This window comes from Pseudonocardia sp. (assembly GCF_025465255.1).
GTDB lineage: Bacteria > Actinomycetota > Actinomycetes > Mycobacteriales > Pseudonocardiaceae > Pseudonocardia.
Genome location: NZ_JAODNI010000025.1, coordinates 1 through 45,480 on the forward strand (window position 1 = coordinate 1; position 45,480 = coordinate 45,480).

40 protein-coding genes and 7 pseudogenes are annotated in these 45,480 nt (G+C 69.8%); 24 read left to right on the forward strand and 23 right to left on the reverse strand.

The window, feature by feature from the left end:
- Positions 1-986: 986 nt before the first annotated feature.
- The 4 genes from JWP64_RS02245 to JWP64_RS02260 all read right to left on the reverse strand — a co-directional run bounded on the left by JWP64_RS02245 (position 987) and on the right by JWP64_RS02260 (position 3,259).
- Positions 987-1,349, reverse strand: coding sequence for an Hsp20/alpha crystallin family protein (locus JWP64_RS02245; protein ID WP_297491701.1), 363 nt, complete (start codon positions 1,347-1,349; stop codon positions 987-989).
- Between the two features lie 537 nt (positions 1,350-1,886).
- The gene (locus JWP64_RS02250) at positions 1,887-2,381 is read right to left on the reverse strand and encodes a hypothetical protein (protein ID WP_297491703.1); all 495 of its coding nucleotides are present in this window, start codon (positions 2,379-2,381) and stop codon (positions 1,887-1,889) included.
- Positions 2,378-2,809 carry a phosphate-starvation-inducible PsiE family protein gene (locus JWP64_RS02255; RefSeq protein ID WP_297491705.1) on the reverse strand — a complete coding sequence of 144 codons (432 nt, stop codon included), beginning with the start codon at positions 2,807-2,809 and terminating at the stop codon, positions 2,378-2,380. Before JWP64_RS02255 ends, JWP64_RS02250 begins: the two co-directional genes overlap by 4 nt.
- A 306-nt stretch (positions 2,810-3,115) precedes the next feature.
- Positions 3,116-3,259, reverse strand: a complete 144-nt coding sequence (locus JWP64_RS02260; RefSeq protein ID WP_297491706.1) for a hypothetical protein — start codon at positions 3,257-3,259, stop codon at positions 3,116-3,118.
- Between the two features lie 237 nt (positions 3,260-3,496).
- Between JWP64_RS02260 and JWP64_RS02265 the strand changes: the two genes are divergently transcribed.
- Positions 3,497-4,630 carry a glutathione-independent formaldehyde dehydrogenase gene (locus tag JWP64_RS02265; protein ID WP_297491708.1) on the forward strand — a complete coding sequence of 378 codons (1,134 nt, stop codon included), beginning with the start codon at positions 3,497-3,499 and terminating at the stop codon, positions 4,628-4,630.
- 26 nt (positions 4,631-4,656) lie between these two features.
- Here JWP64_RS02265 and JWP64_RS02270 read toward each other — a convergent pair whose 3' ends face one another.
- The 7 genes and pseudogenes from JWP64_RS02270 to JWP64_RS02300 form a co-directional block, all read right to left on the reverse strand.
- Positions 4,657-5,982, reverse strand: a complete 1,326-nt coding sequence (locus tag JWP64_RS02270; protein WP_297491710.1) for an NAD(P)/FAD-dependent oxidoreductase — start codon at positions 5,980-5,982, stop codon at positions 4,657-4,659.
- Positions 5,979-6,224, reverse strand: coding sequence for a hypothetical protein (locus JWP64_RS02275; RefSeq protein ID WP_297491712.1), 246 nt, complete (start codon positions 6,222-6,224; stop codon positions 5,979-5,981). Before JWP64_RS02275 ends, JWP64_RS02270 begins: the two co-directional genes overlap by 4 nt.
- Positions 6,225-6,991: 767 nt before the next feature.
- Positions 6,992-7,954 carry a YihY/virulence factor BrkB family protein gene (locus JWP64_RS02280; RefSeq protein WP_297491714.1) on the reverse strand — a complete coding sequence of 321 codons (963 nt, stop codon included), beginning with the start codon at positions 7,952-7,954 and terminating at the stop codon, positions 6,992-6,994.
- 62 nt (positions 7,955-8,016) lie between these two features.
- Positions 8,017-8,298 (reverse strand): DUF4235 domain-containing protein, encoded by a 282-nt coding sequence (locus JWP64_RS02285; protein WP_297491716.1) that lies wholly within the window; start codon positions 8,296-8,298, stop codon positions 8,017-8,019.
- A gap of 190 nt (positions 8,299-8,488) precedes the next feature.
- Entirely contained in the window at positions 8,489-9,649 is a 1,161-nt protein-coding gene (locus JWP64_RS02290; protein ID WP_297491777.1) for a hypothetical protein, read from the reverse strand.
- 333 nt (positions 9,650-9,982) lie between these two features.
- Positions 9,983-10,201 (reverse strand): annotated as a pseudogene (locus tag JWP64_RS02295) (LuxR C-terminal-related transcriptional regulator); the annotation flags it as partial.
- Entirely contained in the window at positions 10,147-10,575 is a 429-nt protein-coding gene (locus tag JWP64_RS02300; protein ID WP_297491718.1) for a DUF2267 domain-containing protein, read from the reverse strand. The gene JWP64_RS02300 and the pseudogene JWP64_RS02295, both read right to left, overlap by 55 nt.
- 195 nt (positions 10,576-10,770) lie before the next feature.
- Here JWP64_RS02300 and JWP64_RS02305 point away from each other — a divergent pair.
- Both JWP64_RS02305 and JWP64_RS02310 read left to right on the forward strand, forming a co-directional pair.
- A pseudogene (locus JWP64_RS02305) lies at positions 10,771-10,893 on the forward strand (transposase); the annotation flags it as partial.
- Between the two features lie 210 nt (positions 10,894-11,103).
- Positions 11,104-11,519, forward strand: a pseudogene (locus JWP64_RS02310) ((2Fe-2S)-binding protein); the annotation flags it as partial.
- 164 nt (positions 11,520-11,683) lie between these two features.
- Here the strand turns inward: JWP64_RS02310 and JWP64_RS02315 are convergent.
- A complete protein-coding gene (locus JWP64_RS02315) occupies positions 11,684-12,445 on the reverse strand; it encodes a GPR1/FUN34/YaaH family transporter (protein WP_297491720.1) in 762 nt (253 codons plus the stop codon).
- 430 nt (positions 12,446-12,875) lie between these two features.
- Here JWP64_RS02315 and JWP64_RS02320 point away from each other — a divergent pair.
- From JWP64_RS02320 to JWP64_RS31345, 8 genes and pseudogenes are all read left to right on the forward strand, one after another.
- A pseudogene (locus tag JWP64_RS02320) lies at positions 12,876-13,063 on the forward strand (transposase); the annotation flags it as partial.
- A 518-nt stretch (positions 13,064-13,581) separates the two neighbouring features.
- Positions 13,582-13,806, forward strand: coding sequence for a hypothetical protein (locus tag JWP64_RS02325; protein ID WP_297491722.1), 225 nt, complete (start codon positions 13,582-13,584; stop codon positions 13,804-13,806).
- A gap of 788 nt (positions 13,807-14,594) precedes the next feature.
- On the forward strand, positions 14,595-14,981 hold the full coding sequence (locus JWP64_RS02330) for a hypothetical protein (protein WP_297491724.1): 387 nt from the start codon (positions 14,595-14,597) through the stop codon (positions 14,979-14,981).
- A gap of 872 nt (positions 14,982-15,853) precedes the next feature.
- Positions 15,854-16,255 (forward strand): CBS domain-containing protein, encoded by a 402-nt coding sequence (locus tag JWP64_RS31340; protein ID WP_366889259.1) that lies wholly within the window; start codon positions 15,854-15,856, stop codon positions 16,253-16,255.
- A 33-nt stretch (positions 16,256-16,288) separates the two neighbouring features.
- The gene (locus tag JWP64_RS02340) at positions 16,289-16,939 is read left to right on the forward strand and encodes a MarR family transcriptional regulator (protein ID WP_297491728.1); all 651 of its coding nucleotides are present in this window, start codon (positions 16,289-16,291) and stop codon (positions 16,937-16,939) included.
- A gap of 210 nt (positions 16,940-17,149) precedes the next feature.
- Entirely contained in the window at positions 17,150-17,446 is a 297-nt protein-coding gene (locus JWP64_RS02345; protein ID WP_297491730.1) for a DUF3040 domain-containing protein, read from the forward strand.
- A gap of 144 nt (positions 17,447-17,590) precedes the next feature.
- Positions 17,591-18,025: an STAS domain-containing protein gene (locus tag JWP64_RS02350; RefSeq protein ID WP_297491732.1), complete on the forward strand. Its 435-nt coding sequence runs from the start codon at positions 17,591-17,593 to the stop codon at positions 18,023-18,025.
- A 36-nt stretch (positions 18,026-18,061) separates the two neighbouring features.
- A pseudogene (locus JWP64_RS31345) lies at positions 18,062-18,277 on the forward strand (YrhK family protein); the annotation flags it as partial.
- A 197-nt stretch (positions 18,278-18,474) separates the two neighbouring features.
- Here JWP64_RS31345 and JWP64_RS02355 read toward each other — a convergent pair.
- Together JWP64_RS02355 and JWP64_RS02360 are read right to left on the reverse strand one after the other, a co-directional pair.
- Positions 18,475-18,963, reverse strand: a complete 489-nt coding sequence (locus JWP64_RS02355) for a hypothetical protein (RefSeq protein WP_297491733.1) — start codon at positions 18,961-18,963, stop codon at positions 18,475-18,477.
- Positions 18,963-21,428: pseudogene (locus JWP64_RS02360) on the reverse strand (molybdopterin-dependent oxidoreductase). Before JWP64_RS02360 ends, JWP64_RS02355 begins: the two are co-directional and overlap by 1 nt.
- A 529-nt stretch (positions 21,429-21,957) precedes the next feature.
- Here JWP64_RS02360 and JWP64_RS02365 point away from each other — a divergent pair.
- Positions 21,958-22,407 (forward strand): hypothetical protein, encoded by a 450-nt coding sequence (locus tag JWP64_RS02365; RefSeq protein ID WP_297491735.1) that lies wholly within the window; start codon positions 21,958-21,960, stop codon positions 22,405-22,407.
- Here JWP64_RS02365 and JWP64_RS02370 read toward each other — a convergent pair.
- From JWP64_RS02370 to JWP64_RS02390, 5 genes are all read right to left on the reverse strand, one after another.
- A complete protein-coding gene (locus JWP64_RS02370) occupies positions 22,397-22,732 on the reverse strand; it encodes a DUF202 domain-containing protein (RefSeq protein WP_297491737.1) in 336 nt (111 codons plus the stop codon). The genes JWP64_RS02365 and JWP64_RS02370 overlap by 11 nt on opposite strands.
- A 16-nt stretch (positions 22,733-22,748) precedes the next feature.
- Positions 22,749-23,120, reverse strand: a complete 372-nt coding sequence (locus tag JWP64_RS02375; RefSeq protein ID WP_297491739.1) for a DUF202 domain-containing protein — start codon at positions 23,118-23,120, stop codon at positions 22,749-22,751.
- A gap of 56 nt (positions 23,121-23,176) precedes the next feature.
- Entirely contained in the window at positions 23,177-24,340 is a 1,164-nt protein-coding gene (locus JWP64_RS02380) for a sulfite oxidase (protein ID WP_297491741.1), read from the reverse strand.
- A gap of 643 nt (positions 24,341-24,983) precedes the next feature.
- A complete protein-coding gene (locus JWP64_RS02385; RefSeq protein WP_297491743.1) occupies positions 24,984-25,265 on the reverse strand; it encodes a hypothetical protein in 282 nt (93 codons plus the stop codon).
- 414 nt (positions 25,266-25,679) lie between these two features.
- Positions 25,680-26,537, reverse strand: coding sequence for a DMT family transporter (locus JWP64_RS02390; RefSeq protein WP_297491745.1), 858 nt, complete (start codon positions 26,535-26,537; stop codon positions 25,680-25,682).
- Between the two features lie 536 nt (positions 26,538-27,073).
- On the opposite strand from JWP64_RS02390, the gene JWP64_RS02395 reads away from it, so the two are divergent.
- Entirely contained in the window at positions 27,074-28,228 is a 1,155-nt protein-coding gene (locus tag JWP64_RS02395; protein WP_297491747.1) for an epoxide hydrolase family protein, read from the forward strand.
- Here the strand turns inward: JWP64_RS02395 and JWP64_RS02400 are convergent.
- Positions 28,214-28,348 carry a hypothetical protein gene (locus JWP64_RS02400; RefSeq protein ID WP_297491749.1) on the reverse strand — a complete coding sequence of 45 codons (135 nt, stop codon included), beginning with the start codon at positions 28,346-28,348 and terminating at the stop codon, positions 28,214-28,216. The genes JWP64_RS02395 and JWP64_RS02400 overlap by 15 nt on opposite strands.
- Positions 28,349-28,421: 73 nt before the next feature.
- Entirely contained in the window at positions 28,422-29,081 is a 660-nt protein-coding gene (locus tag JWP64_RS02405) for a peroxiredoxin-like family protein (RefSeq protein ID WP_297491751.1), read from the reverse strand.
- 202 nt (positions 29,082-29,283) lie between these two features.
- On the opposite strand from JWP64_RS02405, the gene JWP64_RS02410 reads away from it, so the two are divergent.
- Positions 29,284-29,895: a TetR/AcrR family transcriptional regulator gene (locus JWP64_RS02410; RefSeq protein WP_297491753.1), complete on the forward strand. Its 612-nt coding sequence runs from the start codon at positions 29,284-29,286 to the stop codon at positions 29,893-29,895.
- Positions 29,896-29,956: 61 nt separating this feature from the next.
- Here the strand turns inward: JWP64_RS02410 and JWP64_RS02415 are convergent, their stop codons facing one another.
- Positions 29,957-30,400 (reverse strand): CoA transferase, encoded by a 444-nt coding sequence (locus JWP64_RS02415; RefSeq protein ID WP_297491755.1) that lies wholly within the window; start codon positions 30,398-30,400, stop codon positions 29,957-29,959.
- Between the two features lie 111 nt (positions 30,401-30,511).
- Positions 30,512-31,063 (reverse strand): MaoC family dehydratase, encoded by a 552-nt coding sequence (locus JWP64_RS02420; RefSeq protein ID WP_297491757.1) that lies wholly within the window; start codon positions 31,061-31,063, stop codon positions 30,512-30,514.
- Between the two features lie 313 nt (positions 31,064-31,376).
- On the opposite strand from JWP64_RS02420, the gene JWP64_RS02425 reads away from it, so the two are divergent.
- From JWP64_RS02425 to JWP64_RS02470, 10 genes and pseudogenes are all read left to right on the forward strand, one after another.
- Positions 31,377-33,458 (forward strand): hydantoinase/oxoprolinase family protein, encoded by a 2,082-nt coding sequence (locus JWP64_RS02425; RefSeq protein WP_297491759.1) that lies wholly within the window; start codon positions 31,377-31,379, stop codon positions 33,456-33,458.
- Positions 33,455-35,272, forward strand: a complete 1,818-nt coding sequence (locus tag JWP64_RS02430; RefSeq protein ID WP_297491761.1) for a hydantoinase B/oxoprolinase family protein — start codon at positions 33,455-33,457, stop codon at positions 35,270-35,272. Before JWP64_RS02425 ends, JWP64_RS02430 begins: the two co-directional genes overlap by 4 nt.
- An 8-nt stretch (positions 35,273-35,280) precedes the next feature.
- Entirely contained in the window at positions 35,281-36,516 is a 1,236-nt protein-coding gene (locus JWP64_RS02435; RefSeq protein WP_297491763.1) for an amidase, read from the forward strand.
- A gap of 145 nt (positions 36,517-36,661) precedes the next feature.
- Entirely contained in the window at positions 36,662-37,339 is a 678-nt protein-coding gene (locus JWP64_RS02440; RefSeq protein ID WP_297491764.1) for an FCD domain-containing protein, read from the forward strand.
- 533 nt (positions 37,340-37,872) lie between these two features.
- A pseudogene (locus JWP64_RS02445) lies at positions 37,873-38,034 on the forward strand (transposase); the annotation flags it as partial.
- A 312-nt stretch (positions 38,035-38,346) separates the two neighbouring features.
- Complete coding sequence (locus tag JWP64_RS02450) at positions 38,347-39,804, forward strand: sugar porter family MFS transporter (RefSeq protein ID WP_297491766.1); 1,458 nt, start codon at positions 38,347-38,349, stop codon at positions 39,802-39,804.
- A 2-nt stretch (positions 39,805-39,806) separates the two neighbouring features.
- Entirely contained in the window at positions 39,807-40,631 is an 825-nt protein-coding gene (gene otsB, locus JWP64_RS02455) for a trehalose-phosphatase (protein WP_297491768.1), read from the forward strand.
- A 31-nt stretch (positions 40,632-40,662) separates the two neighbouring features.
- Positions 40,663-43,128 (forward strand): glycosyl hydrolase family 65 protein, encoded by a 2,466-nt coding sequence (locus JWP64_RS02460; protein ID WP_297491770.1) that lies wholly within the window; start codon positions 40,663-40,665, stop codon positions 43,126-43,128.
- On the forward strand, positions 43,112-43,900 hold the full coding sequence (locus JWP64_RS02465) for an HAD family phosphatase (RefSeq protein WP_297491772.1): 789 nt from the start codon (positions 43,112-43,114) through the stop codon (positions 43,898-43,900). Before JWP64_RS02460 ends, JWP64_RS02465 begins: the two co-directional genes overlap by 17 nt.
- Complete coding sequence (locus JWP64_RS02470; protein ID WP_297491775.1) at positions 43,897-44,910, forward strand: ROK family glucokinase; 1,014 nt, start codon at positions 43,897-43,899, stop codon at positions 44,908-44,910. Before JWP64_RS02465 ends, JWP64_RS02470 begins: the two co-directional genes overlap by 4 nt.
- The last annotated feature ends 570 nt before the right edge of the window (positions 44,911-45,480 follow it).

The following is a 45,480-nucleotide window of genomic DNA, read 5'->3' on the forward strand; positions in this document are numbered from 1 at the left end:
CACCATGTGGCTGATGAGCTTGGCCCCGGAGATCACTCATGGGCTCTCACTCCTTGGCCGGTCAGGCGGGGCGATCGGCAGTTGCCGCATCGCCGTGAGAGCGCCTCCACCGAGTCGTAGGGATCCCCCGACCAAGCCCGGAGTCGCCAAGATGCTTGTCGGGCGCAGCGAACCCGAAGGGCGAAAAGGATCTTGCAGCGCAGGCTTTGCCCGGGGGACGACGTAGTGAAGCTCGGCAAGGAGGGAGACAGCCCTTCCACCACCACCGCGGACACGATCGACCGAATCGTCGGCGTCGGTGGTGCTGTTTAGGAAGTCCGGGCGGGGCGGTGGGCCCGGTAGGGCGTGTCGGTGACCGGTTGCGGGTGAGGTCTCCGGTAGACGGATCAACGACGAAGAAGATCAGCATCTGACCGGAGACCTCGTTGACCAGCCTAGAGCCTTCCTCTCCGGTACATCCCGTTCCCGGGCAGCGGAGGGTCACCTGGGGAGAACACTCGGGCTTCCCGCAGATGGACGTAGCCGGCGCGCTCGCTCTCATCGAGAAGACGCTGGTAGCGGTCGGACAGCCCCTGCATCGCATCCCTCGCTGCCAGGTACTCGTCCCGCTTGTTCCACGAGCGTGTCTCGGCCCATCGCCGCGCCGAGCCCTGGCAGACCCGCCTGCTCGGCCTCTGGGTCTCCACCGCCGGCAACCCGGGCATCCCGCGCGGCCCGATCGACATCTTCGAACCACTGCCGGTCGGGGATCAGCGTGCCGCTCACGACAAGCCGGCCGCTACCGATGCACTTCTGCTCGGCCCCACCGACCCGCTTGGCAACGACCCCGCCGCTGGCCGCGCTTCGCCGGCGATGGGACCGGCCCGCCGTGGGGCTGGAGCGTCGCCGGTGTCGTGCTCATGACCGCGCGACCTGTCCGCGGTGCCGCAGCGGCCAGGCCGCACCGCCATCGGCCCGGCCGCCGGCGCGTGCTCGCTCATCCTCGTCTAGCGTGTGCCACCTTCGGCGGCCTTCGCCGTGACCTGCTGTGGTTCCTGGTCGCTGGTCCGGAGCTCGATCCGCCGGGGCTTGGCCTTCTCGGAGACCGGGATCGTGAGGCGCAGCTCACCGCGCGCGTAGTCCGCGGTCATCTTGTCCAGGTCCAGGCTGTCGCCGAGGAGCACCTGCCGGCTCAAGGTTCCGTAGGGGCGCTCGTCGACGATCACCTCGTCGCCCTCCTGGTAGGCGGGACGCCGTTCCGTGCGGATCGTGACGACGTTGCGCTCAACGGTGATGTCGACATCTTCAGGTCTGACCCCCGGCAGATCGAAGTAGGCAACGACCTGATCACCCCTGCGGAAGGCGGCCATCGGAATCGGCCGGGGTCCCTGCCTCTCCCCCATCATCTGCTGCGTCAACCGCTCAAAACCCGCAAGCGGATCGGACCTCATCAATGACATCGGTGTCCTCCTCCATCTCCATGCACTGCTCGCTCACCGCCGCCTAGGCGCTGCTGCGGTCTGCGCACCGGTTCCCGGCGATGCCCCGCAAGTCGCCGAGATCCACATCCCGGTTGGGCCGCCCACCGATGTGTGTCGGCGTCCCGGCCGTTGCCGGCCCCGTGCGCCCTCGCGCAGATGCGATTGTTCAGGACGGTCCTTTCCTCAAGCCTGGTCCTCAGAGCGTGAGTCGGGGCCGCACGAGCCGACCTGTCAGGACCACCGGTCCCCGTGTGACGGACAAGGGTCTGCGATCAGCGATCGTCCCCAGATGCCACCGGCCTCCGACGCCCGTGTCCCGGCCCCATCCGAGCGCGGCACCGTCGGCGGCCCGCTGGCCGTCAGTCGGGGCGTCGCCCCGCCCGCCAACAGCGCCTTCTTCAGCAGGCGGCTGGGGACGCCACCACATCAGTCCGCCGGCCAGCCCTCTGCTGCCTCCAGGATCCGCTTGGCCAGGACGACCGCGGACAGATAGGGCTCCTCGTCCACCGACCCGCCCGCGTTGATGATCTGCTCTGCCTTCTCGGCGAGGGCGTCGAGTAGGGCGGCGAGGGGTTCGGCAATGGACGGGCTGACCACCGTGATCCAGCGGGCGTTGGCGTGCACGGGCGGGGCGATGGAGTCCACCGTGTCCTCGAACACGTCCAGCGGGTCCTTCAACCTGGGGAGTACCGCCTCGCTGTCATCGTCTCTGCGCCGCACGGTCGGGAACGCGGCGTGCATCGGCGAGCGTTCCAGGGTCGTGCGGTACCGCTCCAGCGCGCCGATCGCGGCGGCCGGGTCGCCCCATCGCCAGGGCCCCGGGGCCGCCTTCCGCGCGGCCTGCCGCAGCACCTCGGCCGCCGCCCGCTGCCAGTCCGCGGCGCTCCACGCGTCCCGAGGACGGGCGTTTCGATCGGTCATCTCTGTCCCTTTCGTGCCGGAGAAGGAGCGGTCACCGAGGTCTCGTTCCCACGGAGGCGGATCGAGCGCCGCCAGACCAGGGTGGTGATGGCCATGACGAGGATCAGCGCCATCAGGATGAGCAGTTCGATTCCTGGCGGATTCCAGCGGAACGACTGCTCGGCTTCGGCGGTCAGGATGAGCACCCGCCGGATGCCGGCGACCAGGCCCACGACCAGGAAGGGTTCGGGGTCCGGGGCACCCCGATGTTGGATCGCGATGGCGACGGTGTGCAGCAGTTCAGCGACGATGAACAGCAGCAGGGTTCCTCGAGAACCGGGATCACGATCACCGGCAGGTTGTAGGGGCCGGCCAAGACAAGTGCGATGTGGCGCGCGGTGTCGGTGATCAGTGATGCCCAGCGCGGTGAGCAGGATCGCGACGACCACGTGGATGGAGTCTTCGGCGATCTCGACGGCACGAAGGGTGTGCCCCAGGAGCCCGCCAGGTCGGAGCGTCATACCGCATGCCCCCTGAGCCGGTGGGTGCGCGCCTACGCTGTCCGTCGCGCCGTGGACGTAGGTATCGGCGTTGCGGGGCGGAGGTGCGTGGCCGATCATCGCTGCTGCGGATGCATAGCCAGCCTGCTCGACGCGCGAGCCGTCGTTCCCTTCGTCGTCACCTTTCCAGTGGGAGGCCAGCCGGCCGCCGGTGGGCCGGACGAGACCTCCCAGAACGAGTTCGGTCGTGGTTGCCTACCAGTTGTGGATCCCGCCGAGCTGCTGAGCGCCGCGGCCGGGCGCACGACCTTGCTGGTCGCCCACCGGCTCGCGACCCTCGGGGACATGGACGAGATCGGCGTGCTCGACGCGGGGCGGGTCGTCGAGCACGGCACGCACGCCCGGCTCCTCGTGGCCTGCGGGCGGTACGGGCGGATGTGGGATCTCGAACGTGACCCGCGCGGTTCTGGACCCCGTGCCGGCGCCGCAACCGGCTCGGCCCGGCGAGCCAGGGGCGCCGGCCCCGCTTCGCGTCGGCAGGACCACGCCTGCGCCCCGCCACGCGGCCACGATTCGCACTGGGCCCGTGCCAGGTGCGCCAGGGCCCGCGCCGATCGTCCATCGGAGGCAGGGACAGTGAAAGCAGTCGTCTACAAGGAGCCGTTCAAGGTGGCCGTCGAGGAGGTCGAGGACCCCAAGCTCCAGCACCCGAACGACGTGATCGTGAAGATCACGTCGACCGCCATCTGTGGCTCCGATCTGCACATGTACGAAGGTCGTACGGCCGCCGAGCCCGGGATCGTGTTCGGCCACGAGAACATGGGGATCATCGACCAGGCCGGGGAAGGGGTCACGTCGCTGCAGACCGGCGACCGGGTCGTGATGCCGTTCAACGTCGCATGCGGGTTCTGCAAGAACTGCGTGGCGGGCTACACGGGCTTCTGCCTGACCGTGAACCCCGGGTTCGCCGGTGGCGCCTACGGCTACGTCGCGATGGGTCCCTACCGCGGGGGTCAGGCCGAGTACCTGCGTGTCCCCTACGCGGACTTCAACTGCCTGAAACTGCCCCCCGGGACGGAGCACGAGACCGATTTCATCCTGCTCGCCGACATCTTCCCCACCGGGTACCACGGCTGCGAGCTCGCCGGGGTGTCTCCCGGCGTCAGCGTCGCGGTGTACGGCGCCGGACCGGTCGGTCTCATGGCGGCCTACTCCGCCCTGCTGCGCGGGGCGTCGAAGGTCTTCGTGGTGGACCGGGTGCCCGAGCGGCTGCAGAAGGCCGAGGAGATCGGTGCGGTCCCGATCGACTTCACCGCGCGCAGCGCCGTCGACCAGATCAAGGACCAGACCGCGGGGGAAGGGACGGACACGGGCGTGGACGCCGTGGGGTATCAGGCGCGGGCGGGTAGAGAGGAACGCGAGGAACCGGCGGTCGTGCTGAACTCGCTCGTCGACACGGTGCGGGCCACCGGGGCGCTCGGCGTGCCGGGTCTCTACGTCCCGTCCGATCCGGGCGCTCCCGACGAGCACGCGAAGCGGGGCATGCTCCTGGTCTCCGTCGGGAGGCTGTTCGAGAAGGGCCTGCGCATGGGCACGGGACAGTGCAACGTGAAGAGGTACAACAGGCAGCTGCGTGACCTCATCATCGAGGGTCGCACGTCGCCGAGCTTCGTCGTCTCCCACGAGCTGCCCCTCGACCAGGCGCCCATGGCGTACGAGAAGTTCGACAAGCGGATCGAGGGCTACACCAAGGTCGTCCTGCACCCGTAGGGGTTCGGTCGGGGCCGCGTGCGGGATCAGGTGATCCGGTCGGCATCGCCGAGCCGGACCGCGGTCTCGGACACGAACCCGAACTGCACTAGCTGCCGCCCGGCCACCGCGTCGACCAGCCAGTCCGCGGCGACCCGCGCCCGCCCGCCGGGCAGCGCGGCCAGGTGGTAGCCGCGGGTGATGGCCTTCGCCACGAGCCCGGTGACGGGCAGGTGGAACGGGTCGGCGACGGCCTGCGCGCCGCCGAGGTCGACCACGAACCCCTGGTCCGTGTGCCGGTAGCGGTCGGACTGCCCGTGGCCGAGCGACGCGGCGATGTTGATCCCGGCCAGCTTGCCCTGCCGCTGGGCGTGCTGGGCGGTCATGGTGGTGATCTCCCCGGGCCGGCCCGGATCCGGCACGGCGGCCACGTCGCCTGCGGCATAGACGTCGGCGTGGCCAGGCACCGCGAGGTGATCGTCGACGACGACGCGCCCCTCCCGGGCGGGCAGGCCGGTGGCCTCCACCAGCGGATCCGGGCGCACACCCACGCACCACACGACCGTTCTCGTCGGGATCTGCGTGCCGTCGCTGAGCCGGGCGCACGTGTCGGTGACCTCGCTGACCGTCGTCCGCAGCCGCACGTCCACACCGCGGCGGCGCAGGACCCGCAACGCCGGCGCGGACAGGCTCGGGTTGAGCCCCGGCAGCACCCGGGGGGCGAGATCGAGCAGCACCCACCGCACCTCGCGGCGCGACAACCCGGGGAATTGGCGCAGCGCGTCGCGGGTGAGCAGCTGGCCCTGGCCGACCACCTCGGTCCCGGTGTAGCCGGCGCCCACCACCACGAACGTGCACCGAGCCGCCCGCTCGGCCGGGTCGTCGGCCACCTCGGCCAGCTCCAGCTGCCGCAGCACGTGGTCGCGCAGGAAGACGGCCTCGGCGATCGACTTGAAGCCCTTTGCGTGGTCGGCGACACCGGGAACGGCCAACAGCCGGGTCACCGAGCCACACGCGAGCACCAACCGGTCCCAAGTCAGCTCCCGAGCCCGCCGCTCCACGTCGACAACGGTGCACGTCCGCGCCGCGACATCGACCCCGGCGATGTTGCCGAGCACGACCTGGGTGCGTGGCAGCCCGGACCGCAGCGGGACGGCGACCCGGCGCGGCTCCAGGATCGACGCCACGACCTCGGGCAGCAGAGGAACGTAGAGCATGTAGTCAGCGGGATTCACCGCAACGAGGTCCGCCGCTCCTCGGGGCAGCCGGCTCTCCAGCGTCCGCAGGCAGTGGTAGCCCGCGAAACCCGCGCCCACGACCACGACCCGCGGGCGGCGTCCCGGGGTCTCGTCCGACGGACCGCCGGCGGTCACGGCGTCATGCTCCCGTGACCGGCCGCCCGGCCGACCGGTACTGATGACGTCGTGCGGGGAAGCCCCGGGGCCCGGTCGGCCACGAGGGCCCGCCGGTGGCCGTTCGAACCTGCCGAGGTGCGGGGCACGCCCTTGGGCACCCGGTGGACCCGCGCCTCCGCCACCCCCCGGTCTAGCCGCTCCTCGACCTGCTGCAGGGCCAGCGCCAACCCCCCGACCAGCAGCGGCACAGCGATTGCCATCCACATCCGTCCTCCCCGGTACCGCACTTCCCTCGATCCCCCTCGGCCGCGCGGACGACGGAGCGGTGTCCGCGAACCGTGCGCTGCCGTGGCGGCGGGGTTCCGTCGTGATCCCGCCCTGTCAGCTTCGCCGCCGGCCCTCGCCCCTGTCCTCAGCCCACCAGGCTCAGCGGTGTCCGCCCGCCCTGCTCCGCCAGACGATTGCGTCCCTACGACGGGCATTCCAGGGGGGTCTGTGGGGGGTGCGGAGGCCGGCCACTCGATCAGCGGCCGGCGGTGGCGCCCCGCGCCCGGCGCGGGCCGTAGCTGTGGCGGGAAGCTGCTGTACGCGCCCCTTGTTCACGGCCTGTCCAGCGCGCGGCGGAACCGGCGGGGCCCCAGACACGCCCGCGACGTAGCCCGCCAGCGCTCCGGTCTGGGTGGCTCCCAGTCCGTCGAGCAGCGCCTTCTCCCGAGATCCCGTCCCCCAGGATCGCGCGGGTGGTCCGATCCGGCTCGAGCATCGGGGCAGACCCGGTGTTCGTTGGAACGGTGAGGGTCCAGCGCACCGGCACCATCACCACCGCTGGCAACGCCTCGCTGCCATCCGCCGTGTGGCCGACCGATGCGTCGAAGATGCGGCTGACACCGCCAACCGCGTGGACATACGAGCCGGCCAGCTCGAGGACCGTGAACTTCGACAGCGTGTGCTTCTTCCCGTAGATCAGGCCAGCGCTGTCCCCGCCACCACCGTGAAACCGCCGACCTGGGTGCGGGTGGTCTTGTTCTTACTCTGGGTCGGCTAGCGTGTCGGCGGCTTCGGCGCCGCGCCGGCCCATCGGTTCCGGCTCACCTCGGGTGGTGTCCCGTTCGGTCTGCCGCTCGGCCTCGGCGTTGACCTCGGCACCGAGCAGGACGACGTAGCTGGTCAGGTAGAGCCACAGCATGAACACGACGACTCCGGCGAGGGCGCCGTAGGTCTTGTTGTAGTTGCCGAAGGAGTTGACGTAGAGGCTGAATCCGGCGGTGCCCAGGATCCACAAGACCGCGGCGACGAGCGCGCCGGGGGAGGCCCAGCGGAATCGGGGCGGGTCGCGGTCCGGGGCCACCCGGTACACCACGGCCAGGCCGAACAGGATGAAGCCGACGAGCAGCGCCCAGCGCACGACCTGTGCCAGAGCCCGCCCGAGGACACCCAATCCGAGGTGATCGAGTGCCGCGGGCAGCACCGCGACCAGGCCCAGCGTTACCAGCATGAACACGGCACCGCCCAGGGCGAGACCGAGTCCGATCAGCCGCAGCCTGAGGAACCCCCGGCTCTCCACCTCGTCGTAGGCCAAGCTGATCGCCGTAACGAGGTAGACCGCGGCGGTGGAGGCGCTCCACAGCGCGGCGAGCAGCGACACCACCAACCCGACCGTCAGGGACCGTTCGCTGCTCCGGGTGACCGCGGCGAGCTGGTCGGTGATCAGTTGCCGTGCCTCGGCGGGTAGTGCAGCGGACAGGGCCTCCAGTTGCCGGGCGATCTCGGCCGGATCGGCGACCAGGCCGTAGAGGGTCAGGGCCGCGATGAGCGAGGGGAACACCGCCAGGAACGCGAAGAAGGCGACGCCGCCGGCGAGCATCGGGACGTTGTCGGCGTTGCTCTGTTTGAACGCCCGCCGTAGGATCTGCCACCAGCCCGCCGGTGGGATCTGGGTCGGCGTCTCAGCCCGCTCACCCGGTAACCGCTCGGCACGCCCGCCCGTCATCACATCCTCCCCACCTCGTGTGCGCTTGCAGCGGCGCCCGCGGCCCCTGCCGGTAGCGCGACCTACTCGTTGGGGTCGGTACCGGTGAGTTTCTTGAAGCCCCGGGCGCCAGCGCGGTCGACCGCGGCCTTCATACCGGCGAAGAGGGCGCCCTGGATGACGGCGGCGAGCAGCACTTCCTTGGTGCCATGCTCCGAGGTGGCGTCGGGGGCCTCATCCTCACCCGAGACCGCCGTCCAGACCTTCTTGAACAGCGCGGCGGCGAGGACCCCACCGAACGCGCTGATGAGCAGGCTCATCGGCTTGTAGAGCAGCTTCAGTATTCGCTTGTCGAGCAGCTCCATCGCTCGTCATCCTCTCGCCCTCGCCGGTATGTCGCCTCGGCATCGGGGTTTCGCAGCCTTCCAGCACCGGGTCATCCCAGCCGAATTCTGCGAACCTGGGTCTGCCGGGGGCACCGGCCCGGCGGCACCACCCTCGACGCCTCGTTCGCCCCGCCAGCGCAACGACGTCACCGCACGGCTCGGGTGCAGCTCAGCCGACGTCAGGACCGTCCGTACCGGGCTCGGGCGCACGCTCTCCGGGATCGTCGGCGGCGCGATAGCCGTAGGCCGCCTCGCGCACCGTCACGTCGGTTTCCAAGGTCGCTCCCAACGCCCCGCCGAGCATCGCGAGGGCGCTGACGAGCCATGCGATTCTGATGTAGCCGCCTATCGCGAGGGGGTGCCCGAGTTGTTGTTCGAGGACCGGCTGCAGGAGCACGGCCTTCGCGCACAGCATCGTGACGACCAGCAGCGCGGCGAGCAGCGTGAGCACCCCGAGCGCCACGGTGAGCGTTGTCGCGAGGTTGACGAGCATGACGCGCTCGCGGGCTGCGGGAACCTGCGGCCGTTCCCACAATCGGTGCCCGACGACCAGAGCGGCGCAGATCAGGGATGCCGCCACCAGGCCGATGGCGAGCAGGCGAGGCCAGCTCATCGCGTCCCCGACCCACCACAGGGGCACCGCGGTGAGGCCGAAGGCCGCCGTACCCGCTGCCGCGACGAGCACGCGCGAGAGGCCGATGATCAACCGCCACGGGCGGTTCGCCCGAACCATGCCGAGCAGGAGCCGCATGTTCCCGACGGAGGCCGCGGTGACGAAGCGGACGCTGTCCTGTTCGGGGACGTCCCGCCTACCGACCGCGGAGTCGAGTCGCCGCCGCCACCACGAACGACGATGCGTCCCCGGTCGGGACGGCTGCCGAGCCTCGCTCGCGGCCGCATCCGGGTCCAGCTCGCCGACGAGGTACAGCACCGCCTGCAGAACCCGGTCCTCGAGATCGATGGCGCCGAACGCAGGCACGGATACCACGCCGACGTCGAGAGCTCTCGAGGCGAAGGCAGTGACCGGACGGTGGCCGACCCGCACCGGGAGGTCGGTCAGGCAGATCGCGAACTGCCACCCCTCGGCGAGCATGCGCTCCCGTGCCTGCTGCACGAGGTCGACGTCGATGTTCGCCGTCCCGACCAATGGTTCGGGGCGGACCACGAACGCCCACCGGACGCCCGGTGCCCGTGCTGCCAGCACGGCGGGCAGGCGGTGCGCGAGATCCTCGGCCAGCTCCAGCGGCAGGCCCGGCGCGGCGACCAGGCCGGCGACGACCTGTTGCTGCGCCGCCGGGTCCTCTCCGGCCCGCGCCTTTCGCTCCGTCATCCACGCTCCTGCCCGCCTACCTCGATCGAGCGGGGTATCGCCGACCGGGGAGGAGGCGGACGCCGCGTCCGCCGCCGGCCGCAGTGGCGCGGTGCCGGGCACCTGCCGATCAGCTCGACCTGTGACCGGGCGCGCCCCCGGTGCCGACGCGATTCTGCGGCACGACAGCCCACGGATCCTCGGCCCGCCAGGCGCAGATGCGGCAGCACCACCCACGCCGCCGGGTCCACGCCGCGACGACTGGACCCTGCTGACCCTCGCCGCGCTCACTCCCGGCCCGCCGAGCAGCGCGCGCGGCAGGTACAGGCCCTTGCCCATGGCTCGGACTGCGGCTAGTGCCCGGGTCCCGGCGCCGAGCTTGGCCAGAATATTCTCCACATGGACGGCCACCGTGCGCGGCGCGATGACCAGCGCGGCGGCGATCCGGGCGTTGACCCAGCCCTCGATCACCGGATCGGTGAGCTTCCATCGAGCCCCGCACTGGATCGGGATCCGCGCTACGGAAGGGTGGTCACGAGGTCCTTGGGCAGGTTTGCCCGGATGTCCTGCCATTCACCCTCGCTGATGAACCGTCGCAGGGCCTCGATGACGACGCCGAACAGGCGCTCCGCGCCCCCGGGGACCTCGTGGGGGAAGTTCGCGTCGATACGTTCGAGGAAGTCGTTGCGATGCATCTTCATCGGGACCTTCGTCGGATCCCACCCCTCGAAGTAGATGCCGCGGATCAGCATCGGGAGCTGCGCCGAGAGCTGCGCGGTCTCCTCGACGGTCAGCCGGTCGCGCAGAGCGTGCAGAACGGCACGGAGCCCGTTGTAGGACTGGTTGCGGCGCTCCTTCGGCCAGCCGTAAGTCTCCTCGATGCGCTTGAGGACCCCGTTCGTCTTCTCCAGGGTGGTGTCGAATGTCCTGTATCCCGTGGAACTCACGTGTGTTCACCTTCTCCGAACGGTGTCGGTCGAGACTGAGGCGCGGGTCGACGTCGTCCGCCCACGGTGACCGATTCCTCGGCCCACGGCCTGGCTCTGGCAGGTGGGGATTCGGGCCCGCCCCTCCACCCGTCGGGGCGATCGACGGGTCCGGCCCGTCCCGCCCCGGTGCCCTGGCGTCGGCCACACGATGGAAACGGACACCGCACCAAGACCGTGCTCACCGATGTCGGCTCGGTCGAGATCAACGCGCCCCGCGACCGGGACGCCAGCTTCGAATCGAAGATCGTCGCCAAACGCCAGAAACGGCTGTCCGGCAAGATCGGAAACGCTGGACGATGCGCTGGAAGCCCGCCCTGAACGCCTTTGAGATCTCCTTCGACGGCCGCCTCGCCGACGGACGCAAGTAGCTCCTCAACCTGCAGTTACACCGATCGTTTGAGAGTCTCGGGAACCGGTCTCGGGAGAGCAATCCGTGCAGCGGAGCTTGTACCGCTGGGCGTGCGATTGCTGATCGTGAGGAGTGCCATGATCCGGATCACGGTGGATGGCAGGCTCTATGACGACGAGGTTGAGCCGCGGATGTTGCTCGTGCACTACTTGCGGGATCGGCTGGGCCGCACCGGCACGACCATTGGATGTGACACCTCCAACTGCGGCGCGTGCACGGTTCTGATGGACGGTGTGAGTGTGAAGAGTTGCACTGTCCTCGCCGTTCAGGCCGACGGATGCGAGGTCACCGCGGTGCAGGGCCTGCAGGGTCTCACCGATGGAGACCTGTATCCGCTGCAAAAGGCGTTCCACGCACATCACGGGTTGCAGTGCGGTTACTGCACCCAGGCATGATCATGGCTGCGGCGGATTGTTACTGGAAGAACTCCGATCCGTCCGAGGAGCAGGTGCGGCACGGCCTGGAGGGCAACCTGTGCCGCTGCACGGGCTACCGGCCACACCCGACATCCGAACCGAGCGCAACGTCCGTCACCGGGCCGATCCGGCGGTGCACTACCGTCCCGAGATGCTGGTCAGGCTGGGGTTGCGTTGATCGCTGCCTCCGGCTCGGGTCGCCCGCTCGGCCTCGAATTCGGCCCGAGGCGAGGCCCGTGACCTACTGGCCGATCTTGATGCCGGGTTCGCCGGCGGCGTACTCGATGGGCTGGCGGGGGATCGAGCCGAGCTTGTTCGGGCCACCACGGCTGCCGATCGGGAGCACGATCCGGCCCATGGAGCCGGCCAGGACCATGGCACTAGCGGTGTACCAGGCCAGGATCGCCGAGGCGACCAGGACGATCGCGCCGATCGTGACCAAACCGGGGACGCCCACGGTCCAGCCGATGGCCAGCAGTGTCGACCCGGCAGCCACCGTGAGCAGCACCAGCGCGGTGGCGATGTTATCGGCCAGCGCGGCGACGAACCCGGTCCAGGTGACCGCGGCCAGCCCGATGAACCAGTAGCCGAAGCCGACCCTGGCGTCGGGGTAGGTGGCGACGCCGGGGGCGACGCCGAGTGCGACCAGCAGGGTGTAGATGCCGTAGCCGATCCAGAACGAGCCCCACGCCCCGTGAACGGCGGTGGCCAGGCCGTCGCGGGCCCGGTAGGACCACATCGCGGCCAGTAGCTGGGCGATCCCGCCGAAGGCGAACGCGAACGGGAACAACACCAGCGGGGTCGTGATGGCGTTGCCGAACCAGCCGGCCAGATTCGCCGCCACCATGAACGTGGACACCGCGAACCCGAACAGGCCCAGGATCGACGGCGCCGCGACCGGCTGCAGCGCGATCGTGGTGTGCTCGCGCCAGAAGGCGAGGTCGGGCGCAGCGTCGGGGCCGTTCGCGGCATCGCGGCTGGTGACGGGATGGGTGGTTGTCATGATGAGCCCTTCTTCTAGTCGTGAGTGGATGACGTGGACGAGGCGGCCCTCACGGCGTGTGCGGCGCCGCCGGCCGCCCTGGCGAAGACCGCCGACGCTGCCGGAAGCCCAACACCGCGCCGACGACCATCATCAGCAGCAGCGACCCTACGATCGTCACGAGCACACGCGGACCTGACCTGTGCGGGCGGTCAAGAACCGACGAGCGGCAATCGGGTCCTTGGCTAGGTGGCGCTCGATCGCGCTCAGCATCCGCGCGCCCTCTCGCTGGGCACTCGCCTCCTGCCCGCCGGTCTTGCCCTCCTCTGTCCACGGGTAACCCGCAGATTCATGCTTAACCACGCTCGTCGCACAAGAATAGGAGCTGGTTTCAGAATGACGTCGGCGTGTCTGCGGTAGACGGAGGGTGATCTCCGCCAGGCTGCGGTGCGTGGTTGAGGATCTTGTCCCGGACTCGCTGTGGGAACGAGTGGCCCCGCTGCTAACGGTGCGCCCGCCGCGGCGTCACCGGTTCCCGGGTCGCAAGCCCGTCGACGACCGCGCGCGCTGGCCGGGATCGTGTTCGTGCTCAAGACCGGCATCACCTGGAACCAGCTCCCGCGCGAGCTCGTCGGCTGCCCGCACTCGCCGCTGGACCCATTGGGTCGCCGTCACAGGAGCCCACCCTGTCGTCGTCAGCCTCGCCGCTCGTCGGCGCCTTCGCCTGGTTCGCCCGCGGGCCCCGCACCGTGAGCGCGGTTGACTGCTGGCAGGGCCACTACCGCAGGAACCCACCGGACTCTTCTACACGACGTCACCCAACTGCTCCCGCTACTCGACAAGGTGATGTGGGCGTACCACGCCCGCCTCCAGCAGCGTGATCGCCGCGGGCCGTAGCAGACCTCGAGCCGCTGACCCACCGCACCCTGCCGGTCGCGGTCCGGTCCGTCAGAGAGGTCCTAGAAGGCGCGGCCAAGCCGGTCGGCGGCGATGACGAGGCCGTGTTCCACCTCGACGATGAGCAAAGCGCAAGGAAGAGGCCGTCCCGCTCGCCCTAGACGGCAGCGCGACAGGATTGCCGGAGAGGTTTGAGGGTACCCGGAACCGTCTGTGTGACTACCGAAGACTTCTGCGCGACTTGGCGAAGGGGCGGCCGGATGTCGAGCACCGAAGAGGGCCAGGTCACTGGCACCAAGGACAAGGTCTACAACCTGATCTGGTTCACCGAGAAATGCCTGGACAACACGCTGCGTTTGGAGACCTACATCGGGGACGCTGAGCGTGACGGAGACACCGAATTGGCCGAGTTCTTCCGCCGCGCGCAGGACGAGAGCCGCAGGGGCGCCGAGCAGGCCAAGCAGCTGCTGCGCCAGCGACTGTAAGCCTGACGGTTGACCCGTCTTCTTTCCTTCTGGCTCCGATGGGTCCGGTTTGATGTGTTGCCGATTGGTGTGGGCAGGCCGGGTGTCCGTGGAGCCGGCTGGGCGGCCCAGTCCCGTATGTGCGGGTTCCGGTGCACCGGCTGGATCGGGCTTCCCGCGGAGGTAGCGAAATCCTCGTCGCACCGGGGCAGGAGTCAGGCGTCCTGGCGGGGCGGGGGGCGTAGGTGACGAACCCGGCGCGCAACGAGTGCGCGGAGTACCGGCCGCGCAGGCGGTGGTGCGCCTTGCGATGTCCAGGTTGTGCGCCGTCCCTTGGGGGAGCCCGTAGATCTCGTACATGCCCTGCGGCCAGGGCTGTGGCCAAGATCAATTTGATCACTATCCCCGTCGGGGGCTCCCGGAAAGTCGAGCCGGGGTGGGGCCCCTACGGCTCGACAGGTTGGGCCGCGCCGGCGGCGAAGCGCGTTTCGATGCGGTCCACCGATTGCCCTGAGCGGGGAACGGGTCTTTCGGTCCCGACTCCCCCGACCGGATCACCGGCCAGGGCCTCGGCACAGCGCGGGCGGCGGAACAGCGTAGTGCGTTCTCGTGACGTGGTCTCGCCGGCCCTTGTGCCGGGCCGGGCGCCCCGTACGGTCGGTGCGGGTGGACGTTGGCCACGATCCGTGGGCTGGCCGCCCGATGCGGCGAGTCAGACGGGCCGCGCTGTCGGAGCTGAGCCGGCCTCGATCCGGGAGCGACAGAGATCCGCCCGTGACATCACAAGGTCAGGAAGTTGGGAGTCATCCATGACCGCTACGACGACCCAGGAGCACATCACCCGCGCCGCCCGAACCGGCCAGGAAGCGATTTCGACCGCGATCCGAGGCTGGGGGCAGACCGCGCAGAGCGTTCTGGGGTTGGGGGCGGGCCGAGAGGGCGACGTTCCGAGCCCGGACCGGCTCATCGACACCTGGTTCGACGTCGCCGATGAGGCGCTCAATGTGCAGCGCGAGTTCGCCAAGGCCCTGCTCACCATCGGCACTCCGGTGGTTGACGCCGTGAGCCGCGCCGCGACGCGCACGATCGAAGCCGCCCAGGAGGCAACGAATGACGCGGCGGAGGCGCCTAGGGAGGCGACGACCCAGGAATCGTCACGAGCGTCCCGTAGCAGCGCCGCGCGCAAGGACGGCTGAGCCGGGGCGCGCCCCGGCGTGCGCCACAGTGCCGCGGGGCGTCGGTGCGCCCCGCGGCACTGGTATCTCGTCAGGACGCGGCAAGCTGGCGCACCTCGGCCGCGGCGCCCTCGCGCAGCCGCGAGCCCGGTCCATGTTGCGATGGCGATGTGCTCGGCGTCGGTGGGCAGCTCGGCCCCGAGGAGCCGAATGTGTTCCCGGTCGCGGACCGATCGCCGCGTTCACAGACGAGCGGACGCTCCCCGGGACCTGCTAGGGACAGGTGCCGAGGAGAAACGGACGCGGGGAGGAGCAGCTCGTCGGCCTCGTGAACGGCAAGCCTGATCGCCACGTTCTGGCTGATCAAGCTGTGGTGGAGACGAGGGGAATTGAACCCTTAACCCCGTCTTGCAAAGCCGGTCGTCCGCGGTCACTGCAGCCTCTACCAGATCCGACGACGTGCTCGACGCCGTGGTCTTCCCGTGGCCGCAAGTCAGACGCTGTGCGCCTCGCACCCCTGAAGCGAACCGGGAACGCGCGCGTATGAGCGATGACCGCCCTGGCCCGTCGCGCATCCCCGGTGGCCAGGCAGAGCGCGCCCGACGCAGATCCCGGCTGAGGGGTGGCGACAGGTGGTGCGGCGGGCGTGGCGCGAGGCCAAGGCGCACAAACGTGCCGCTACTGGCGGGCGGCGTCGCCTTCTTCGCGTTCCTCGCCTTGTTCCCTGCGATCATCGCGCTGATCTCGCTGGTCGGGCTGGTGGTCGACCCGGCGTCTCTACCCGGTCGTCGACGACGGCCGGCTGGTCGGCGTGGTCACCCGGCAGGCACTTGTCGCACGTGGTGGCGCGGTCGGCGCGGCAGTCGACCTGATGATCAACGATTCCACTGGTGGTGCACGCCGACGACACCCTGCGATCGGTTGCCTCACACTTCGCGCGGCACGCGATCACCGCCGCACCGGTGATCGCCCGCGCGAACCCGGGCCGACTCGTCGGTCTGATCACCGTCGACCACCTGCTCGACGGCCGATTGCGCGACCTCGCCGAGGTACACCACCGCGAACGCCCACGCGAACCACGACACTGGACCCCCGCCGGACAATGCCACGATGCCGCTGGTAGGAGGCGTGGACGGGGACACCGGACGCGCACGGGGCAAGGACCGGCCGACGACAGGGCGGGTAGGACGCCGCCTCGCCGACACCCGAGGCCCGCGAGGTCCCACTCGTTGATCGACGGGCGAGTGAGCGCCGAACGCAATTGGACGGGACGTACGCGGTGTGGCGGGGAATGACCGAAGGTGGAGCAGATGCGAGAGACTGCGGACATGGCCAGCTCCGCCGACGGTCACGACGCGCCGTCCCGTGAACAGGTCGACGCCGTCATGCTCGCCGCCCGGGTCCTCGTCGGGGTGACCGCGCGATCCTTCGCCGCGATCGAGGATCGGGTCACCCTGCCGCAGCTGCGGGTGATGGTCATGCTCGCCAGCCGGGGCCCGCTCAATCTGAGCAGTATCGCCGAGAGCCTCGGCGTGCACCCGTCCAATGCCAGCCGCGCCTGCGACCGCCTCGTCATAGCCGGATTGCTCAACCGCAGCGACGATCCAGCCGACCGGCGCAACCTGCTGCTCACACTCACCGAGGACGGCACACGCCTGGTCCACGAGGTCAACGCGTCACGGCGCGCCGCGATCTCGGAAGTGCTCAACAGCATGCCGGCCCGCCGCCGGCAGAGCCTGGTGTCGGCCCTGACCGCCTTCGCCAACGCCGCCGGCGAGCTATCCGAGGCCAACGCCTGGAGCCTGGGGTGGACCACGGAAAACCCGATACGCGCCTCCCACCTACCCCACGCACCGGGCGACACGGCAGGCAGCGCCCCCGAGGAGGACCGCGATCCAGGGCAGAAGCCCTCTGGGCCCGCACGAGTTCGCGTTGACGACAGCAACTCTTCGCTCGCTCAGGGCAGGGCCCGCGCCTGACGCTTCCGGAACCGACCAAGCCCCACAAACTCTGAGGCGCTGACGTCTCGCGGCCACGATGTGGACGACCGTGCCCCTCCGCGCCCGGCAGGACGACGTTGCGAACACGGCGCAGTAAAGCTGGCCGCAATAATTGCGTTTACGCAATGCTGGTGGAGGTATCCCGTAGACGCGCTGTGAGGGCGTGTCACCGGCCGGGAGGAGGGCCCGATGCTGAGCGACCGCGAACGCCGCGAGTTGGCCGAGATCGAGCGACACCTCGACGACGATGCGTGCCTCGCCGCCACCTTCACACGGCAACCTCTGCCCCGACAACGCTCGCCTCGGCAACGCCGCATGCACCGGTGGGAGGTCGTCCTCGTTGTCGGGGCGCTGATCACGATGGCGAGTTGCGTGATCGGGGGCAGCGCCGCCGGCGCACTGATCTGCGCCGCGACAGCAGTGGCCATCCTCGGTCTGACGCCCGCGCTGAGCCGCAGGCTCGGACCCGAACACCAGCCGCCGTAACGGGCCTCGGCTCGGGGCGCAGTCGGTGCGGCTCGCGCCATCAGACCACCCGGAGTCCCTTCCCCGGGCGGCCGCCGGGACGGGCACGGACACAGGTGCCCGTCCCGGAGCGGCAGCCGCACGACAGCAACCCGAGGATGAATCATGGTTCCTGAACCTCGCCCGACACCTGACCGGCTCACCGGCGGGGCACCTGGGCCCGCCCGGCCCGCCACGACCAGGGAGCGGCCCTCGACCGGGGTGCTGGTGGTGCACCTGCACGTCGATCTGGACCATCTCACCTGCGAGCTCGTCCAAGCGCAGGTGGAAGCGGAGCTCGCCCGCACCCCGACCTGCCGGCTCATCCTCGATCTGACCGATGCCGATGCGCTGGCCGCGGCAGGGATCCGGATGCTGCTGCACCTGTGGCGACTGTGCCGGCATCGCGACATCACCCTGGTGCTGGTCGGCACCGGGCACCACGGAGTGCACGTGCCGCTGCGCTGCAGCGGGGTCCTGCCGCTGTTCGACACCCGTCCCAGCGTGCTCCACGCCCTTCCGGCTCCTTCGCTGACGGCGGCGCGCGGGGGAACCCGGTGACGACCACGCACACGGCCACGGCCCGTTCGTCGAGGGATCGCGGTCGAGTTTTCGACCCGCAGCCCCACGGCGAGCCCCCGCCACAGCCAGGTCTACAGCCGCTACCAGCGCGTCTACACCCTCGTCGAGTTCGCCGCGGCCGTGGCGTTCGTGATCGGCAGCGTCTGCTTCTTCTCCGAGGACCTGACCCTGCAGGCCGACTGGCTGTTCCTGATCGGCTCGATCCTCTTCGCCGTCCGCCCCAGCGTCGCGGTGATTCGGGAAGTCCGTCTCGCCCGCCCCGCATCCCCCTCACCGAGCCCCATGGGCAATGGGCGACGCCCCGGACCAGCTGAGACGCCGAGCGGACGAGCCGCCCTCGGCAGCCGGTCAGCGCATTGCCAGGACCTAAACCCTCCGGCGGAAGGTGACGCCCGGCATTTGACCGGGAGCGGGCCCCCGCCGGCACCTCAGGACGCGATGATCTGCGGTGACATCACCTTGAGGTGGGCGTTGCTCCACTGCATGATGCGCAACGTCTCCGGGTGGCAGGACCGGGCCAGCTCGAGCAGCCGCGGTTGTTTCATTCCCTGCGCGGCCTGAGCGAGCAGTTCCCAGTCCAATGACACCCCCGCTGCCTTGCGATGCAGGCGCCGCAGATCCGCGAGCAGCAACAGACCCGGCTCGGGGCGGCGCCCGAGCGCGTCACCACCGCGCCGCAGCACGGCAGCGACCCGGTCCGGGACGGTCCAGCGCGGCTCCGGGTCGAGCGTGAGCCCGTGGTCGTGGCCGACGTCGGCGAGGCGGCGGACGTGCTCACGCGGCCGGCGGGCGAGGTCGCGGGCGAGGTGGAAGACCTCGTGCTCGACGTGATGGCGGTCCGCCACTGCGAGCAGGGTCCGGCCGAGCGAGGTCTCCGAGCGGTGCAGCTCACGCAGCACCAACGGCAGCTTGCTCATCACGCCTCCCCCGCCCCGGTGAGCTCCTGCACCCGCGCTCCACGTCCTCCCCGGGTGGCGGCGACACCGTCGCCGACCGGACGCGAGGCACCCACGGTGGGCGCCGGCGCAGGTCCCTGGCCGGAGCCGATCCGGGTCAGCCGGGCGGCGGCGGTTTTGAACAGCGGCTGCTTCGACACCGGATCCCAGTCGGTGATGGTCAGCTCGTTGGCCGCCCGCGACGCGCCCGTTCCTGTGCTCATGCTGGTGTCCCAGTAGCCGTAGTGGAAGGGCAGGAACACCACTCCCTCGCGGATGCCGCTGACCCGCACTCGCGCCCGGAGCGCGCCGCGCGGGGTGGCGACTTCGACGACGTCGCCTTCGGCGAGGCCGAGTCGGCGCGCGTCACCGGCTGAGCACTCCACCCAGACCTCGGGCGCGGCCTTCTGCAGCTCCGGGACGCGGCCGGTCTTGGTGCGGGTGTGGAAGTGGTAGAGGGTCCGACCGGTGATCAGCACCATCGGGTGCTCGGCGGTGGGCGGTTCGTGCGGCGGCAGGTACTCGGCCGCCTTCAGTATCGCCTTCGCGTCGGGGTTGAGCACCCGGTACCGGGTGGCGTCGAGCGGGGCGCCGGTGACCAGGTCCCGCCCGCAGCTCTCGCAGTAGTCCGGCGCGCTGAAGAACCGCCCGTCGGTGTAGAGGCGTTCGGTACCGTCCGGGTGCTCGACGTTGCACGGCCACTGGACGCCCGACGGGGTGGCCCGCAGCTTCGCGTGGCTCAGCCCGGTGTAGTCGCACGGGCGGCCGGCGGTGGACGCCGCCCAGGCGTCGAAGGCGGACTCCGCGTCGTGCCACTGCGGGAACGGCGCACCGTCCTTGTCCCGGAAGCCCATGCGGCGTGCGAAGTCCAGGAAGATGTCGAGATCCGGACGGGCTCCGCCCGGAGGGTCGACGGCCTTGTCCGACAGGTGCACCGTGCGGTCGGCGTTGGTGAAACAGCCGGTCTTCTCCCCCCACGTCGCAGCGGGCAGGACGACGTCGGCGAGCTCGGCGGTCTCGGACCGGAAGATGTCCTGGACCACCAGGAACAGCCCGTCCCGGGACAGGATCTTGCGGATACGGGCCAGCTCGGGCATCGACACGGCCGGGTTGGTGGCGCTGACCCACAGCATCCCGATCGAGCCGTTCTCCACGTAGCGCATCATCTGCATGGCGTGGGTCGGTGGGCTCATGTGCGGAATCTGGAGCGGGTCGAGGTTCCAGTGTCCGGCCAGGTCGGCGACGTGGGCGTCGTTGCTCCAGTTCCGAAAGCCGGACATGTCCCCGTCGGCGCCGCACTCGCGGGTGTTCTCCGCGGTCGGTTGCCCGTTCATCTGCAGGATCCCGCACCCGGGTCTGCCGAGCATGCCGCGCACAAGGTTGAGGTTGTTGACCTGCACCGCGGCCGCCGAGGCCTGATGTGACTGGTAGAAGCCCTGCAGCACGGTCGACAGCAGCCGTTCGGCGTGCCCCAGCACCCGTGCCGCCGCCCGGATCTCCTGCGGGGTGATCCGGCAGATCCGCGCGACCTTCTCCGGCGGGTAGTCGACGACCCGCTGCTCGAGCTCGGCGAACCCGACCGTGTGCGCGCCGACGTAGTCGCGGTCGACCCAGCCATTGGCGATGATCTCGTGCAGCAACCCGTTCATGAGTGCCAGGTTCGTGCCGGGCAGCGGGGCCAGGTGCACCCCGCCACCGGCCCGGGCGGCCCGGGCGACCTCGGTGTCACGCGGGTCGACGCACACCAGCCGCGGCGGGTCCTGGCCCGCGAGCCGATCCAGGATCCGCATCCACAGGACCGGCTGGGTCTCCGCGACGTTGTGCCCGAACAGCGCGATCACATCGGCGTCGTCGACATCGGTATAGGAACCTGGCTGCCCGTCGCAGCCGAACGTCTCCTTCAACGCCGCCGCGGCGGTCGCGGTGCACAGCCTGGTGTTGCCGTCCATGTGGTTCGTGCCGATCGCGCCGTGCCCGATCGCGGCAAGCGTGTAGTACTCCTCCGCGAACAGCTGCCCCGAGGTTTAGAAGCCGATCGACGACGGCCCCCACTCCCCGAGCAGTCGCTTCGATTCGGCGACGACCCGCGACATCGCCGTGTCCCAGTCGGTCTCCACCAACCGCCCCTTCCGCCGCACCAGCGGCCGGGTCAACCGGTCCGCCGAGGCGTTGGCCTGCCACCCGAACAGGTCCTTCGGGCCCAGCCGGCCGCGGTTGACCCGGTCCTCCGCCCGACCCCGCACCCCCACGATCCGACCGCCGGCCACCGCGATGTCCATCGCGTCACCGTTGGAGTGCAGCAACGATGCGGTCGGCACCCACCGCTCGACATCGGCCTCCGTCACACCCTCGGCGAGATGGATGTCGACCCGGGTCGGCCACGGCCCTCTCCGGGCGAACGGGGACCGGCTCCCCCACGGATCACCGATCGCGTCACGGCTGCCCATACCAGCTCTCCTCTGCTCATCCCCTCGATCACCTGGTGGCTGCCTCTCATCCCAGCCGGGCTTCGGGCGGAAGAGCGAGCGCCGTGCGGTGCTACTCCAGATGAACTACCCGCTCGCTTCTCGTCGCAATCGTTGCGACTACGCACACGTTGAGAATGCTCTTCGCGCACCGGTAGATCAGCTCACCACGCTCAGGTTGGTGATCTTCGGTCGCGCGAAGGCCTGCGGCCGACTGGAGGCGTGGCTGCGCAGGGGTTTGACGGCGGGCCAGGGCGCGTTCTTGGTGCGCAGCGAGTGTGCGCGTCCCGGCCATCCTCGAGCCCACCGCCCCGGCGCCCGACCCGGTCGCCCCCGCCCAGGCCCCCCAGCCCGGCGAACCGATCGATCCCATTCGTGAGGACGCTGATGCAGCCCAGTCCGAGGTGGTCTATCGAGGCGGGCCGGTGCAGTTCGAACGCGTCGTCCCGGCCTCGGGGAACCTCGCGGTGATAGGCAGTCCTGGCTCGGCCCCGTCCGGACCGGGATCACCGTGACGTTCTGGGCCGACCACGAACTCATCCACCTCAGCATCTCCGGCGCCCGGATCAAGAGCGTCCGCTCGCACCTGTCGAGCAATGACCTGGCCGCGCTCGCCGCCGCCGGCGGACGTCCCGCCAGCCCTGCACCGTTGCCGCCCACCGACCCCGACGGGACCGCGTTGGAGATCGACCGGACCGTGAGCCGGATCGGGCTGGTGTCTCTGGGCGGCCACGCCGTCCTGGCCGCGGAGATCCTCGGCGGGCGCCGGGTCAGCATCCGCATCGAGGACGCCACGCTGATGTTCTTCGATCCCGACACCCGCGAACTGCTCCGCACCCGACCCAACCCGCTGACCTACGACCAAGGCCCACAAGCTGCGCGGAGCCCGCCCCGCCGGGCCACCACCGCAGCCCGGCCGCCTCGTAGATCGACAGCTGAGCCCGATGCCGCTACAGCATGAGGAGTAGGACGAGAGTGGCCGTCGCGAAGCCGGCCACGGCCCAGCCGATCAGGAGCACCTCGGTTCGGGCGTCGGGCACGATGTTCTTTCCCGCGACGACATGGATTGTGCTGGTCCGCCATCGCCGCCGGTGACCGAGGCCCAGGACGAGTAACGCCAGCAGCATCGCGGCGGTGGCCAGGAGGGTTCGTCCGACTGCGAGTGTCCCGGTCTGCCGCAGCAGCAGGACCGCGCCGATGGCCAGGAGCCCGATCGTGCTGCGTTCCCACGACAGTGCGGTTCGTTCAGGTTGCAGTCCAGGCTTGTCCTGGGGTTCACGAGACACGTCACGGCCCCGATGGCTACGGGACGAGGAGCACGACGAGCACCAGGATCGCCACGGCCAGGAGGGCGATGCCGAGCAGTACCGGAAGCCGGGTCGGTGGCAGGTCGGCATCTCGGCGCATCGCAGCTTGTACCCGTTGCCAGCGCCGGACTGCCAGCGCCGCCAATAATCCACCCCCGGCGGTGAGTAACACGCCGAGGGCGTGCCGCCCTCCTGGAATTCCGAATTCCGGAACGAGCTGGACGACGGCGACACCGCCCGCGATCAGCGCGAGCGCGGTGCGGATCCAGGCGAGGAAGGTCCGTTCGTTGGCGAGGGTGAAGCGATAGTCCGGCTGCAGTTCGTCGCCGTCCGGATCGTGTTGTCCTTCATGATCGGCCGGGTACATGAGTTCCCAGAGTCTCCAGCGTGCTGGACGGCGGCGATCGAGTGGTTGTGGTGTCCTCATCCGATGGTTCGTCTCCGCCGGGAACGAGTCGCCCACTCCTGGTGTGACGGTTCGCGCCGCGGCGGGGATTCGACGTGCACGGGATGGGCCAGCACCGAATGTTGGAGGTAGCCCAGTTCGTTCCAGGACGTGGAGTCGGGTTGGGTGTTGCCCTGGTCGTCGGTGGCGCGCACCCGCAGGGTGTGGTCGCCGGGTTCGGGATTGCAGCGGAACTGCCAGCGCACCCACGCCCCCGGCGTGTGCGGTGAGGTGATCGGCGCGTCCTGCCAGGGGCCGTCGTCGATGCGGTACTCGACCCTCGCGACCCGGTTCTCGCCGGCGAACGCGCGTCCTCGGATCATCTGCGGTTCCGGCCGAAGCTGCGCCGGCCAGGGCAGCTCCACCAGGCTCGCCACCGGGAGCTCATTGATCACCGGGCCGCGGGCGGGCCCGTCGGCGGGGAAGTCCGGGCCGATCAGCACGTAGTCCTCGGTGTTCCAGGGCACATAGAGGGGATGTTCGGAGACCTCGATCCGGCCCAGCCACTTGATGCTGGCCGCACCGAGCCACCCGGACACCACCAGGCGAGCCGGGAACCCGTGATCAGCCGGCAGCACCTCGCCGTTCATGGCCACCGCGACCAGGGTGTCGTCGGCGCACGCCTTGGCCAGCGGCAGCGGCCGGCGGGCCCGGATCTCATCGAGGGCTTCGGGCATGACCTCGCACGCACCGGGGGTGATCCCGGCCGGTTCGAGCAGGTCGCGTAGCCGGACGCCCGTCCACTCGGCGGTGCCGATCGCACCGCGCCCCCATTGGGTGCCCGCGAAGGTGTGCTCGAATTCCTCACCGAAGAGCACCCGGCGGTTGCCCGCGCACTCGATCGTGCGCGTCACGGAAACCAGCGGGAAGCGATGCCACAGATCGTCGTAGGTGTAGACGACCGGGTGGCGTATCCCGTTGCCCTCGACGTGTAGTGCCCAGGTCGCCGTGTCCAGGCGCGGGGTGGGCGCGTGGCTGCGGAGGTAGAAGCGATCGGTCGGGGTGAGATCGCCCGGCATCCGGTCGGGTCGAGTCCCGTAGTCCAGGCCCGTGCCGGTGTCCTCCATCAGCTCCGCGGGGGTGGCTTTCACGACCTTGCGGCCGGTTGCGGAGGGAGCTGCTGCCGAGGGTTCGGCGCTCATCGAATCATCTCCTACCCACCCGCTGGGCAACTTTGGCCTCTGGGGTGCGACTTGGGTGTGACGACGTCAATGACTGCCAGAGTTGTCTTGCGGCGGGCACATGTCGTCACGGCCAGCGCACATCTGCGGTCCTGGTGAGCTGGACCCTCTGCGTACCCGTTGGCTGCAAATGCCGCGCGCGACAGGACATCGCCGACGTACTCATCGACAGCCGGTCCCGCCTAGGACGCCGAGGAGCTCGCAGCAACCTTCAGCGGCGATGTTCGGACCCGCAAGCACCGCTAACCGATGCGTTCCGACCATGTGTTGCTGCCTGCACTGGCCCGCGGGCATCACGGCCCGGGGCGAGGTACGCACCCAGTACACACCGGCTACGCCGTGGCCCGGCATCATCCGCACCGGATGAGGTCGTTGACGTGGGTGACGCCCCTCAGCGCCTCGGGGCCGAGCCGAGACCCGCGACCGCTACACCTTCGCGATCGGACTGCCGTAGCAGCGTCCGTTCCGGTTCACCGGCACCCTGCACACCGTGACCGTCGACCTGTCCGGTGACCTCATCCTCGACCACGACAGCGAGATGCGCCTGGCGATGTCGCGGCAGTAGCCGCACGGACGGCGACCGCCGCCGGCTCCCGCCGGGCCGTCAACGGTCGCCGTCCCCCAGCCAGCCCAACTCGACCTCTGACCACCGGCGCCGCAACCACCACGCGTCCAGCACACCAAGCAGCTGACGGCACAGGGCACCCAGCGTGATCGCACGCCACCGGTGCGAGGCCAGGAACTCGACCAGCACCTCCACCCGCTCGTCGTCGCGGTCCACCGGCTCCACCTGCTCCAGCGCGCCGGGGTGCGCGCCGGGTATTCCGGCGACGAGGTCGAGGACACCGTGCCGGTCCACCGCGCCCAGCACCCGCCGGGCAAGCATCTCCGACGTGAACCTCTGCCACGGGTACGGCTCGAGCGCAGCACACACCGCGGCCACACGTTCGCCCTCTACAAGTTGATGCACCACTGGCTCATCCTCCGCCGGGGCGAAGGCGCCTTCAGCGTCCAATTGCTCGCGACCAGGGACCCCAGCAGCGGCAGCTATCAGCAGCCCGGACCCGAGACCACCAACTCCTCGAACCCGACGAGTTCGCCCGCTACACCGCGCTGCTGTACCTCGAGCCCGTCGACGCGCTCCTGGCCGCGTAGCCCTGGGACACCGCCGCCGTCCCGACGCCCCGCCCTGCGGGATGAGGGACGGACAATCCCGGGTCCCCGGCCAGGAGATTCTCCGCGAAGGGCGACGTCGCATCCGGGGCCGATCGCGGCCGCCGGTCGGCCCAATCGAGACGGATCATGTGGCCGGCGAGTGCGACACCGATCGCGCAGATGGCGATGCCGAGTCCCGCGAACGGGCCGGGGGTCTGGCGCAACAGCAGCCAAGACCACAACGCCGTAGTCGTGGGGTGAGGTAGAGCAGAGCGCTCGCGCGGGTGCCTCCCGAGCGGCGCACCACGAACAGGTAGCTGCCGTAGCCGCCGAACGTAGACAGCACCACCAGCCATCCGATCGCCACCCAGAACCTGGCGCCGGCTGGCGGGGCGAGGCGACCGCCGACCGCCGCGGCGGTGCAGAACACGCCGGCGGCCACCGCGCTCTGCACCGCCAACGAGCTGACCAGCGACTCCGTCGGGCGCCACCGCCGCTCAAGCACCGTCCCGGCCGACAGCGCTACCAGGGCGCCGACCGGCAAGAGGTAGGCCCACGCCGCCGCGATGCCGCCACCGAGGTCCCCGCCGACAACCAGGGCCACGCCGCCGGCGCCGATCAGCGGCCCGAGCTGTTGCCGCCGCGTCGTCCGCTCTGCAAGCAACGGACCGGCCAACGCCGCCACCAACAGCGGCTGCAACGCCGCGACCAGTGCCGACGTGCCCGCAGACACGCCGGCGCCGGCCGCTGCGAAGATTCCGCCGAGGTAGAGCACCTGCACCAGCAGACCCAGCACGACCTGACGCAGCAGCGCCCTGGGCGCCACCCGCTCGCCGCGCACGAGCGCCCAGGCGCCTAGCACCAGTGCCGACACCAAGGTTCGCCACGCCAGCACTGTGTCCACCGGCGCAGACCGGGTCCCGAGTACGGCGCCGACGAAGCCGGAGGACCAGCACACGACGAGCACGGTCGCGGCGACGGCGTCGGTCCGAGTCGCTCTCATACTCCGACATAACCATACCGGTCGGTATACTCGCAGTGGAGTTGGAGGCTCGGATCTGGAGGCTGATCATGTGGTGCGCCGGGCCCGTCGCTGGCAGGCGTTCCTGGTCCAGGAGCTCGAACAGCTCCCGCCCGGCCCGACCCGGGTACTCGCCGTGTTCGACACACTCACACGCTGGTCTAGCGGCCAGGATCGAGGGTGCGCCTTCGGCAACGCCTACGCTGAAGTCGGGGGCAGCGATCATCCCGCCGTGGCGGCCATCCGGGCCGAGAAGGCGTGGATGCGGGCACGCTTCACCGAGCTGGTGACCGAGGCGGCGGTGGAGAACGCCGCGGGTCGCGGCGGAAACCCCGGTCGGTTGGTCGCCGGAACAGGGCGTGATCAGCCATTGCCTGCTGGAAGCTCGCTGCGATTCTGGCCATGGCCCCGTCGACGACCACGGCTTGGTCGCGGGGCTGACCCGCACGCAAGACGGCAGCTCTCGACGGGCAGGACTGCGGCAAGATCAACGCGACGACCTACAAGGAAGGAAACTGATGACGCAGGCAGAACCGCAGAGAGTGGTCCTCGACGTGGACGTGCTGGAAGAGATGCGCGAGCGGCTGAAACGCGTGCGGTTGTTACCGGATCTAGGTCCCGGCTGGCAACGGGGAGTCCCGACGGCCTGGCTGCGCACCCTGGTTCAGGACTGGGCCGCATTCGACACCGCCGCCTTCCAGGATCAGCTCGACGGGCTTGTTCACCTGCGCGCCGAGTTCGACGGTCAGTCTGTGCACGCTGTTCATGTGGTCGGCCGCGGCCCGGATCCGATCCCGCTCCTACTCACCCACGGCTGGCCCGGCTCGTTCCTCGAATACTTGCCCATCCTGTCGCTGCTCTGCGACCCGGCCGCGCACGGCGGTGACCCCGCCGACGCGTTCACCGTCGTGGTCCCGTCGCTGCCCGGCTTCGGGTTCAGCGGGCCGCCACCGGAAAACCAGAGCCGCCGAGAGGTGGCGCACTTGTGGCACCGGCTGATGACCGAAGGACTCGGGCATGATCGGTACGTCGCCCACGGCAGCGACCTCGGTGCCGGGGTCACCGCATGGCTCGCCCGCGACCACCCGCACGCCGTTGCCGCCATCCACTTGGCTACCCCGGGACTCGCCGTGCCGCCAGGTCCGCGTTCCGCGGCCGAGGACGCCTTCGCCTCCGCTTCACAGTCGTGGACGGCAGAGGAGGGCGGCTACGCCCACCAGCACTCCACCAAGCCCACGACGATCGGGGCGGCGCTGCACGACAGCCCGGCCGGGCTCGCGGCGTGGATCGGGGAGAAGGTCGTGGCCTGGAGCAGCACCCTCCCCGATGGCGCTCCCGCTTACGACCGCGAGTTGATGCTCGCGTCTCTGACGCTGTACTGGGTCACCGGGACAATCACCTCGTCGATGCTGCCCTACTGGGCCCACCAGCACAGCCCCAATCTCCTGCCCGTCGACGATCCGTCCCCTGTACCCACAGCTGTGACGATCTTCGGCGGCGAAATGGTCCCGTTCCCCAAGCCGCCCCGGTCGCTCGCTGAACGCTACTTCGCCCTCATGGCCTGGGCCGAGCACCCCGTCGGCGGTCATTTCCCGGCTGTCGCAGCCCCCGAGCTACTGGCCCGCACTCTCCGCGAGACGCTACTGCCGGCCGCACGATCACTTCAGGCCTGAACCAGCGTCAGCGACGTGGCCGCAGATCGCGGCGCCGAGCTCCGCCAGCTGCACTCCTCGGCGTCGAACGGGCTCGATTACGCCGCCGGTGACGAGAACGGTCTTGTCGTCGAACTCCATGGTCATACTCCCTCAGGTTGGACCGGTGATCTGGTGACGGCCTGCGTCGGCCCTTGAGCGGGCACGCTCGGCGTCAGCGGAGGTAGCCGAGCGCGGCCAGGATCTGGGCGGGCTCGGATCGGGTGGTGTAGTCGGGATGCACGTCGATCCAGCGGATCACACCGAGCGCGTCGACGACCGCGGTCGTGGCCAACGGCAGATCGGGCGTTCCGTCGGCGTTGAGATCGGTCAGCTCGACCCCGATCCGGGCCTGGCCGTGGCGGGCGCCCGCGCCGAGGGTGAACACAATGCCGAGCCTGCCGGCGATCTGGTTGCCCGGATCCGACAGCACGGCGTAGGACAGGTCGTGCTTCTGGGTCATCGACAGCGACCCGTCGGGCTTCTGCGGGCTGATCGCCACCAGCGCCACCGCCCGAGCGTCGAGCTCGTCGACCAGGGTCTCCTGGTAGGCACGCAGGGTCAGGTTGCAGTACGGGCACCACGTGCCCCGGTAGAAGACGACCACGGCCGGGCGCCCCGCCCGCACTGCGGTGAGGGTGGTGGCCTGCCCTGACGCGTCGAGCAGATCACCATCGGGCATGACCGTGCCGGGGGTGGCCACTGCGGCGGGGACCCCCTCGGCCACCAGCCGGTTCAGCTCTGCGCCGAACGCGGCGCCGACCTCCGCGGGCAGGCGCTCTGCGAACTGGGGCTGTGCCAGCGCAACCCTGGCGGCGATCGTCGTGTCGGTCATGAGGGGTCTCCAGTCCGGGACGTTCAGCGGGGCCCGAGGCGGCCCGCGCAGCTCAGTAGTGGATAGCTGTATCCAATCTGCGCGGCGCCGACTGGATAGTCAAATCCAAAAGTGTCGTAGGCTGTGCTGTGTGTCCACACGACCGGCACCCGGCGCTGCGGCGCCGCTCACCACCCGGGGGCAGGCGACCCGCGACAGGATCGTGCGCGCGGCGGCCGAGCTCATGTTCCGGCACGGCGCGACGGGCACGAGCACGCCCGCGGTCCGGGACGCGGCGGGGGTGAGCTCCTCGCAGATCTATCACTACTTCACTGACAAGGAAGCCCTGACCCGGGCCGTCATCGCCCTGCAGACCGAGACCATCCTCGACAACCAGACCGCTCTGCTGAGCCGGCTCGACAGCTTCGAGGCGCTGCGGAACTGGCGGGATGTCGTCGTGCAGGTCGAGCGAGACCTCGAGTGCGTCGGCGGCTGTCCGCTCGGCAGCCTCTCGAGCGAGCTGTCGGAGCGCGACCCGCACGCACGCCAGGCACTGGCCGAGGGCTTCATGCAGTGGTCCAGCGCGATCCGTGACGGACTGCAGCACATGATCGAGCAGGGTGTGCTGCGTGACGACGCCGACCCCGAACGACTCTCCCTGGCCATGCTCGCCGCGCTGCAGGGCGGCCTGCTCCTCGCCCAATCGCAACGCAACACCGCCGCGCTCGAGGCCGGCCTCGACGCAATCATCGAACGGATCAACTACCACGCCGTCGTAGCACCGCCGACACGCCCGACCGGCCGCGGGAAGGCCGTCCCCCAAGTCCGAAAGTAGCGGTTGCCCCGAAAGGCAACCTTCTGGCTGTCAGAAGGCACGACCGCGGAGGCGGTGGGACCTACCGGAGCCCGGTCAGGATTCCTCGTCGTGCCGCACGGCGATTGCGGCGGCGGGGGCCCCAGGGAGAGACCGACTTCGTGGGCGGGCCGTCGGGGTCGCCGGTGAGGCTCATCCACCCGGCGAGCCCCTGCAGGATGTAGTCGTAGCCCGGTTCGGCGGCACGGGGACCGGTCATCCCGAAGCCGGTCAGGCTGCAGCAGACGATCGCCGGGTTGAGGTGCTTGAGGTCGTCGTACCGGATCCGCATCTTCGCCGGCACGTCGCCGCGCAGGTTGGAGTACATGGCGTCGCTGGCACGCACCAGGTCCTCGAAGACCGCACGCCCCGCGCGCGTCGAGAGGTCCGTTGAGAGGCTGCGCTCGTTGCGGTTGAACGTCTCGAAGAAGAGCGAGTCCTCGCCGTGGGCGTACGGCGGCACGTAGCGACCGATGTCCCCGCCCACCCGGGGTCCTCGATCTCGATGATCTCGGCGCCGAGGTCCGCGAGATGAACGCTCCCGAAGGGGCCTGCCCGTACTGCTCGAGGGAGATGACGCGGATGTCCTGCAGCGGCTTCATCTGTCGGCCTCCTGCGCTGCCGGGGCGCCCGCCAGCGGCCCCGTCCTGGCTTCCGGGAAGTAGCCCTGGCCGATCCCGCTCGCGCGCGTGGCCAGCATGACCGAACGGCGGAAGGAGATGATCTCGTCGCCGTCCTGGTTCAGGCCGCGCGTGGTCATCGAGACGATGCCGGCGTAGGGCCGCGACGCGGACGGGCGCAGCGCGGTGCAGACGCTCTCGGCGTACAGCGTGTCCCCGGCGTAGAGCGGGTGGGTGAGTCGGACGTCGGTCATCTCGAGGTTCGCGATCGCGTTCTGGCTCATGTCCAGCACCGAGATGCCCAGCACCACCGCGATCGTCAGGCCGGAGTCGACGATCACCCGTCCTTGCGTGAGGGGGTTCTGGCCGGCGAGGTGGGCGTTGAAGTGGTTCTGGTTCGTGTTCATCGACAGCAGCGTCAGCCATGTGTTGTCGGCCTCGGTGATCGTCCTTCCCAGCGGGTGCTGGTAGACGTCACCGACGACGAAGCCCTCGAAGAATCGACCGAGAGTCGCCGGGTGAGTGGTCACGAGACCTCCTAGTTCGCAGACAGACGCTAAAGCTCTGATGTTTCGGCGTCAAGGACGACCGAAGGAGCCCTTCCGATACCCGCTTCGTCCCCAAACGGGACTATCAAGGCGGTCCCAGCTCAGCATTGCCGGAGGCCACGTACGGCCTCAACTAGAAACTTCAGAGGTATTGCGGTGACACGGAGGGCTCCCCCACTATGTGCGACATCGTCCGGCAGCTGAATTGCCGGCCTCGTCCAGTCACCGCGCCGGCCGGTCCGTGTCGCGGCGACCCTGTTACTCCCTCGGCGGGCTGACCAGAACGGAACCGTGGATGAAGCGCATCGGAGTCGATGTCGGAGGTACGTTCACCGACCTCATCCTGTGGGACGACGCGGGGCAGGTCGTCGTCCACAAGACCCCCTCCACACCGGCTGATCCCTCGGTCGGGACGATGGAGGGCATCGGCGTGCTCGCCGAGCGGGCCGGCATCCCGGTCAGCGACATCGAGATGTTCTTCCACGGCACGACGGTGGCGACCAACATCGTCCTGGAGCACAACGGTGCCGACGTCGGGATGATCACCACCGACGGCTTCCGGGACCTGCTGCACATCGCCCGCAAGAAGCGCCCGCTGAACTACTCCAACCACCAGGACCTCCCCTGGCAGAAGTGGCAGCTGGTCCGTCGCCGCAACCGGCGCACGGTCACCGAGCGCATCGACGCCACCGGCACCGTGCTGACCCCGCTCGACGAGGACCAGGTGCGCGAGCAGGTTCGCCTGCTCCGGGAGCGCGGCGTCGGGGCCATCGCGGTCTGCTTCCTGCACGCCTACCGCAACCCCGTCCACGAGGAGCGGGTGCGTGCGATCATCGCCGAGGAGTTCCCGGAGGTCTTCGTCTCGCTGTCCAGCCAGGTGGCGCCCCAGTACCGCGAGTACGAGCGGTTCTCCACGACCGCGCTCAACGCCTTCATCGGTCCGAAGGTCTCCACCTACGTCACCAACCTGGCCGACTCCGCTCGTGCGGCGGGGATCGGCGAGGACGTCCACCTGATGACCTCTGCCGGTGGGTTGGCCACCGCGCGCAGCGCATGTGAGGCACCCGTGTCCCTGCTGACCAGCGGGGTCATCGCCGGACTGCTGGGCGGGTGCGCGATCGGTCGGGCCTCGGGGTATCCGAGCGTCATCACCCTCGACGTGGGTGGCACCTCGGCCGACGTGGGCGTCGCGCCGGACGGGAAGCTCCGGATGAAGCATCTGCTCGACACCCGCATCGGCGACTACCATGCCATGGTCCCGATGGCCGAGGTCGACACCATCGGCGCCGGCGGCGGGTCCGTCGCGTCCGTCGACGAGGGCGGCATGTTCCGTGTCGGGCCCCGAAGCGCGGGGGCCGTCCCCGGACCGGCGTGCTACGACCGGGGCGGCACCGAGCCGACGTCGACCGACGCCATGGTGCTGATGGGCTGGCTGCGCGAGGACAGCTTCCTCTCGGGGAACATGACCGTGCGGCCCGAGCTCGCTCGCGCGGCCGTCGACACACACATCGCCCAGCCCCTGGACACCAGCCTCGACCGGGCGGCCATGGGCATCTTCAAGATCCTCGCGTACTCGATGACCGAGGCCATCAGCCTCCACTCCGTGCGCAAAGGCTACGACCCCCGAGACTTCTCCCTGGTGGCCGAGGGCGGCGCAGGCCCCCTGTTCGCCTGGCACATCGCCGAGCAGCTGGGCATCCCCCGGGTCATCGTGCCCCGCCACCCCGGCATCGCCTCTGCCATGGGCCTGCTCACCACCGACCTCCGCTACGAGATCCCGACGACGGTGTGGACGTCCTCCGCGGCTCCGGACGTCGACCTCATCGCGACGCAGATGAAGCGACTGGAGGAGGAGGCACGCAGCCAGCTCCGCGCCGACGGCGTCGACGACGAGCACATCTCCATGGAGCGGTCCGTCGATTGCCGCTACATGGGGCAGGGCTACGAACTGCGCGTTCCTGCCCCCGACGGGGAGATCGACGAGGGATGGGTCGCCGCCACCGCCGCGGCCTTCCACGACGTCCATGGCCGGACCTACTCCCAGCGGTTCGAGGACAAGCCCGTGCACCTGGTGAACATCCGGGTCACCGGCGTCGGCGCGGTCCCGCACATCATCATCGGTGAGATCGAGACCGGGGGCGAGGACGCCGGCCCGGCGATCAAGGCCACGACGCGCGCGCTGTTCTGGCGCGAGGAGCCGAGCGCCCCGGAGTGGTTCGAGACGCCCGTCTACGACCGCGCCCTACTGCGCGCCGGCAACCGGATCAGCGGCCCGGCCATCGTCGAGCAGTTCGACTCGACCACCGTCATCGGCATCAACCAGCAGGCCACCGTCGACGCCGTCGGCCACATCATCATGGAGAGGAAGTCCGCGTGACCGCGCTCATGCCCACGACCGGCGTCTCGCTGGCCGGCGAGGCCACTCGCACCTGGAAAGACGTGGACGTCGACCCGATCACGCTGCGGGTCATCGGTGGCGCCCTGAACTCGATGGCGAAGGAGATGGCCCAGGTCCTCTACCGGATGGCCTACTCCAGCCTGATCCGCGAGTCCGAGGACCTCGGCGCCGGCATCTTCGACGTGAACGGTCGGGAGCTGTGCGAGTCGGACTCGACGCCGATGCACTGCGGCTCCATCCCCGCCTACATCCGCGGGATCAACCGCCGGCTCGCCGGCACCTACCAGCCAGGCGACGTCGTCCTGCACAACCACCCCTACCACGGGGCCGCCCACTCGCCGGACTACGGCGTCATGATCCCGATCTTCTGGCAGGGCGAGCACATCGGGTTCGCAGGATGCACCGGCCACGTGTCCGACATCGGCGGCAACTTCCCCGGCCTGTGCATGGACGTCGTCGACGTCTGGGCCGAGGGCAAGCTCATGGACTCGATGAAGATCTACGAGGCCGGCGTCCGCAACGACATGTTGATCCAGCACATCCTGGACAACGTCCGCACCCCGGAGCAGAACCGCGGCGACCTCGAGGCCCTCATCGCCTGCGCGCGGCTGGGCGAGCGCCGCTTCACCGAACTGCTGGAGAAGTACGGCCTCGACACCGTCATGAGCGCCGCTGAGCGCTGGATGGACTACTCCGAGGACATGCTCCGCCGCCGGATCCGCGAGATCCCGGACGGGTCCTACGAGGCACCGATCGGCTACCTGGACGACGACGGCAAGAACCGGGGCATCCCGCTCAAGGTGGCCGTCCGGGTGCAGGTCGACGGCGATGACGTGCTGGTGGACCTGACCGGCTCCAACGACCAGGTGCCCACCGCGTTCAACGTGCCGTTCGAGGGCTCGGTGCTCCCGACGGCCGTGTCGGCGATCCGCACCATCCTTCTCGACGAGTTCCTCACCGAGGAGTTCGTGCCCCAGAACGACGGGTGCTTCCGGCCGGTGAAGGCCTACGCGCCCGAGGGCAGCATCTTCAACCCCAACTTCCCGGCATCGTGCTTCGCCCGGTTCTCCCAGGTCAACCGCGTGTTCGACTCGATCAACCTGGCGCTTGCGCCGGTCCTGCCCGACCGGGCCATCGCAGGATCGTCGGCGGCGCTGTGTGCGATCGCCTACTCCGGACTGGCCGCCGACGGCGAGTCCTACTGGGTCTACATCGAGATCAACGAGGGCTCCTACGGCGGTCGCAACGGCAAGGACGGCATGGACTGCGTCGACTCCCTGATGGCCAACACCCGCAACAACCCCATCGAGGAGCTGGAGCTCAACCACGCGATGCGGGCCGTGCGCTACGAGCTCCGGGAGGAGCAGCCGGCGCCCGGTGAGTGGCGCGGCGGCATCGGCAGCGTGCGCACCTGGCTCATGGAGGTGGACACATTCCTCGGCTCCGAGGCGGACAACCGCTCCGACCCGCCAGCCGGGGCGCTGGGTGGCCACGACGGGCGTTCCGGTGCCTTCATCCGCAACCCGGGGACCGACCGCGAGGAGGTGCTCTTCTCGAAGGTCACGCAGGAGGTGTGCAAGGCCGGCGACGTGCTCGAGATCCGGTTGCCCTCCGGTGGAGGGTTCGGCGACCCGCTCGCCCGCGACCCGCAGGCCGTGCTCGACGACGTCGAGGACGAGTACCTCACCGCCGAGGACGCCCGCCGGGACTACGGCGTCGTTCTGGACACCGACTCGTGGACCGTCGACGAGGTGGCCACCCGGGAGCTCCGCTCGGCACGGGCCGCAGCCTGAACGCCACGGTGCCCCCCGCCGCCGCACGTGCGCTGGACGAGACCCTCAACTCCGTCATCACGTGGATCGACCCCGGTGACGGCGCGGGGCACGGCCCGCTCGGCGGCCTGCGGCTGGGGCTCAAGGACAACATCGACACGGCGGGCATCCTCACCACCTGTGCCTCCGCCTTCTTCCACGAGCGCGTGCCCGAGGCCGACGCAGAGGTCGTGGAGCGGCTCCGGGCCGCGGGGGCAACGATCACGGCGAAGCTGAACATGGCCGAGTTCGCCGTCGGTGTGACCAGCCAGAACTCGGCGTACGGAGGATGTCGGAACCCGTGGGACCCGCAACGGATCCCTGGCGGCTCGAGCGGGGGGTCGGGCGTCGCCGTCGCCGCCGGCCTCGTGGATGCGGCGCTGGGCACCGACACCGGCGGGTCCGTTCGCCTGCCGGCAGCGATGTGCGGTGTCTCGGGACTTCGGCCGACGGTGGGACGGATCAGCACCGCCGGTGTCTTCCCCGTCAGCACGGTTGTCGACACCGTCGGGCCCATGGCCAGGACCGTTGCCGACCTCGCCCGGCTCTTCGCCGTGCTGGCCCGCTCCCACCAGCCGGCTCGACCCGCGATCGGGAGGTTGGGCATCCCCACCCACTTCTTCACCGACGGTGTCGACCCGGGCGTCAGGGCCGTTGTGGCGGCCGCCGCATCCGACCTCGGAGCGCTGGGGATGGACCTGGTCAGGGTGACGCTGCCCGGGGTGGACACCGCACAGGACGCCGTCTACACCCTCGTCTACTCCGAGCTGTCCGAACTGCACCGCGACCGGCTTCGGAGCGAACCAGACCGGTTCCACCCGGACACGCTCGCGCGGGTCCGGCTCGGGCTCTCGCTGACCAAAGACGACCGAACCCGAGCGCTCCGAGCCCGAGCGAGCTTCCAGGCCGCTCTCGATGATCTCTTCACCGAGGTGGATGCCATCCTGACGCCGACCATGCCGATCGACGTGCCGCGGCGCGGCGGAGGAGACGTCATCGCCGTGGCCCGGCACCTGGGCCGGTTCACCTACCCATGGTCCTTGCACACCGGTCCGACCCTCGCACTTCCCGTGGGCTCCCACCCGGATTCAGGGATGCCCGTCGGTGCCCAGCTGACCGCGGCGGCCGGGCAGGAGGACGTCCTCCTCACCCTGGGTGCGGCCTACCAGGAACGGACGAGGTGGCACCGGCGGCGGCCACCCTCCAGCCTCGAGGGAATGTTGTGATCAGGGCCCGCCGGAGCAGGTCCACCTCCTCACGCGGGGTCCGCACGAGCGATAGCCTGCACCGCGGGGCCGCTCGAGCGCCGTGTGATTGAGGAGTGCGATGAAACGCGCTGACGGGACAGCAGGCCCCCCCGCCTACGCCGCCGTGGCGCGGCAGATCCGCGACCACATCCTCGCCGGCGAACTCGCCCCCGGCGCCCGTCTACCCAGCGAGTTGGAGCTCAGCGCCCAGTACGGAGTCGGCCGCAGCACCATCCGCGAGGCGTTGAAGGTCCTGGCGAGCCAGAACATCATCTCCACGACCCGCGGCGTCACCGGAGGCAGCTTCGTCGCCGTCCCGAGCGTCAGCGACATCAGCGCCCACCTGGAGACCGGCGTCGGGCTCATGACCGCGGTCGAGACCGTGTCGGTGGACCAGCTGATCGACGTTCGGCAGATGCTCGAGGTACCGGCCGCCGGGATCGCCGCATACCGTCGCACCGACGATCACCTGGATGCGCTGCGCCGATCGATATTCGACCCGAGCGGTGCGCAGGGACCCGAGACCTACGCCCATAACCAGGAGTTCCATCTGGTGCTGCTCCGCGCGGCGGGCAACCCTCTGCTAGAAGTGATCACCATTCCGATCTTCCGGGTGCTCTCCAGCCGCTTCGGCCGTGACCGCGCACCGGGCGGATTCTGGCAGTGCGTCGATGCAGACCACCGCGCGTTGCTCGCGCGGGTCGAGGACGGCGACTCGATGGGAACGATGAGTGCGATGCGCCGACACCTGGACCATCTCGGTGACGCGTACACGAGAATGGACCGGCTCCACCGCCGATGATGCGGCGCACGTCGTCCTGATTCGCACCCTTCGCCCCGCTGGGCATCATCACCGCCGCGGCGCGCCTCGTCCGGGGCGCGATCCGCCGGGGTGTTGCTCACGCCGGGCAGCCGCTGCCCGGGCTGGACGCCGACCCGCTGCAGCGCGAGGGCTCGGCGCTGCTCGCCGTGGCCGCCCGGCAGCTGGCCGAGGGACTACCTGAACGATGAAGCCACGCAGCGCCTGGCTCCACGCGCGACGGCGGTCACGCCGGGGTGCAAGCCGCCGATGCCCTCGCCGCCGGTGCGGCGGCCGCCTCGGTGACCGTGTTGACCGCCTCTTGGCCGTCGGCGCACACAGCGACGTCCTGCGGTGCGAACCCGCGTGTCTTCCGCTCGCACACTAGGGACGGATTGGATCAGCCGGCCAGACATCGTCCGTACGGGCTAGTACCTCGTGCCGCAGGCCACGGACTGGACACTGCTTCAAACCCGAGGACCCCGGGGGTGGTCCACGCCGGCAGTGGCGTCCGCCAAGGTGGTGTGCGGCAGGCCCTGGTGAGGGGCGTGGCGTAGGCGTTCATCGACACTCTGATGTCCTCCGAGGCCGACGCGGTCTGCGGCGCCGGCTACGGCGAGCGCAGCGACGAACGTACCAACGTGCGCAACGGCTACCGCCACCGCGACTTCGACTCCCGCGCCGGCACCCTGGATGTAGAACGCCTTGCTGGTCGGGTCGAGCCCGACGGCGCAGAACGCGGACTGGTAGAAACCGCTCAGACCAAGCCCTGAGCCTTATCGTCGATCATCAGGTCGGGGAGACGATGCATCCGGGCTAAGGCAGTTCCCGCACCCGTTCAGACCGGGTACTGCCACGCCACTGCGGACGCCATTCCTGTCTTGGAGACCTTTCATTCCTGTACCTCTTGACGGTCACTTGTGATCCTAGACACACTTCTATGCGGCGCGGGCCATCTGTCGAGCGCAGACCGCCTCGACGACGAGCGTGCATCGCGCAGGGAGGCCCACGTGGTGACCACACCGGGCGGTCAGCCCCCGCAGAGCGACCCCTCCCAGGAGTCGGGCGTTCAGATCCCGCAGGTCGGTTTCGCCACTCCGAGTACGGGCCGCACCGTTCTGGTCACCGCGACCGCGGCACTTGGTGGCTTCCTCTTCGGCTACGACACCGCAGTGATCAACGGCGCGGTGAAGGCAGTCGGGGAGGCGTTCCACGCGTCGCCCCTGGTCCTGGGGTTCGCGGTCGCCGCGGCGCTCATCGGCTGCGCCATCGGCGCCTGGTTCGCGGGCGCGCTCGCCGACCGGCACGGCCGGATCAGGGTGATGATCCTGGCCGCGATCGCGTTCGCCGTCAGCGCGCTGGGTGCCGGTTTCGCGTTCTCCATCTGGGATCTCGCGTTCTGGCGCCTGATCGGCGGGCTCGGCGTCGGCGCCGCATCGGTGATCGCTCCCGCCTACATCGCGGAGATATCGCCTGCCCACCTGCGCGGCAGGTTGGGCTCGCTGCAGCAGCTGGCCATCGTCACGGGCATCTTCGTGGCCCTGCTGGTGGACTACGCGCTGGTCGCCGGCTCCGGCTCGGCATCGGCACCGCTGTGGTTCGGCCAGGCGACGTGGCGGTGGATGTTCCTGTCGTTGCTGGTGCCCGCGGTCGCCTACGGCCTGCTGGCCCTGACGATCCCGGAGTCGCCCCGGTACCTGTGCGCGAAGGAGCGCCTGGGTGAGGCGGCGACCGTGCTGCGCCGGTTCGTCGGCGGGGACGTCGACGAGCGGATCAAGGAGATCATCCGGACGCTCAGGGGCAAGAAGGGCGAGGGCGGCTTCGCGACCATCCGCGGTCCGCGGCTGGGGTTGCTCCCGATCGTCTGGGTCGGGATCGGGTTGTCGGTCTTCCAGCAGTTCACCGGCATCAACGTGATCTTCTACTACTCGTCGGTGCTGTGGCAGGCCGTCGGCTTCGACGAGAAGGACGCGCTGGCGATCACGGTGATCACGTCGGTCACCAACATCCTCACGACCATCATCGCCATCGCGCTGGTCGACCGGATCGGCCGCAGGCCGCTGCTGCTCATCGGCGCGATCGGGCAGTTCGTCTGCCTCGGCGTCCTGGCGTTCCTGTTCGGTACCGCACCGGTCATCAACGGCACGCCGACCCTCGGGTCGGCCGGCCCGATCGCACTCGTCGCGGCGAACCTGTACGTGGTGTTCTTCGGCGCCACCTGGGGTCCGGTCGTCTGGGTGCTGCTCGGTGAGATGTTCAACAACAAGATCCGCGCCATGGCGCTGTCGGTCGCGGCCGCGGCGCAGTGGGTGGCGAACTTCATCATCTCCACGACGTTCCCGGCGCTGTCCTCGGTCGGGCTGGGTCTGGCGTACGGCGTCTATACGTTCTTCGCCTTCGTGTCGATCTTCTTCGTGATCAGATACGTCAAGGAGACGAAGGGACGCGAGCTGGAAGAGATGGTCTGACGATGGCCGCGCCGACGTCGACGGTCCGTGATCTGCCCAATGCACTGCACGACGACGGCCGGTTCGCCGAACGCATGGCCGGTCGCCGCCCGGCGGTGTTCCTCGACTACGACGGGGTGCTGACGCCGATCGTCGACCGGCCCGAGGACGCGCTGATCTCCGACAGCATGCGGGAGACGGTGCAGGCGCTAGCCAAGCGGTGCCCGGTCTGCGTGGTCAGCGGCCGTGACCGGCCGGTCGTGCAGGAGTTGATGGGTGTCGACGACCTGGTCGTCGCCGGCAGCCACGGGTTCGACATCTGGAGCCCCACCGAGGGCACGATCCAGCATGACGCCGCCAGCGGGTTCGAGGACGTGGTCGCCGAGGCCGCGGACCGCCTCCGCGCGGAGGTGGGCTCGATCCCGGGCGTGGTGGTCGAGCCGAAGAAGGCTTCGGTCGCGGTGCACTTCCGGCTCGTCGACCCGGCTCAGCACAAGCGCATCTCCGACACCGTCGACGCCATGCTCGCCGAGCAGCCGGACCGGCTGAAGGTCACGCCGGGGAAGATGGTCTACGAGCTCCAGCCGAAGATCGACTGGAACAAGGGCCGGGCCGTGCTCTACCTGCTGCAGACCCTCGGCCTCGACACCGACGACGTCGTGCCCATCTACCTCGGCGACGACATCACCGACGAGGACGCCTTCCGGGCGCTGGCCGGTGGTCGCGGCATCGGGATCATCGTCGGGCACGCCGATGATCCCGAGGTGGCCGATCGGGCCACAGCCGCGGATTTCGTGCTCCCCTCGCCAGCAGAGGTGGAACAGCTGCTCTCCACTCTGGCCCGCTGACGGGCCGTTTCGCCGTACCGAGAGGGAACCTGTGTCCGACTTCGCGATCGCCTACGACAACTACGACCCCGGCAATGAGGGTTTGCGGGAGTCGCTGACGTCGACGGGCAACGGCTATTTCTGCACCCGCGGCACGGCCGAGTGGGAGGACGCCGACGGCGTCCACTACCCGGGCACCTACGCCCACGGTGGCTTCAACCGGGAGACCACGATCCTCGGCGGCCGGCCGGTGCTGAACGAGGACCTGGTCAACCTGCCCAACTGGCTCGTCCTCAAGCTGCGGATCGAGGGCGAGGACGCAATCCGGCTCGAGAACGTCGAGCTGATCTCCTACGAGCACTCCTACGACATCCGGCTCGCGATGGTCCAGCGCGTCATGCGGTTCCGCGACCGCGCCGATCGCGAGACGACGCTGCGCAGCCGCCGCTTCGTCAGCATGGCCCACAGCCACCAGGCCGGGATCGAGTGGACGCTGACGCCCGAGAACTGGTCGGGGCGCGTCGAGGTGATCTCCGGGCTCGACGGCCGGGTGACCAACCAGATGGTCGCCCGGTACCTCGAGCTGGAGGGCCGCCACCTCGACCCCGTCTCCCCCCGCACCTTCGGGCCGGAGACCATCGCGATCAAGGTGCAGACCCGGCAGTCGAACATCTACGTGGCCGAGGCCGCCCGCACGCGCGTGTTCCGCGACGGCGCGCCGGTACAGGCGGAGCGCAGCCTGCACCAGATGGTGGACTACATCCAGCAGGTGATCGCGTTGGACGTGACGCAGGGCGAGTCCGTGCGCGTGGAGAAGATGGTCTCGCTGTTCACCTCGCACGACAACGCGATCACCGAGACGCTCGCGGCCGCGGGGCGGCACGTGCTGCGCTACCCGGACTTCGCCGAAGCGCTGGAGGAGCACGCGTCGGCGTGGACGGAGCTCTGGGAGGTCTGCGACGTCGAGCTCCCCCACGAGCCCCGGGTGCAGCTGCTGCTGCGCTTCCACGTGGGCCACGTGCTGCAGGTGTGTTCACGGCACACGGCACGCCACGACGCCGGCGTCCCCGCACGCGGGCTCAACGGCGAGGCCTACCGCGGCCACGTGTTCTGGGACGAGCTCTTCGTCTACCCGTTCCTGAACTTCCGGCTGCCCGACATCACCCGTGGCTTGCTGCTGTACCGCTACCGCAGGCTCACCGAGGCGCGCGCCGCGGCGCGCGAGGCCGGCTTCCGGGGCGCGATGTTCCCGTGGCAGAGCGGCAGCGACGGCACCGAGGAGACGCAGGTCGTCCACCTCAATCCGCTGTCCGGGCAGTGGGATCCCGACCACAGCCACAACCAGCGGCACGTCAACGCCGCGATCTTCTACAACGTCTGGAAGTACTACCAGGCCACCGACGACCGGGAGTTCCTCCGCGACTACGGCGCCGAGCTGATGCTCGAAATCGCGCGGTTCTGGGCGTCGGCCGCCCACTACAACCCGGAGCGCGACCGCTACGAGATCCACGGCGTCATGGGACCCGACGAGTTCCACGAGCGCTATCCCGGCTCCGACGAGGGCGGGCTGCGCAACAACGCCTATACCAACGTGATGGTCGCCTGGATCGCCGACACCGCGCCGCGCGTGCTGAGACTGCTGCCGGTGAGCCGCCGGGAGGCGCTGCGTGCCCGGCTCGGGCTGACCGACGACGAGCTGCGCACCTGGGACGAGATGAGCCGCAAGATGTACGTGCCGTTCCATCCGGACGGCATCATCAGCCAGTTCGAGGGCTACCTCGACCTCGAGGAGCTCGACTGGGAGCGCTACCGGGCCCAGCACACCAACATCCAGCGCCTCGACCGGATCCTCAAGGCCGAGGGCGAGGACCCCGACCGGTTCAAGCTGGCCAAGCAGGCCGACACGGTCATGCTGTTCTTCCTGTTCTCCGACGAGGAGCTCCGGACGTTGCTCGGGCGGCTCGGCTACGCGCACGATCCGGAGCTGACCCGGCGCACGATCGACTACTACGACCGGCGCACCTCCCACGGCTCCACGCTGAGCCTCGTGACCCACGCGGGCGTCCTGGCCGACATCGATCCGAAGAGCTCGTGGGACCGGTTCATCGTGGCGCTGGAGAGCGACATCGGCGACGTCCAGGGCGGGACGACGAAGGAAGGCATCCACATGGGTGTCATGTCCGGAACCCTGGACCTGTTGCAGCGCTACTACGTCGGCAGCGACGTCCGGGAAGGCGTGCTGTATTTCGAGCCGACCCTGCTCGACCGCCTCGACGGACTGGTGTTCTCGATGCAGTTCCGCGGTACTCCGTTACGGGTGTCGATCGCCGGCGACCAGCTGACCGTGCTCGCGCTGCCCGAGGGCTTCCGCGGACCGGTCAGGATCGGCGTCGGCAGCGAGGTGCGCGAACTCGGCGCGGGCGACAGCACGGTGTTCCGCTTGTCCCACGAAACCGGGCCGGCGGATCCGAACCACCTGAGCAACGCGGAAGGGAGCCACCATGGCGACAGGCTTTGAGGGGGCCATCTTCGACGTCGACGGCGTGCTCGTCGACTCCCCCCACGAGCGGGCCTGGAAGGACTCGCTGCGCGAGCTGATGGAGTCCGACTGGGCCGACATCAGGGACCAGAGCTCGTGGTCGGACGATCGGTTCACCCCGCAGGTCTACCAGCAGGTCATGTCCGGCAAGCCCCGCGCCGCCGGCGCCCTGGCCGCCCTGGAGTACTTCGAGGTCCCCGACGCCAAGGACCGGGTCGAGGCCTACGGCGCGTACAAGCAGGACATGGTCGTCAAGCTCATCGAGGCGGGCGAGTTCGAGGCCTACCCGGACGCGCTGCGTTTCGTCCTCGCCGTGAAGGGCGCGGGCATCCCGATCGCCGCCGCGTCGTCGTCGAAGAACGCGGGGCTGTTCCTGCGCCAGATCCGGCTCGACACCTTCGCTGAGCAGAATGGCCTGTCCTACGACTTCCTGACCCCGGGACTGAGCCTGCTCGACTCGTTCGATGTCGACATCTCCGGACGTGACTTCGCCCAGGGCAAGCCGCACCCCGAGATCTTCCTGACCGGCGCGTCCGAGCTCGGCGTCCCGCCCGAAGACTGCTTCGTGGTCGAGGACGCGGCGAGCGGGGTCCAGGCCGCGAAGGCGGGTGGGATGGCGGCGATCGGCCTCGCCAGGGCCGACGACGAGAAGCTGCTCGCGGCCGAGCGGGCCGACCTCGTCGTCACGTCCCTCGACGAGATCGACGTCACGGCGCTGAGCCGGCACGAGCTCGTCCGGCGGACGTCGTGAGCAGCCCGGCCCAGCCGGCCTCGACGGCGGACACCGGCCCCCGGCCGGTGCGCGACACCACCGAGGGCACGCTGGCCATCGGCGTCGACATCGGCGGCACGAAGATCCTCGCCGGGGTCGTCGACCGGGGCGGTCGCATCGTCGCCCAGACCCGCCGCGAGACGCCGGCCGACGACCCGTCGAAGACCCAGGACACCATCGCCGACGCGGTCCGCGAGCTGACCAGCTCCTACTCCGTGGTGGGAATCGGCCTGGGTGCCGCGGGCTTCGTCGACGAGCGGCGCTCGACGGTCATGTTCGCGCCGAACCTGGCCTGGCGCGACGAGCGCCTGCGCGAGTCGCTCGAGGAGCGGCTCGGGCTTCCGGTGGTCGTGGAGAACGACGCCAACGCCGCCGCGTGGGCGGAGGTCCAGTTCGGGGCCGCCCGCGGCGAGACCCATGTCGTGATCCTGACGATCGGCACGGGTATCGGTGGGGGCGTCGTGCTCGACGGGGAGCTGTATCGGGGCCGCTACGGGGTGGCCGCCGAGGTCGGGCACCTCAACATCGTCCCCGACGGCCGGAGATGCGGATGCGGCCTGCAGGGCTGCTGGGAGCAGTACGGCAGCGGGCGCGCGCTCGTCCAGGAAGCGCAGGAGCAGGCCACGGTGTCCCCGTCGATGTCCCGTGAGCTGCTGCGGCTCGCGGGAGGCCGCGCGGAGGACATCACCGGCCACATGGTGACCGCGGCCGCCCGTTCCGGGGATGTCGCGGCGCTGCAGTGCTTCGACGAGCTGGGCAAGTGGCTCGGCAGGGGCATGGCCCAGCTGGCCGCGGTCCTCGACCCCGGGATGTTCGTCATCGCCGGTGGCGTCTCGGAGGCAGGCGAGATGTTGCGGGCGCCGGTGGAGGCCGTCTTGCGCAAGAACCTCACCGGCCGCGGACACCGTCCCACCGCGCAGGTCCGCATCGCCGAACTGGGCAACGAGGCAGGCCTGGTCGGCGCCGCCGACCTCGCCCAGCAGCACTGAGTAGCTGGCCCTCGATACAGCCGCCGCGTCACGCTTCCCCTCCTTATATGGGCGGTGTGGAGGCAGAATCGCGAGGCCTATATCCGGGGCGCTCTCCCGACGGTCGTCGAACTCGACGGCGGCATCTTCTGAGGCAGACCGGTGGCCGCCACGCGACCCGCTACATCCGGATCCGATCCGCCGGCCGTGCTCGCGGCCGACCTCGATGCGTCCGAGGGATCGGCCAGAGACCGTCGGATCGGATCACGGATCGCTGCCGCTCGCCCCAGCCGCCGCCGAGGACAACGGGTCATCCGTGTGCCGGAGCTACGCGCCAAACCCGACGGTGTCTTCGAAGGCGCGGTACAACCGCGGGCTCTGAAAGCGGTCCGAGGACCCGATCAGCAGGAGGCACGAATCGTCCGTAGCGTCCACCCAGGGTTGTGATCGGCGCCCGGGGCCGTGCAGCTCAAGGCCTCGGCGGTTGGGCACACAGCCGTCGAGGCCGCCCAGCGAGCGTCCTGCGTCAGGCGAGTTGTCCCCTGAGCCCGCCGTCCTGCCGGCACCAGCACCGGTGGATCCGCTCGGTGC

Excerpts from the sequence above, each read along its gene's own strand:
- JWP64_RS02245 (WP_297491701.1), bottom strand. The coding sequence starts at position 1,349 with ATGGCCGCCTTCCGCAGGGGTGATCAGGTCGTTGCCTACTTCGATCTG.
- JWP64_RS02250 (WP_297491703.1), bottom strand. The coding sequence starts at position 2,381 with ATGACCGATCGAAACGCCCGTCCTCGGGACGCGTGGAGCGCCGCGGAC.
- JWP64_RS02275 (WP_297491712.1), bottom strand. The coding sequence starts at position 6,224 with ATGGCAATCGCTGTGCCGCTGCTGGTCGGGGGGTTGGCGCTGGCCCTG.
- JWP64_RS02280 (WP_297491714.1), bottom strand. The coding sequence starts at position 7,954 with ATGACGGGCGGGCGTGCCGAGCGGTTACCGGGTGAGCGGGCTGAGACG.
- JWP64_RS02285 (WP_297491716.1), bottom strand. The coding sequence starts at position 8,298 with ATGGAGCTGCTCGACAAGCGAATACTGAAGCTGCTCTACAAGCCGATG.
- JWP64_RS02290 (WP_297491777.1), bottom strand. The coding sequence starts at position 9,649 with ATGACGGAGCGAAAGGCGCGGGCCGGAGAGGACCCGGCGGCGCAGCAA.
- JWP64_RS02315 (WP_297491720.1), bottom strand. The coding sequence starts at position 12,445 with ATGACAACCACCCATCCCGTCACCAGCCGCGATGCCGCGAACGGCCCC.
- JWP64_RS02325 (WP_297491722.1), top strand. The coding sequence starts at position 13,582 with ATGTCGAGCACCGAAGAGGGCCAGGTCACTGGCACCAAGGACAAGGTC.
- JWP64_RS02330 (WP_297491724.1), top strand. The coding sequence starts at position 14,595 with ATGACCGCTACGACGACCCAGGAGCACATCACCCGCGCCGCCCGAACC.
- JWP64_RS02340 (WP_297491728.1), top strand. The coding sequence starts at position 16,289 with ATGGCCAGCTCCGCCGACGGTCACGACGCGCCGTCCCGTGAACAGGTC.
- JWP64_RS02345 (WP_297491730.1), top strand. The coding sequence starts at position 17,150 with ATGCTGAGCGACCGCGAACGCCGCGAGTTGGCCGAGATCGAGCGACAC.
- JWP64_RS02350 (WP_297491732.1), top strand. The coding sequence starts at position 17,591 with ATGGTTCCTGAACCTCGCCCGACACCTGACCGGCTCACCGGCGGGGCA.
- JWP64_RS02355 (WP_297491733.1), bottom strand. The coding sequence starts at position 18,963 with ATGAGCAAGCTGCCGTTGGTGCTGCGTGAGCTGCACCGCTCGGAGACC.
- JWP64_RS02375 (WP_297491739.1), bottom strand. The coding sequence starts at position 23,120 with ATGTACCCGGCCGATCATGAAGGACAACACGATCCGGACGGCGACGAA.
- JWP64_RS02380 (WP_297491741.1), bottom strand. The coding sequence starts at position 24,340 with ATGAGCGCCGAACCCTCGGCAGCAGCTCCCTCCGCAACCGGCCGCAAG.
- JWP64_RS02385 (WP_297491743.1), bottom strand. The coding sequence starts at position 25,265 with ATGCTTGCCCGGCGGGTGCTGGGCGCGGTGGACCGGCACGGTGTCCTC.
- JWP64_RS02390 (WP_297491745.1), bottom strand. The coding sequence starts at position 26,537 with ATGAGAGCGACTCGGACCGACGCCGTCGCCGCGACCGTGCTCGTCGTG.
- JWP64_RS02395 (WP_297491747.1), top strand. The coding sequence starts at position 27,074 with ATGACGCAGGCAGAACCGCAGAGAGTGGTCCTCGACGTGGACGTGCTG.
- JWP64_RS02400 (WP_297491749.1), bottom strand. The coding sequence starts at position 28,348 with ATGGAGTTCGACGACAAGACCGTTCTCGTCACCGGCGGCGTAATCGAG.
- JWP64_RS02405 (WP_297491751.1), bottom strand. The coding sequence starts at position 29,081 with ATGACCGACACGACGATCGCCGCCAGGGTTGCGCTGGCACAGCCCCAG.
- JWP64_RS02425 (WP_297491759.1), top strand. The coding sequence starts at position 31,377 with ATGAAGCGCATCGGAGTCGATGTCGGAGGTACGTTCACCGACCTCATC.
- otsB (WP_297491768.1), top strand. The coding sequence starts at position 39,807 with ATGGCCGCGCCGACGTCGACGGTCCGTGATCTGCCCAATGCACTGCAC.
- JWP64_RS02465 (WP_297491772.1), top strand. The coding sequence starts at position 43,112 with ATGGCGACAGGCTTTGAGGGGGCCATCTTCGACGTCGACGGCGTGCTC.